The 54,934-nt window shown below is 64.0% G+C and carries 60 protein-coding genes (1 of these 60 running past the window's edge); 34 read left to right on the top strand and 26 right to left on the bottom strand.

Annotated features, from left to right (window positions below; translation table 11 throughout):
* On the top strand, window positions 1-440 hold the 3' end of the coding sequence (locus ACIPV6_RS18970; RefSeq protein WP_400272369.1) for a RecQ family ATP-dependent DNA helicase. The gene continues 1,255 nt to the left of window position 1, outside the view; 440 of the gene's 1,695 nt are visible here — the last part of the coding sequence; the start codon falls outside the window, past its left edge; the stop codon is at window positions 438-440.
* On the opposite strand, the gene ACIPV6_RS18965 is transcribed toward ACIPV6_RS18970, so the two are convergent.
* Entirely contained in the window at window positions 437-1,360 is a 924-nt protein-coding gene (locus tag ACIPV6_RS18965; RefSeq protein WP_400272368.1) for an NAD(P)H-hydrate dehydratase, read from the bottom strand. The two genes, ACIPV6_RS18970 and ACIPV6_RS18965, sit on opposite strands and share 4 nt — an antisense overlap.
* Window positions 1,338-2,114 (bottom strand): histidine phosphatase family protein, encoded by a 777-nt coding sequence (locus ACIPV6_RS18960; RefSeq protein ID WP_400272367.1) that lies wholly within the window; start codon window positions 2,112-2,114, stop codon window positions 1,338-1,340. The genes ACIPV6_RS18965 and ACIPV6_RS18960 overlap by 23 nt, the downstream gene beginning before the upstream one ends.
* Before the next feature lie 149 nt (window positions 2,115-2,263).
* Here ACIPV6_RS18960 and ACIPV6_RS18955 point away from each other — a divergent pair, with 149 nt between their 5' ends.
* Window positions 2,264-3,571, top strand: coding sequence for an NAD(P)/FAD-dependent oxidoreductase (locus ACIPV6_RS18955; protein WP_400272366.1), 1,308 nt, complete (start codon window positions 2,264-2,266; stop codon window positions 3,569-3,571).
* Window positions 3,572-3,604: 33 nt separating this feature from the next.
* Window positions 3,605-4,066, top strand: a complete 462-nt coding sequence (locus tag ACIPV6_RS18950; protein ID WP_397323265.1) for a GatB/YqeY domain-containing protein — start codon at window positions 3,605-3,607, stop codon at window positions 4,064-4,066.
* A 24-nt stretch (window positions 4,067-4,090) separates the two neighbouring features.
* Here the strand turns inward: ACIPV6_RS18950 and ACIPV6_RS18945 are convergent, their stop codons facing one another.
* From ACIPV6_RS18945 to ACIPV6_RS18900, 10 genes are all read right to left on the bottom strand, one after another.
* Window positions 4,091-4,822 carry a DUF72 domain-containing protein gene (locus tag ACIPV6_RS18945; RefSeq protein WP_400272365.1) on the bottom strand — a complete coding sequence of 244 codons (732 nt, stop codon included), beginning with the start codon at window positions 4,820-4,822 and terminating at the stop codon, window positions 4,091-4,093.
* Between the two features lie 199 nt (window positions 4,823-5,021).
* Entirely contained in the window at window positions 5,022-5,684 is a 663-nt protein-coding gene (locus ACIPV6_RS18940) for a hypothetical protein (RefSeq protein WP_400272364.1), read from the bottom strand.
* Window positions 5,685-6,110: 426 nt separating this feature from the next.
* A complete protein-coding gene (locus ACIPV6_RS18935; protein WP_400272363.1) occupies window positions 6,111-6,716 on the bottom strand; it encodes a hypothetical protein in 606 nt (201 codons plus the stop codon).
* Between the two features lie 264 nt (window positions 6,717-6,980).
* A complete protein-coding gene (locus ACIPV6_RS18930) occupies window positions 6,981-7,193 on the bottom strand; it encodes a hypothetical protein (protein ID WP_400272362.1) in 213 nt (70 codons plus the stop codon).
* A gap of 239 nt (window positions 7,194-7,432) precedes the next feature.
* A complete protein-coding gene (locus ACIPV6_RS18925) occupies window positions 7,433-7,633 on the bottom strand; it encodes a hypothetical protein (RefSeq protein ID WP_400272361.1) in 201 nt (66 codons plus the stop codon).
* Between the two features lie 757 nt (window positions 7,634-8,390).
* Window positions 8,391-9,053 (bottom strand): hypothetical protein, encoded by a 663-nt coding sequence (locus ACIPV6_RS18920; RefSeq protein ID WP_400272360.1) that lies wholly within the window; start codon window positions 9,051-9,053, stop codon window positions 8,391-8,393.
* Between the two features lie 4 nt (window positions 9,054-9,057).
* Window positions 9,058-11,457 (bottom strand): hypothetical protein, encoded by a 2,400-nt coding sequence (locus ACIPV6_RS18915; protein WP_400272359.1) that lies wholly within the window; start codon window positions 11,455-11,457, stop codon window positions 9,058-9,060.
* Window positions 11,458-11,462: 5 nt separating this feature from the next.
* Window positions 11,463-11,834, bottom strand: a complete 372-nt coding sequence (locus ACIPV6_RS18910) for a DUF6507 family protein (RefSeq protein WP_400272358.1) — start codon at window positions 11,832-11,834, stop codon at window positions 11,463-11,465.
* Between the two features lie 15 nt (window positions 11,835-11,849).
* Window positions 11,850-12,149: a pore-forming ESAT-6 family protein gene (locus ACIPV6_RS18905; protein WP_400272357.1), complete on the bottom strand. Its 300-nt coding sequence runs from the start codon at window positions 12,147-12,149 to the stop codon at window positions 11,850-11,852.
* Window positions 12,150-12,155: 6 nt separating this feature from the next.
* Entirely contained in the window at window positions 12,156-12,494 is a 339-nt protein-coding gene (locus ACIPV6_RS18900; protein WP_400272356.1) for a hypothetical protein, read from the bottom strand.
* Window positions 12,495-12,752: 258 nt separating this feature from the next.
* Between ACIPV6_RS18900 and ACIPV6_RS18895 the strand changes: the two genes are divergently transcribed.
* The 6 genes from ACIPV6_RS18895 to ACIPV6_RS18870 all read left to right on the top strand — a co-directional run bounded on the left by ACIPV6_RS18895 (window position 12,753) and on the right by ACIPV6_RS18870 (window position 20,643).
* Complete coding sequence (locus tag ACIPV6_RS18895) at window positions 12,753-13,022, top strand: hypothetical protein (protein ID WP_400272355.1); 270 nt, start codon at window positions 12,753-12,755, stop codon at window positions 13,020-13,022.
* A complete protein-coding gene (locus tag ACIPV6_RS18890; RefSeq protein ID WP_400272354.1) occupies window positions 13,019-14,374 on the top strand; it encodes an EsaB/YukD family protein in 1,356 nt (451 codons plus the stop codon). Before ACIPV6_RS18895 ends, ACIPV6_RS18890 begins: the two co-directional genes overlap by 4 nt.
* Entirely contained in the window at window positions 14,367-15,467 is a 1,101-nt protein-coding gene (locus ACIPV6_RS18885) for a hypothetical protein (RefSeq protein ID WP_400272353.1), read from the top strand. The genes ACIPV6_RS18890 and ACIPV6_RS18885 overlap by 8 nt, the downstream gene beginning before the upstream one ends.
* A gap of 4 nt (window positions 15,468-15,471) precedes the next feature.
* Window positions 15,472-19,449 (top strand): type VII secretion protein EccCa, encoded by a 3,978-nt coding sequence (gene eccCa / locus ACIPV6_RS18880; protein WP_400272352.1) that lies wholly within the window; start codon window positions 15,472-15,474, stop codon window positions 19,447-19,449.
* Window positions 19,439-19,819 (top strand): hypothetical protein, encoded by a 381-nt coding sequence (locus tag ACIPV6_RS18875; protein WP_400272351.1) that lies wholly within the window; start codon window positions 19,439-19,441, stop codon window positions 19,817-19,819. Before eccCa ends, ACIPV6_RS18875 begins: the two co-directional genes overlap by 11 nt.
* A 71-nt stretch (window positions 19,820-19,890) precedes the next feature.
* Window positions 19,891-20,643, top strand: a complete 753-nt coding sequence (locus tag ACIPV6_RS18870) for a DUF6177 family protein (protein WP_400272350.1) — start codon at window positions 19,891-19,893, stop codon at window positions 20,641-20,643.
* Here ACIPV6_RS18870 and ACIPV6_RS18865 read toward each other — a convergent pair.
* From ACIPV6_RS18865 to ACIPV6_RS18850, 4 genes are all read right to left on the bottom strand, one after another.
* Entirely contained in the window at window positions 20,634-21,842 is a 1,209-nt protein-coding gene (locus tag ACIPV6_RS18865; RefSeq protein ID WP_400272349.1) for a MinD/ParA family protein, read from the bottom strand. The genes ACIPV6_RS18870 and ACIPV6_RS18865 overlap by 10 nt on opposite strands.
* 106 nt (window positions 21,843-21,948) lie before the next feature.
* Window positions 21,949-22,713 (bottom strand): DUF6882 domain-containing protein, encoded by a 765-nt coding sequence (locus ACIPV6_RS18860; protein WP_400272348.1) that lies wholly within the window; start codon window positions 22,711-22,713, stop codon window positions 21,949-21,951.
* A 78-nt stretch (window positions 22,714-22,791) separates the two neighbouring features.
* The gene (locus ACIPV6_RS18855) at window positions 22,792-23,031 is read right to left on the bottom strand and encodes a hypothetical protein (RefSeq protein ID WP_400272347.1); all 240 of its coding nucleotides are present in this window, start codon (window positions 23,029-23,031) and stop codon (window positions 22,792-22,794) included.
* A gap of 157 nt (window positions 23,032-23,188) precedes the next feature.
* A complete protein-coding gene (locus ACIPV6_RS18850; RefSeq protein ID WP_397323236.1) occupies window positions 23,189-23,647 on the bottom strand; it encodes a MarR family winged helix-turn-helix transcriptional regulator in 459 nt (152 codons plus the stop codon).
* A gap of 179 nt (window positions 23,648-23,826) precedes the next feature.
* On the opposite strand from ACIPV6_RS18850, the gene ACIPV6_RS18845 reads away from it, so the two are divergent.
* The 5 genes from ACIPV6_RS18845 to ACIPV6_RS18825 all read left to right on the top strand — a co-directional run bounded on the left by ACIPV6_RS18845 (window position 23,827) and on the right by ACIPV6_RS18825 (window position 28,331).
* Window positions 23,827-24,972: an MFS transporter gene (locus ACIPV6_RS18845; protein ID WP_400272346.1), complete on the top strand. Its 1,146-nt coding sequence runs from the start codon at window positions 23,827-23,829 to the stop codon at window positions 24,970-24,972.
* A gap of 267 nt (window positions 24,973-25,239) precedes the next feature.
* Window positions 25,240-25,728 carry a DUF805 domain-containing protein gene (locus ACIPV6_RS18840; RefSeq protein WP_400272345.1) on the top strand — a complete coding sequence of 163 codons (489 nt, stop codon included), beginning with the start codon at window positions 25,240-25,242 and terminating at the stop codon, window positions 25,726-25,728.
* A 107-nt stretch (window positions 25,729-25,835) separates the two neighbouring features.
* Window positions 25,836-27,053, top strand: a complete 1,218-nt coding sequence (gene lhgO / locus ACIPV6_RS18835) for an L-2-hydroxyglutarate oxidase (RefSeq protein WP_400272344.1) — start codon at window positions 25,836-25,838, stop codon at window positions 27,051-27,053.
* Window positions 27,054-27,199: 146 nt separating this feature from the next.
* A complete protein-coding gene (locus ACIPV6_RS18830) occupies window positions 27,200-27,502 on the top strand; it encodes a DUF4193 domain-containing protein (RefSeq protein ID WP_387438096.1) in 303 nt (100 codons plus the stop codon).
* A gap of 283 nt (window positions 27,503-27,785) precedes the next feature.
* Window positions 27,786-28,331 (top strand): hypothetical protein, encoded by a 546-nt coding sequence (locus ACIPV6_RS18825; protein ID WP_400272343.1) that lies wholly within the window; start codon window positions 27,786-27,788, stop codon window positions 28,329-28,331.
* Window positions 28,332-28,452: 121 nt separating this feature from the next.
* Here ACIPV6_RS18825 and ACIPV6_RS18820 read toward each other — a convergent pair whose 3' ends face one another.
* From ACIPV6_RS18820 to ACIPV6_RS18805, 4 genes are all read right to left on the bottom strand, one after another.
* Entirely contained in the window at window positions 28,453-29,991 is a 1,539-nt protein-coding gene (locus tag ACIPV6_RS18820; protein WP_400272342.1) for an APC family permease, read from the bottom strand.
* Between the two features lie 12 nt (window positions 29,992-30,003).
* Complete coding sequence (locus tag ACIPV6_RS18815) at window positions 30,004-31,029, bottom strand: agmatine/peptidylarginine deiminase (protein WP_400272341.1); 1,026 nt, start codon at window positions 31,027-31,029, stop codon at window positions 30,004-30,006.
* Window positions 31,026-32,042, bottom strand: coding sequence for a nitrilase-related carbon-nitrogen hydrolase (locus ACIPV6_RS18810; protein ID WP_400272340.1), 1,017 nt, complete (start codon window positions 32,040-32,042; stop codon window positions 31,026-31,028). Before ACIPV6_RS18810 ends, ACIPV6_RS18815 begins: the two co-directional genes overlap by 4 nt.
* A 141-nt stretch (window positions 32,043-32,183) precedes the next feature.
* The gene (locus ACIPV6_RS18805) at window positions 32,184-32,765 is read right to left on the bottom strand and encodes a helix-turn-helix domain-containing protein (RefSeq protein WP_400272339.1); all 582 of its coding nucleotides are present in this window, start codon (window positions 32,763-32,765) and stop codon (window positions 32,184-32,186) included.
* A 149-nt stretch (window positions 32,766-32,914) separates the two neighbouring features.
* Between ACIPV6_RS18805 and ACIPV6_RS18800 the strand changes: the two genes are divergently transcribed.
* Genes ACIPV6_RS18800 through ACIPV6_RS18790 form a run of 3 tightly spaced genes read left to right on the top strand, consistent with a single transcriptional unit; the run spans window position 32,915 to window position 35,198 of the window.
* Window positions 32,915-33,901 (top strand): NAD(P)/FAD-dependent oxidoreductase, encoded by a 987-nt coding sequence (locus tag ACIPV6_RS18800; protein ID WP_400272338.1) that lies wholly within the window; start codon window positions 32,915-32,917, stop codon window positions 33,899-33,901.
* Between the two features lie 49 nt (window positions 33,902-33,950).
* Entirely contained in the window at window positions 33,951-34,928 is a 978-nt protein-coding gene (locus ACIPV6_RS18795; RefSeq protein WP_400272337.1) for an NAD-dependent epimerase/dehydratase family protein, read from the top strand.
* A 60-nt stretch (window positions 34,929-34,988) separates the two neighbouring features.
* Window positions 34,989-35,198, top strand: a complete 210-nt coding sequence (locus ACIPV6_RS18790) for a hypothetical protein (protein ID WP_400272336.1) — start codon at window positions 34,989-34,991, stop codon at window positions 35,196-35,198.
* A 42-nt stretch (window positions 35,199-35,240) separates the two neighbouring features.
* Here ACIPV6_RS18790 and ACIPV6_RS18785 read toward each other — a convergent pair whose 3' ends face one another.
* Window positions 35,241-36,257: a LacI family DNA-binding transcriptional regulator gene (locus tag ACIPV6_RS18785; protein ID WP_400272335.1), complete on the bottom strand. Its 1,017-nt coding sequence runs from the start codon at window positions 36,255-36,257 to the stop codon at window positions 35,241-35,243.
* Window positions 36,258-36,415: 158 nt separating this feature from the next.
* On the opposite strand from ACIPV6_RS18785, the gene ACIPV6_RS18780 reads away from it, so the two are divergent.
* Together ACIPV6_RS18780 and ACIPV6_RS18775 are read left to right on the top strand one after the other, a co-directional pair.
* Window positions 36,416-37,603: a Gfo/Idh/MocA family protein gene (locus tag ACIPV6_RS18780; RefSeq protein WP_400272334.1), complete on the top strand. Its 1,188-nt coding sequence runs from the start codon at window positions 36,416-36,418 to the stop codon at window positions 37,601-37,603.
* Window positions 37,600-38,619 (top strand): sugar phosphate isomerase/epimerase family protein, encoded by a 1,020-nt coding sequence (locus ACIPV6_RS18775; protein ID WP_400272333.1) that lies wholly within the window; start codon window positions 37,600-37,602, stop codon window positions 38,617-38,619. The genes ACIPV6_RS18780 and ACIPV6_RS18775 overlap by 4 nt, the downstream gene beginning before the upstream one ends.
* 74 nt (window positions 38,620-38,693) lie before the next feature.
* On the opposite strand, the gene ACIPV6_RS18770 is transcribed toward ACIPV6_RS18775, so the two are convergent.
* From ACIPV6_RS18770 to ACIPV6_RS18755, 4 genes are read right to left on the bottom strand one after another with little or no spacing between them, the layout of a single operon-like run.
* On the bottom strand, window positions 38,694-39,062 hold the full coding sequence (locus tag ACIPV6_RS18770) for a flagellar assembly protein FliW (RefSeq protein ID WP_400272332.1): 369 nt from the start codon (window positions 39,060-39,062) through the stop codon (window positions 38,694-38,696).
* Window positions 39,059-39,946 (bottom strand): flagellar hook-associated protein FlgL, encoded by an 888-nt coding sequence (flgL, locus tag ACIPV6_RS18765; protein ID WP_400272331.1) that lies wholly within the window; start codon window positions 39,944-39,946, stop codon window positions 39,059-39,061. Before flgL ends, ACIPV6_RS18770 begins: the two co-directional genes overlap by 4 nt.
* A gap of 3 nt (window positions 39,947-39,949) precedes the next feature.
* Entirely contained in the window at window positions 39,950-41,368 is a 1,419-nt protein-coding gene (flgK, locus tag ACIPV6_RS18760; protein WP_400272330.1) for a flagellar hook-associated protein FlgK, read from the bottom strand.
* A gap of 10 nt (window positions 41,369-41,378) precedes the next feature.
* Complete coding sequence (locus ACIPV6_RS18755; protein WP_400272329.1) at window positions 41,379-41,861, bottom strand: flagellar protein FlgN; 483 nt, start codon at window positions 41,859-41,861, stop codon at window positions 41,379-41,381.
* 195 nt (window positions 41,862-42,056) lie between these two features.
* Here ACIPV6_RS18755 and ACIPV6_RS18750 point away from each other — a divergent pair, with 195 nt between their 5' ends.
* From ACIPV6_RS18750 to ACIPV6_RS18735, 4 genes are all read left to right on the top strand, one after another.
* Window positions 42,057-42,896 (top strand): flagellin, encoded by an 840-nt coding sequence (locus ACIPV6_RS18750; protein WP_400272328.1) that lies wholly within the window; start codon window positions 42,057-42,059, stop codon window positions 42,894-42,896.
* A gap of 108 nt (window positions 42,897-43,004) precedes the next feature.
* On the top strand, window positions 43,005-44,381 hold the full coding sequence (gene fliD, locus ACIPV6_RS18745) for a flagellar filament capping protein FliD (protein ID WP_400272327.1): 1,377 nt from the start codon (window positions 43,005-43,007) through the stop codon (window positions 44,379-44,381).
* Window positions 44,382-44,383: 2 nt separating this feature from the next.
* On the top strand, window positions 44,384-44,830 hold the full coding sequence (gene fliS / locus ACIPV6_RS18740) for a flagellar export chaperone FliS (protein WP_400272326.1): 447 nt from the start codon (window positions 44,384-44,386) through the stop codon (window positions 44,828-44,830).
* Window positions 44,820-45,101: a hypothetical protein gene (locus ACIPV6_RS18735; RefSeq protein WP_400272325.1), complete on the top strand. Its 282-nt coding sequence runs from the start codon at window positions 44,820-44,822 to the stop codon at window positions 45,099-45,101. The genes fliS and ACIPV6_RS18735 overlap by 11 nt, the downstream gene beginning before the upstream one ends.
* 34 nt (window positions 45,102-45,135) lie before the next feature.
* Here ACIPV6_RS18735 and ACIPV6_RS18730 read toward each other — a convergent pair whose 3' ends face one another.
* Complete coding sequence (locus ACIPV6_RS18730) at window positions 45,136-46,350, bottom strand: amidohydrolase (protein ID WP_400272324.1); 1,215 nt, start codon at window positions 46,348-46,350, stop codon at window positions 45,136-45,138.
* A gap of 175 nt (window positions 46,351-46,525) precedes the next feature.
* On the opposite strand from ACIPV6_RS18730, the gene ACIPV6_RS18725 reads away from it, so the two are divergent.
* From ACIPV6_RS18725 to ACIPV6_RS18675, 11 genes are all read left to right on the top strand, one after another.
* Window positions 46,526-47,167 (top strand): cyclodeaminase/cyclohydrolase family protein, encoded by a 642-nt coding sequence (locus ACIPV6_RS18725; RefSeq protein WP_400272323.1) that lies wholly within the window; start codon window positions 46,526-46,528, stop codon window positions 47,165-47,167.
* A 177-nt stretch (window positions 47,168-47,344) separates the two neighbouring features.
* Entirely contained in the window at window positions 47,345-47,686 is a 342-nt protein-coding gene (locus ACIPV6_RS18720) for a flagellar basal body rod protein FlgB (RefSeq protein ID WP_400272322.1), read from the top strand.
* Window positions 47,686-48,078, top strand: a complete 393-nt coding sequence (locus ACIPV6_RS18715; protein ID WP_397323207.1) for a flagellar basal body rod protein FlgC — start codon at window positions 47,686-47,688, stop codon at window positions 48,076-48,078. The genes ACIPV6_RS18720 and ACIPV6_RS18715 overlap by 1 nt, the downstream gene beginning before the upstream one ends.
* Window positions 48,078-48,377, top strand: coding sequence for a flagellar hook-basal body complex protein FliE (gene fliE, locus ACIPV6_RS18710; protein WP_400272321.1), 300 nt, complete (start codon window positions 48,078-48,080; stop codon window positions 48,375-48,377). The genes ACIPV6_RS18715 and fliE overlap by 1 nt, the downstream gene beginning before the upstream one ends.
* Window positions 48,377-50,011 carry a flagellar basal-body MS-ring/collar protein FliF gene (fliF, locus tag ACIPV6_RS18705; RefSeq protein WP_400272320.1) on the top strand — a complete coding sequence of 545 codons (1,635 nt, stop codon included), beginning with the start codon at window positions 48,377-48,379 and terminating at the stop codon, window positions 50,009-50,011. The genes fliE and fliF overlap by 1 nt, the downstream gene beginning before the upstream one ends.
* A complete protein-coding gene (gene fliG, locus ACIPV6_RS18700; protein ID WP_400272319.1) occupies window positions 50,008-51,030 on the top strand; it encodes a flagellar motor switch protein FliG in 1,023 nt (340 codons plus the stop codon). The genes fliF and fliG overlap by 4 nt, the downstream gene beginning before the upstream one ends.
* A complete protein-coding gene (locus tag ACIPV6_RS18695) occupies window positions 51,020-51,619 on the top strand; it encodes a FliH/SctL family protein (protein WP_400272318.1) in 600 nt (199 codons plus the stop codon). The genes fliG and ACIPV6_RS18695 overlap by 11 nt, the downstream gene beginning before the upstream one ends.
* Window positions 51,616-52,929: a FliI/YscN family ATPase gene (locus ACIPV6_RS18690; protein WP_400272317.1), complete on the top strand. Its 1,314-nt coding sequence runs from the start codon at window positions 51,616-51,618 to the stop codon at window positions 52,927-52,929. Before ACIPV6_RS18695 ends, ACIPV6_RS18690 begins: the two co-directional genes overlap by 4 nt.
* The gene (locus tag ACIPV6_RS18685; protein WP_400272316.1) at window positions 52,926-53,360 is read left to right on the top strand and encodes a flagellar FliJ family protein; all 435 of its coding nucleotides are present in this window, start codon (window positions 52,926-52,928) and stop codon (window positions 53,358-53,360) included. Before ACIPV6_RS18690 ends, ACIPV6_RS18685 begins: the two co-directional genes overlap by 4 nt.
* Window positions 53,361-53,362: 2 nt before the next feature.
* Window positions 53,363-53,992, top strand: coding sequence for a C40 family peptidase (locus ACIPV6_RS18680; protein WP_400272403.1), 630 nt, complete (start codon window positions 53,363-53,365; stop codon window positions 53,990-53,992).
* The coding region (locus ACIPV6_RS18675) for a hypothetical protein (protein WP_400272315.1) at window positions 53,989-54,934 on the top strand (946 nt) is incomplete at its 3' end. The genes ACIPV6_RS18680 and ACIPV6_RS18675, both read left to right, overlap by 4 nt.

Here is a 54,934-nt window from a genome sequence, read left to right as displayed (position 1 = left end):
GCGGTGTCAGGCTTGTTTCGAAGGCCAAGCTTCCCGCAGTGGTGAACCACGCTGTTGAGCTCGCTGAGGCGAGGCAGCGCGTCGACGAATCCCGCCTCACCATGATGCGCGCGTATGCGGAGACCGATGGGTGCCGCAGGCAGCTCCTCCTGGGGTACTTCGGCGAGGAACTCCCGGAACCGTGCGGGAATTGCGACGCTTGCGCGGAGGCGGCCCGGCGCGCCGAAGCGCCGCTCGCTGATTCAGGAGCGCACGACGGCGGTGGGTCACCTTCGGATGGTCCCTTCCCGCTGCAGTCCTCGGTGGTTCACAAAGAATGGGGTCCAGGGCTTGTCATGCGCTATGAGGATGACGTCATCACCGTGCTGTTCGAACGCGAGGGCTATAAGACCCTTTCCCGCTCGGCTGTTGTGGAGAATGAACTCCTGAAACCGGCTTAGGTATTCAATTCGAGCATCAATGCAGGGAGTTGGTCGGCGAGTTCGCGTGCGAGGTATCCGAGGGGACCAAGCTTGCTTGCCAAGCGGTCCGCGGCAGCTGCATGAAGGTGCGTTCCCCAGCAGGCTGCCTGGGCATGGCTGGTTCCGCGTGCGCGAAGGCCGGCAATCGCTCCGGCCAGCACATCGCCGCTGCCGGAGGTACCCAATCCGCCATATCCCGTGGTGATCTTCCATAGTTCGGAGTCGTCCTGTTTGACGCCTCGGGGAGCTGCAATGAAACCCTGGCAGCTGACCACCGCGTCGAACCTCCGCGCCACGTCGGCTACGTCCTCCTGCAAGTCTTTGGCGTCGCGGCCGAGCAGGATTCCTGCCTCCGTGGGATTGGGAGTGAGGATCAGCCTGCCGCGCCACGGATCCAGTCGGTCCTCGAGCTTGGTAACCGAGGCCAGCGCGTAAGCGTCCAGTACGACGGCGGGACCGCCGCCCGGGCGCTCCGCACCGGCTGATTCCTCCCGGTCAAGGAGGGCGGCCAGCAGTTGCTCCGTCAGCCCAAGGTTGTCCAGGCCGGGCCCGACCAGGATGGCGTCCGATCGGTCCAGGTACGAGGAAATTCGGTCAAGTCCTTCGCCTGTCATGGAGCCCTCGCCATTTTCCGGCAAACCCACCGCCCCGCACTCCGGCAAAGCAACCCCCAGCTGGACGGCCACCGATTCGGGAACCGCCAAGGTCAATTTGCCGGCACCGGCCCGGAGGGCAGCGATCCCCGCGAGCAAAGCAGCCCCCGGCGTCGAACGCGAACCGCCTATCACCAGCACCGCGCCGCGCGAATACTTGTCTTCGCCTGGCGCCGGCAGCGGCCAGTCACGCAGCAGTGACGGCGTGACGGGTATGGGAGTTTCACTGTGGATGGACACTGGCATCCCCGGCATGCTCGGTTACGGTGACTCCCTGCTCCGTGAGGTGGTCCGCCACGTTAACGCTCTCCAAGGTCCACGGGCCGGCGCCTGACGGCCGGACGTACCTTGTGATGGAGGCGTTCAGCACCGAGGTGGTTGACGCCAGGTCCAGGATCTCCTCCTCGGACATCCCTTCCAACACGTAGCGAACCAGCAGGATCACGGCGTCGTGGCACACCAGCATGACGCGGCGTCCACTGTTCAGGGTGCTGAGTTCAGCGAGCACGGAACGCAGCCTCAGCGCTACATCAGCCCAGGACTCGCCCCCGGGCGGCCGGTAGTACAGCTTCCCCAACCACAGCCTGCGCTCCGCTTCCTCGGGGAACCGCGCCCGGACACCACGGCTGGTCAGCCGGTCCAGGATGCCCAATTCGCGATCCCGAAGCCGCTCGTCAGTGAGGATGTTTGCTTGCCAGCCTGCCGCCTCGCAGGCTATGTCCGCGGTTTGCCTGGCCCTTGCATAGGGTGAGGACACCACTGCGTCCGGCCGGGACTCTTCCGGTATTTTTGCCAAGGCGGTCCCGAGTGCCTTGGCCTGCTCCTGCCCGGTGCCCGAGAGGTTCACGTCCGCGTCGCGAGCAGGGACATCGATGACCTCCCGGCCGGCTTCGCGGGCCTCGGTGGCGGCCACGTTGCCCTCGCTCTCGCCGTGCCTGATCAGCAGCAGCTCCACGGCGCCCGCTTCCTGCACCGCATCTGTCAGTCCGTCGTCGTTCATCCGGCACCACCCCGTCTGTTTGCTTGGCCGAAAGCAGAAACCTATTCGCCCAGTACCCAATGATGCTGGAGTCAAACGCCCGACGGCGACCTGCCGCCGTCGGGCGTCAAGGCCTGTTGCCGCCGCGCGTGGTGAAGTAAGTTGCTGGAATGGACGACACATACCAAGTCATTGTGGTTGGTGGCGGATTTGCTGGCGTTGCGGCAGCCAAGGAGCTGGGGCGCAAGGGCGTAAGGGTCCTGCTGATCGACTCAAACAACTACCATCAGTTTCAGCCTTTGCTTTACCAAGTGGCCACCTCGCAGATCGGCGTCTCGGCCATTGCGCGTCCGTTGCGCTCCGTGTTCCGTCGCTTCAAGAGCGTCAAGGTCCTGACAGCCAAAGTCGCGTCCGTAGATACCGCCGGGAAAACCGTGACCATCGAGGACGGCCGGACCTTCGAAGCTCGGATCCTGGTTCTCGCCGTTGGCGCTGTTCCCAATTTCTTCAACACCCCCGGGGCCGAGCAGTACGCCTACCCGCTCTACTCCGTCACTGACGCCACGAAACTAGGCACAGGGCTCACCCGCCTCCTGGACAAGGCCGACCGTGGCTCCGAGGGCATGGTGGACGTGGTGGTTGTGGGCGGAGGGCCCACTGGCGTGGAAACAGCCGGGGCGATGGCCGAGAACGTCAAGTACGTGGTCCGGAAGTATTTCTCGCCTGAACTGGCAGCCCGTTGCCGGGTGCACCTTGTGGACATGGTTCCGGTGGTCCTGAACGCATTCTCGAAGAAATCACAGGACTACGCGGCCGACCATCTGGGGAAGGTGGGGGTTCAACTGCACATGGGTGTCGGTGTGACGGAAGTCCGGGCAGATGGCGTCTCACTGGCCGATGGCACGTTCATTCCCGCGCAGATCGTGGTGTGGGCCGGCGGCTTGAAGGCCGGCGACCTCATCTCCGGCTCGGGCCTTGCACAGGGGAGGGGCGGGCGGATTGACGTCCGTCCGGACCTGACCGCGCCAGACGTTGATGGTGTGTATGTGCTCGGCGACGCCGCCAACATCACCGACGCTGCCGGGAACAAGCTGCCCCAACTGGGTTCGGTGGCCCAACAAGCGGGCAAATGGGCAGCAGGAAACGTGCTTGCGGACCTGAACGGTGGCACCCGCAAGCCTTTCCATTACGTAGACAAGGGCTACATGGCAATGGTGGGACGCGGCGCAGCGGTGGCCGAGCTTGGCCGTAAGCGTCTGCAGTTGCAGGGCACCTTCGCCTTCCTGTCCTGGTTGCTGGTGCACCTGGCGCTGTTGTCCGGCCTGCAGCAGAAAGCCCGCGCACTGTTTTCCTGGCTCAACGGGTATGTCCTTCACAGTCCCGCGCAGGTGGTGGTCAGTGGGCCGGTGGACAAGGAGCCTGATGCTTCTGGTTCGTCTGGGGTCTCTGGTTCGGAAGGGTCGGGGTCCACCGGGTAATAGGCTGGGGGAGAACCCCGAGCGAGGAGCACCATGTCACTGAAGGATCGTCTCAAAGCAGACGTCGTTGAACACATGAAAGCCGGCAACAAGACCGCGCTGACCACTGTCCGCAATGTGCTGGGCGAGATCACCACGCGTGAGAAGTCCGGTAAGACCCCCGTGGACCTGGACGATACGCAGGTGACGGCGCTGCTTCAGAAGGAAGCCGCCAAGCGCCGCGACACGGCCAAAATCTACACGGAAGCCGGAGAGAATGACCGTGCTGCTGCCGAAGTCGCCGAGGCCGAGATCATCGAGGCCTACCTTCCCAAGCCGCTCACGCGCGACGAAGTCGAGGCGATTGTTGATGGGGAGATCGCGGCACTGAAAGCGGACGGACAGGAACTTTCCATGCGGTCCCTCGGGGCTGTGATGAAGCCCGTGACGGCCAAGGTCGCGGGTCGTTTCGACGGCAAGACCGTCAGCGAAATCGTGCGTTCCCGCCTGTCCTGATGACGTGCGCGGGGCTGCTGAGCGTCAACCGGCGCCAAGCAGTCCCCGCAGCGTGTCAGCATTCCGCACGGCGTTCCCACCGCCGTCGTTATTGAAGTACGCGAACACATCCCTGCCGGTGCCGGTCCACTCACGGATCCGGTCTGCCCACCAGTGCATGTCATCACCCGAATAGGAGCCGCCATAGAGGTGCTGATGGTCCGGTCCGTGCAGGCGGATGTAGACGAACGGCGCCGTGGCATTCAGGATGCACGGCAGGTTTGCGCCGCTCATGATGCAGTAGGCGGCCTGATGGCGCTCCAGGATCGCATAAACGTCAGGATGGTTCCAGGACTCATGCCTGAATTCCACGGACACCCGGATCCAGTGGGGAACGGCTGTGAGGAAGTAGTCGAGCCGCGCGTCGTCGCGGGCGAAGTCCGGCGGGAGCTGGGCGAGCAGGACCGCCCGTTTGTCACCCAACTCGTGCCAGCACCGAGCGATCCGTTCCAGCCAGACCTCCGGAGCGTAGAGCTTCTTGCCGTGGGTGAGACCCCGGGGTGCCTTCACGGACATGGCGAAGCCGGGTGGAAGCCGGTCGCGCCAACCTGCAAACGTGGTGTCCCTTGGCCAACGGTAGAAGCTGGCGTTCAGCTCGACTGTGCTGAACCGCTCCACATAGGCTTGCAGCCGCTTGGCTGTAGGCAGCCCCGGCGGGTAGAGCACGTTGGTCCAATGGTCGTAGCTCCAGCCGGAAGTGCCGATGTGGATGGCCATGGTTTGGATGGTAGTGGCTCTTCGTGGTTTATCCACAGTTTGTCTTTGCTCGTTTGGTGCTGGTGCTGGTGCCTCCTTTACGCCCGCATACGTGTCGACACTAGTCGCTGTTCTTCCACTAACCCCGAAGCCCATGCGGACTCGTATCAGTCAAGGGTGCCGAGACGTGCAGAGTTTGTATGTGACGGGTTTCGCGCCCTCAGGAGCGGCTGCCGAACAATTTCTTGCCAATCCGTGACAAGACTCCGGATTCCAGGGACGGATCGATAATTGTTGGTTCGACGGAGAAGTCCGTGCCGCGGTCAGTGACAGGACGGCGCCGGTTCTTCCAATCAACGGACTTGAATTCCGGGTTGTAGATCGGCGGCGTCACGCCCTCCGCGCGAAAGATGTCCCACATCCACGAAGGGATGTTGTCCACGGTTCGCGGGTAGGCGAGGAGTTGTTGGGCCCATGCCTGCGCTCCAGCTGGCTCACCACCCGGTGGCCAGTGTCCCTGGGCATCCCTTTCAACTCGTTCTTCATCGTACAGATCCAGAATTCCCGGCCTGTCGGGATATACATGAACTTCCGCCGTCGTCCAGGTTCCTGCGCCAATCGAATAAGCTCTTATGCGGCATTCATCAAGCCATACATTGAGGGCAGCGTCCGAGAAACCATCCGAGTCCGTTCTGCCTGTGAAAATTACTTTATTGCCAAAAATCATATGCCCATATCCGAGGGTGTTGGATCCTCGATGAATTAGAATATGGACAACTTCTTCCATTCCGGTTGCAAAGCCATTGGGACCAAAAGCTTCATTGCCTAGTTGCCGCAGGCCGGACTGGACAAAAGGGTCATTGCTCATATCGGTCTGGGCCACTAGTTCCTACTTTTCATCGGCAACATTATTGAAAATTCTCTCATACGGTTTTTCGCTGCCGAAGTAGAATTTCAGTTTGGCCCTCTCGGGCAGGCCGGTCCTAACGGGCTCTAACAAGTCTAAGGACCAGTGTAAATCGACCGGGCTTCCGGCCTCCATTGTCGACTTGACTCGGCGGATTACGTACATCTCACTCTCATGGAAATTCGCTGTGTCGGGTGTGCCTTTGATCCGGTTCTGGCATTCATGCTGGGGAACAGCCCGGGTTTCTCGCCGATGGCTTCGGCAACGACGTTGCAGGCGTTTCATGCCCGCATACGTGTCGACATTAGTCACTGTTCTTGCACTAACCCCTAAGTCCATGCGGACTCGTATCGGTCAAGGGTGCCGAGACGTGCAGAGTTTGTATGTGTCGGGTTTCGCCCCTCAGGAGCGGGTGCCGAAGAGTTTCTTGCCGATTCGCGACAAGACACCGGGCTCCAGAGCGGGATCGATGACGGTGGGTTCGACGGAGAAGTCAGTGCCGTGGTCAGTGACGGGGCGGCGCCGGTTCTTCCAGTCAACCGACTTGAATTCCGGGTTATAGATCGGGGGAGTCACGCCCTCGGACCTGAAAATGTCCCACATCCAGAGTGGTATGTGGTCGACTGTTCTTGGAAACGCAAGCAGATGTTCAGCCCAAGAATCGGCGTCGGCTGGCTCGCCGCCCGGAAACCAGCCACCACCTGGCATAGTTTGGAGGTGTTCTTCGTCGAAGACCTCTAATTCACCTGGCTTGTCCGAATAGACTCCAATCTCAGCTGTTGACCAAGTGCCTTTGCCAGGGCTGTAGGATCTTTCGCGGAGCTCTGCCAACCACACATTCATCGCTTCGTTTGAGAAGTCTTCGTGGCCGGATCCCATGCCGCGCTTGCCGTTGGCCGATTCAATCCAGCCCCAGCCCAAGGTGTCCGAACCGCGGAATACAAGAATGCGGCTAACCTCGTTCGCGTCCGCCGCGAACCCACCATCGCCGAAGGCCTCATCTGTCAAGCGTCGCAGACCTTCAACGACAATGGGGTCGGAGGCTACCGGGTAGCGGGTCATCTTGGGCCTACCTCTTAGTATTCGTGTTGTTGAACTGGCGTATGAATCTATGTGCTGGGTCGAAATAGTATGTCAGTTTAGCGGCGGAGGGGACTGCGGGTGCCTTTCCGTTTACAAGTTCCATCTCCCACGTGAGGTCGACACCGTGGCCAGTCTCCAAGCGGTCTCTTACTTCGCGAATATCGGACATCTCTGGGACATGAAAGTTGTTCAATTTCGAATCGTTCGGGACGCCCTTGCCGCGGTTTTGCCATTCGTGGTGGGGAAGAGGCCCGCCTTTTCGCCGATGAAGCCGAGGGCGGAGGGGCTCGCGTGGCCGCCGTCGTAGCCTGGGCCGCCCAGCCGACCGGTCTTGATCTGCTGGTAGCCGTTGCGGTTGGAGTTCCCGGCGAGTGGAGACGATGTGGTCCATTGCCGATGCAAGATGGGCGTTTTGATCCATGACGAGTGTGAAGGTGTTTTGTAAGCCGCCGTCGACTTCGGCAACAACGTTGTAGGTCACGTTCGGCATGGGCTTCATCAATTCCGGCGACCACGCATTTATTACGCCCGCGTAGGTGTCCTCCCTGGTCACTTTGCCTGTACTAACCCTTAGTCCAAGTGGATTCGCACGGCCTAGGATGCCGACACGTGCAGACTTCTTGTGTGCCGGGTTTCGCCCATCAAAAGCGGGTGCGGAAGAGCTTCTTGCCGATTCGTGGCAGGACACCGGATTCCAAAGACGGATCAATGACGGTGGGTTCGACGGAGAACTCGGTGCCGCGGTCAGTGACGGGGCGTCGCCTGTTGTAGTAGTCCACGGTCTTGAGTTCGGGGTTGTAAATAGGCGTGGTGACACCTTCCGCCCTGAATACGGTCCACATCCACTGAGGAATGTTGTCTACCGTCCTTGGGAATGCGAGTAGCTCTGATCTCAGCGTGTCAGCGTCCGATGGATCATTCCATCCCGACGCAGCAAAGAGTCCATCCGTGAGTATCTCTTCGTCAAAGACTTCAAGACGACCAGGGGCATCCGGATAGAGAAAGACACTATGGCTCACCCATGTGCCGACGCCCGGGGAGTAGCAACGCGACCGGACTTCAAGTAGCCAGTCATCAATCGTTTCTGTGGAGAAACGATTGGAGAAGTCCAAGAAATCCCATTGTGAGCCGCGCCGAACGTCTTCGCATCTCCGCGACATACTCTGCTGGATCACCGAGGTGCTCACGAGCTCCTGGGCCTTATCGCCAGGGCCGCCTTCCCTGAAAGCCTCAGCCTGTAAATGCTCTAAGCCTTCGGCAACAAAGGGGCTAACAACCACCGCGCTGCTTCTCACGTTGTCACTAATCCCTCGGAAGATTGTTGAATCTTTGCGTCTTTAGCGGACCGCCACCGAAACGATGGTCAAGCGTCAATCGAGGTGGTAGACCCGGGGTTGGACTTGGAGTCACTCCCATTTCCCAGTCCAAATCTACCGTTTGCCAGCTGCAAGGCGCTGCTTCACTTGTTTGAAGATGTCAGGTTCGATCTTTCCGAAACGGACCTGATCGATGGGATCGCCGACCCCGCGGCTATGCCACATTTCGCATCCGCCAAGGATGCCGAAACGTGCAGAGTTTGTATGGGTCGGGTTTCGCCCCTCAGGAGCGGCTGCCGAAGAGCTTCTTGCCGATTCGTGACAAGACGCCGGGTTCAAGGGACGGGTCGATGACTGTTGGTTCGATGGAGAAGTCGGTGCCGCGGTCAGTGACGGGGCGTCGCCGGTTTTTCCAGTCAACGGACTTGAATTCCGGGTTATAGATCGGGGGAGTCACGCCCTCCGCGCGGAAGATGTCCCACATCCACGAAGGGATATTGTCCACGGTTCGCGGGTAGGCGAGGAGTTGTTGGGCCCAAGTGGCGGCATCTGCCGGTTCACCACCCGGATACCAGCGTCCGTTGGTCATCCTCTCAAGGTGTTCCTCATCGAAGATGTGCAGTCGTCCGGGTTGACTCGGGAACACATGAACTTCTGCTGTTGTCCAGGTTCCAATACCGGGAAAGTAGGCCCTCGTTCGACACTCATCCAGCCAATCGTCGAGTGCTTGAGTCGAAAAATCCTCGTCGAAGCTGTTGTTTTTGTATGTCGTCTTACCTTCAGTAACCACATGACCGTAACCAAACGTGTGTGTCCGGTAATGAACCAAAACGTGGACTACCTCATCCGTCCCGAGGGCAAAACCTGAGGAACCGAAAGCTTCATCCGCCAAGCGCTCAAGGCCCGCAACGACAAACGGATCGGAATTAATTCTCAAAGAATCCACCACTTTAGCCTACTTCGGGCTCGGAAAGGTTGTTGAATCTACCGGAGATGGATCGTTGTCCGGCGAAGGTGTATTGCAACCGTGTGCGTCCTGGTACGCCAATCCTAGGGCCCGGTTCGAGTTTCAGTTCCCATGTGAGGTCCACTGGCTCGCCGGACAGCAGTTGGCGTTTCACTTCGGTGATGACCTTCATCTCGGCCTTATGGAAGTTGTTGCTTTCATTGATCTCATTGGGTGTGCCTTTGATCCGGTTCTGCCACTCATGCTGGGGGAAGAGGCCCGCCTTTTCTCCGATGAAGCCGAGGGCTGAGGGACTGGCGTGGCCGCCGTCGTAGCCTGGGCCGCCCAACCGACCGGCCTTGAGTTGCTGGTAGCCGTTGCGGTTGGAGTTCCCGGCGAGCGTGGAGACGATGTGGCCCTTTGCCGAGGCAAGATGGGCGTTTTGATCCATGACGAGTGTGAAGGTGTTTTGTAAGCCGCCGTCGACTTCGGCAACAACGTTGTAGGTCACGTTCGGCATAGGCTTCATTAGTTCGGGTGACCACGCGCGTTTCACGCCCGCGTAGGTGTCCACCCTGGTCACTTTGCCGGTTTCGTCGGTGTAGTACTTCTCGATGGTTGCGGTGTTGACTTCGCCGGTGTTGTCCTTCATCAGACGCCGGTTTTCAATGACGTACTCGGTGTTGGGCTTGAGGTTGGTGCGAGCGGCGAAGTTTTCCTTGCGGTGGATGGGGAATTCGATATCGCCGTGCCGCAAGGTCACGGTCTCGGTGATGTGCTCTGGCTTAGGGAACTTCGTCTCCATGGTGGAGGTGAATGTACTTGCGGGTGCGTGGGTCCCGGATGTCCTTGGCGGGGTGAACGCGGGCTGGTGGTTCTCCTTGATTGAACCCGCGATGCTGTCCAGCCTGTCGGCCAATGCGGTGTGGCCGCCGGTGCGCATCAGGACGCCGTCGGGATTGGGAATCACCGCTGCGGAGAAGGCCTCGTCCATTCTCCGGAGACCGTGGGCAGCGCCAGAAAGGCTGTTGGCGGCCGTGTTCTTCACACCGGAGACCAATCCGTCCTGCGCCTTGGTGACAAGGTTCCAACTACCCACGCTGGCCTTGGTAAGCGCTCCCTGGACCTTCGCAGTGGTGTTGGGGGCAAGGATGTCGGAGACTTTCAGAGCCAGGGATCCGGGCTTGTCGAGGAATTGGCCGGTCTTGAGGAGCACGCTGGACGTGGCACTCAGCCTGGCAGAAAAGGCCGCCAAGCGTGCACTGTCCATCGTCGCGATGCTCAGGTGTTCGGCAGCGAGCCCTGCCTTGCTGGCCAAAGTCCCGCCCTTCACCGCTGCGCCGGCCCCGACGCCGATAACCGTGCTGCCGATGTTGAAAGTGGCACCGCCGATGGCCCAACCGACGTTGGTTTCACCATCCTTGAGATGGATGAACGCGGAAGGAAGGGAACCAAAAAGGTCTTGTGCTTCCCGGATCTTTTGACCCTCGCGCTTTTGGTATTCCTTATCGTCCAAGTGCCAGAGCGAGGCGATCAGGGTCCCCGCTGCCCCAGCCATGGCATTTATGCCGCCATAGGTAGCATCACGTTTGTCTTCGTTGGTCCATGGATTGAACGACCAGACGCCGTCGACCAGTTCGACTGCGCCTGCACCGATGCCCTGCATCAGTCCCAGGACATCGTGAGGCCGGTACACGACGGTTTTATTACCCCAGGGACGTTGCTCGTCATGTTGGATTCCAAAAAACGAACCTGCGTCGTAGAGGATTTCATCCACCACGCTTCCGGACCGAAGGTCGGACTCCTCGGGGAGGTCCACCCGGTGAACCTGTCCGCCCGAGACTTCAGCCAAGGACGCTGCGCAAGTGTTCTGGGCGGCGAAGTACTCAGAGCGGATGACCTCGACGTCGGAAGACAACCGATTTCGTCGCGTTGTGAGGTCTGAGTCACCAGTCCAGTGTCGCTGCTCGTGAGTGGTAATTTGCTGACCACCCTGGGTAATGGTCGTTTTTTCAACAGACGTTGGGAACGCGTCGATGTCGGCGTCCAGGGCGTGCACGGCCCGGCCGTAGGCCTCCAAACGCAGCTTCAAATCCCTGCAGACGCCGGAGAAGGTCTCGAGTGCTGCGGCTGTGGAGCTCGCAGTGCTTTGTACCCGCTGCGCGGTCGGAGTCAGGTGGTCGAACGCCGACAGCACAGTGGCGGATTCATCGGCGATGTAATGGGCCGAGAGTCCCCGCCACGCTGCCGTGGTGTTGGTGAAACTGACAAGGTAGTCGTCTGCGTGCTGACGCAGTGACTTGGACGCGGTATCGAGCGAATCAACATCCGGGAGACGAAAGCCTCCGGAAGGATCCAGCCCGGAGGAGCCTGTCTGGACGCACACTTCAGGGGTTAGAGCCATCTGTCCTATTCCTTCAACGCCGGCACCGGACCGCCGTGCACGGGAGCGGGTGCGGTGGTCTCGGCCAAGGCGGCGTTGCGTTGTGCAGCGCTGGCCATGGCCAGGTCCCCTTGCTGGTAGAAGGCCAGGGCCTTGGCGGTGGACGTAAGGATGGTCTCGGACCGGCCCACCACTTCTCCGGCGGACGGTGTAAGCCCGAGGACCACTACGTCGTTGAGTGCATTGAGGACCACTGCAGCGTCACCTGGGATCGACGCAGCGGCCTGCTCGAGTGCTTTGCCCATCCCCTCCAGCGAGGGTTGCGAAGCTTCGACGTGGGAGGCGGCTGCCTTCAGTGTTGAGGCGGCGCCGGCCGTGTCGATGTTCCAGACAGCCATCAGAAATCCGGTGGGTCAGCCGATGCCTTGCACGGCGTTCCGTGCGGCGGTCGCAGCGGTGGTGGCGGTCTCGTCGGTCTGGGCGAGGGTGGAGCGGACCAGCGCAACGATGGCCCGTACTTCGGAGGCGGCAGAGGTCCAGCGGGCTTCGACTGCCTGGTATTCGGCGTCGACGCCGTCGGCGCGGAAGTCGGCCATAGCGTGGTTCACGTCCTGCTGCCGGGCGGTGATGAGGTTCTCCAACTGCGCAGCCAAAGCCTGGATGTCGGACTGGACCTGGGCGGAGACGTTCGTGTCGTAGGCAATGCGGCTCATGATGGCTTAGGCCCTTCCCTGGAAGCGTGCGGCGTCGAAGTTCGCGGAGCCCTCCGAGCGGCGGGCCGTATCGGAGGCGGCGATGTCGCCTTGGGTGAAGGCGGTGTCCATCCCGGACTGGCCCTGCACGATCGCACCCAGTGCGGTGTTCAACTCCGAGGCGACCAGGTCGGAGCGGTTCTTGAAGGAGTCGAACGCGGCCTTGCCTGCGCCGCTGAACTTTCCTTCCAGCGGGGTGACGGCGTCCACGAACCGGCGCACCAACGCACCGAGGTCCTGGTGCGAAGCATCCGTTTGCTTACCCAGGGTGGCGAGTGTCTGCGCACCCATATCGAAAATAGCCATGAGGTCCCCCAATTGAAGACAGTTCTGTTCCGCTGAACCAGCGGACGACCTTAACCAGCATGGTGACAAGCGTTGTTTATGTCCAGTCGATGAAGTAAACATCATCCATAAACATGATGACTTAATAGTCATACGGCTGGATTTCCACAGCCCGGGTTGCCTTGACTTGCGCTGGCGGATCAATGGCGGGATAGGTTTAAGGGCTGTGGCACCGCAGCTGAGCGGTGGCCGCGAGGATGCCCGAATGGGGGAGTGCACTTGGCTGAAGACTACGATTCCCGTCTGCTGGAGTCTGCACGCGTGCGCAAGCACAGGCTCGATGACGCGCTGTTGTTCGGGCAGAACCCGCAGGAACGCACCTACAAGTCCGCTACCGCCAGGCTGATGCAGTCGCTACTGATTGCCGCGCTGATCGCGGCCGTTTGCGTCGGCTTCAGCTTCGTCCAGCACCTCCTCAGCGAGCAAGCAGCCCAACAGCCTCCGGCGTCCTCAGCTACAGCCGTGACCATGACCGAAGGGACCGTATGAGCACCGCCCTCAGCAGGGTGACGGTGATGGCCGCGCACCGTCACTTGGACCTGAGACTTCCCTCGGATGAACCCATAGCAACCCTGTTGCCGCAGATCATCGCCATGATGGCGGACCCCAGGGATGCTGAAAACCAGCAATTGCCCGGAAGCCTGCAGGTGGTGACCACCTCGGTCCTCACAACCAGCCTCGGCTCCACGCTGGAAAGCTCCGGTTCTCTTCGCGAGGCTGGAATCCAGGACGGCTCGGTGCTCTACCTCCGCGATGAGCGTGACGTACCGGCCGCCCCCGACGTGTACGACGTTCCTTCGTTTGCCGCGGACTCGCTGGAACGCATGCAGGCGTTGTGGAAGGGGCGGCTGAGGACCGTGGGCTTGTCGGCGGTCTCCGCCCTGCTCTTGGCTGCGGCGGCCAGTTCGTTTGTACTGCTGCTTCGTTCCATCGGAAATAGCACGGCAGCCCTGACCGGCATCGCCATTGCCGCCGCACTCATGGTGGCAGGCGCTGTGCTTGGGCGGACCCGCTCCACCCCGGGAGGCCTGTCCCTGCTGACGGCCGGTCTGGCCACTGCGGCCGCCACGAGCTCAATCGTGGTTCCGTTCGCAACCGGTTCGCTGCTCTTCGCAGGGGCCTTGTTCCTTGCCATGGCAACAGGAGCGTTGGCGACAGGAAAATATGTTTCGCTCCTCTCCAGCGCGGGATTGCTCCTTGGCCTGGGTGGTTTGTGGGCCGTCCTGGGCCTCGTGACGCGGGACCAACCCCTCTCCGCCGGGATCGTGGGGATCCTGGCAATCTTCGCGCTGGGCATTGCGCCCCGGTTGGCAACAGTGCTCACGGGACTCGGCGCCCTGGACGACGACCAGCGCCAAGGCAAGCGAATCACCCGGAACACCACCCTCGATGCCATCCACGCTGCCCATGCCACACTGACCGGCTGGACGCTGACGGCGGCGGTCGTCGCAGGAACTGCCGCACTGGTTGTGGCGACGGCGCGGGACAGGCCAGTGTGGGCCGTCCTCCTCTCGGTGTCGCTGCTCGGGGCTTTGACGTTCCGCGGCCTGGCGCTCCCGCTGTTTGCGCAGCGTGCCGGTGTTTACGTCGCTGCCGCAGGAGGTTGCTGGGGTGCCGCGTATATTTTGGCTGTAGCCGCCAAACAACCCTTCGTGCTGGCCGCTGCGGCGGCGGTAGCCCTGCTCGTGTTGCTTGCTTCGATGCTCACGGTCCGCGAACAGACTGCCGCCAGTCTTCGCGTCGTCGCGTCGCGCCTTGAACTGATCTGCATCCTCGCCGCCGTGCCGCTGGTCCTGGGCCTCTCAGGCGCCTACACACAGTTGGGACATACCTTTGGCTGAACAACCACGCACCGGCTTCCCGTTCCAGGAACCGGGCGGCAAAAGAACACGCACGACGACGGCGGGCGGCTTTCCGGGTATGGCTGGCTCTCCTGCGAACCGGCTTGCGATAGACGCCGCACCCGGCCCCTCAACAGCCGCCCCGGCTTCGCCGCCGCAATCAGCCGCGGCGAAAGCAGCCCCCTCATTCCCGCCCCTCGCCGCGCCCGGTTCGCTGCCGCCGTCGGGCGTTGCTCCTTCCGCACCTGCCAGCCCGACGAAGGTGCCCCGAAAAGGCGGCGATACCTGGTGGGAACGGGTTCGTTTCGAGGTGACCGATGCCGTGACCTCCGGATCGTTGTCCGAGCGGTTGATCCGGGCGAGTTCGGCCGTGGAAGCTCCCATCACCACCGGGCGCCGGGTGGTGGTCCTGGGAACGGCCGGGGGAGCTGCCACATCCACCGCGACGGCGTTGCTCGCAAAGCTCCTGGGTAGCATCCGCCAGGAACCGGTCATGGCCGTGGATGCCACGGACCTCCACGGCCGTCTCTTGAAGTACCTCGGTGTTGAGGAAACGGCCTTGCTGTCTGACTTGATGCGGCAATACACGGCCCAACCCGTCAGGACATTGCCGGATGCCGTTGCTGCCGCCGGAAGCAGCGGAAGCAGGGTGTTCGCGGTGGGACGCGGGGACGTGCCCGCCATGGCTGATGCACCGATTGGCCTGCAGGAATGGACCGACGTCTCGGCCACCCTCTCGCGATTCATGGCCGTCACGATCGTCGACGGCGGCGCCTCGCCTTTCTCACGTCACGCCGCCGCACTGCTGGGCAGCGCGCACGCAGTGGTGGTCGTTTCGCCTGCGGACGCGGACCCGTCAAGGCTGCAGGAGCTGAGGGAGGACCTGCTGGGCTCCTATCCTGACGTCCAACAGGTGCCCGTCACGGTGCACTCGCGGCAAGGCCACGGCGGTGTGCTCGCCGATGGTGTGCTGCCCTTTGACCGGCACCTCTCCGCCGGAGGAACACTTCAGCTTGGCGGGCTCGGAGCGCGCACCAGGGTCGCGGCCACCGAACTCGCCGGCAGGGCACTCATGGCCGCGAACGGGGCGTGACCCCATGACCACCCGCCTGGTTCACCGCCCTGCCCGGACCACGCTCCCGGAACAATCGCCCGAAGCCGCGGTCATTGATGCACCTCCCCAGCTGGCCAGCGGTGCCGGCGGAATGAACCTGCTGGCCTTGGTACCCATGCTCGGCGCGGCCACGTCAGTCACAGTGATGATGTTGTTCCGTGGTTCGTCCCTGGCCGGGATCGGTGCGCTCATGATGGTTGCCACTGTGCTGGCTTCCGTGGTCCTCATGTTCTCGCAGCGCGGCAAGGCCACCCGGCAACGGGCTTCCAAGCGCAGGCTGTACATGGACTACCTGCGACGCCGCCGGAGTGATTTCGAGGCAGATGAACAAGCTGCCCGGGCCAGGGCAAACGCAGCCCACCCGCGGGCCGACGTACTTGTCCAGGCCGTCGTGAACCACCCACACCGGCTGTGGGAACGGCGACGGACAAGTCCGGACTTCCTCGTGACCCGCTTTGGAACGGGAAGCGTGCCCCGCCGCAGGATCACCATCCAGGACAGCGGAGACGCCGTCGAACGGCCCGATGCCTTCATGCTGTCCGAAGCTGAGCAGCTGCGTGGGCGGTTCGCCGCCAATCCGGATATGCCCCTGACCTTGCCACTGGCCGCGGCCTCTGAAATATCGATCGTGGGGGACAGGGCAACGGCGCTCGACATCTGCCGCAGCCTGCTGTGCCACCTCGCGTCAGCGCAATCACCGGAGGACGTTGAGCTGGCCATCCTGGCCGGGAACAACGAGGCCGAGGATTGGGAGTGGGCCAAGTGGCTGCCCCATCTGCAGGACCGCGGATCGCTGCGCCGGGCGTCGACTCCTGCGGAGCTGGCTGTTCTCCTCGAAGGTCCCCTGGCCGCCCGCTTGGCCGTCATGAACAGTGCAGCACGCAATTTCCAACAGGTGGCTCCTGACGCCCTGCCCCGTTTGATCGTCATCTCGGATCGTCCGGGGCACAACGCCGCCGCCCTTCCCGGAATGCCGTCGGACATGCCTGCGGCCAGGCTGGCCGTCACCCGGATCCATCTGCTGGCCGAACAACAGCAGGAGCCGGAACGGGTGGATCTACGGCTGCGGGCCACTCCCGACGAGGTCACCCTTGAATGGACGGCCACGGGCCAGACCATCCGGGGCACAGCGGACAAAGTCCCGGCGGTGGTGGCCGACTCCGTGGCCCGGGCGCTCGCTCCACTGCGGCTGTCCGAACTGTCCCACGAATTCGGGGAGCACAGGTCCTCGCGGAGCTACGCCGAAGCCCTGGGCTTGGGCGATTACACCGTTGGGGAAATGCTGAACCTCTGGAAGACGCCACGGGGTGCTGACTTCCTCCGCGTGGCCATCGGTGAGGACGAGGACGGCACTCCGGTGCACCTTGACCTGAAGGAACCGGCCCGGCAGGGCATGGGACCGCATGGACTGTGCGTGGGTGCCACGGGCTCGGGAAAGTCGGAGTTGCTGCGGACCATAGTCCTCTCCTTGATCGCGACGCATCCGCCGGAAGACCTGACCATGGTCCTGGTGGACTACAAGGGCGGCGCTACTTTTGCGCCTTTCGAGCAGGCGCCGCATGTCTCTGGGCTTGTCACCAACCTGGTCAGCGACGCGGGCCTCATCGACAGGATCTACTCCAGCCTGGCAGGAGAAGTGAAGCGTCGGCAGGAGCTGCTGAAGAACGGCGGCGACTTCGCACACATCAACGATTACCGCGAGGCCCGGAAACGGCATCCCGACGACCCTGCGCTCGCGGAGCCGATGCCCTACCTGTTCGTGTGCATCGATGAGTTTGGCGAGCTCCTCACCGCCCGAGCGGACTTCATCGACCTCCTGCTGTCCATCGGCAGGATCGGGCGGTCCATCGGCATCCACCTGCTCCTGGCGTCGCAGAAAGTGGAACATGGCATGCTGCGCGGCCTGGACACCTACCTGGCCTACCGGATCGCCCTGCACACCAACTCGGAGATGGAAAGCCGCACCATCATCGACGTCCCGGACGCCTACCACCTGCCCAGCACCCCCGGCCATGGCATCCTCAAGGTGGATACCTCGGTGTTCAAGCGGTTCCGCGCAGCTTACGTTTCGGGTCCCTTGCCTTCTGCTGACAACGACGCCGGCAGCTTGGTTCCCGAGGCTGTCCCCGTCCGTACATTCCGCTTGTCGGGTGACTCAACCCCGGCGCTTTCCGTACCGGCGGTGGCTACCCCTGCGCCGTCATCGCCTGGCCACTCCGAGTCCCGTGACGCTGACAGCGCAACCATCCTTTCCGCCGTCGTGGGTTTCGCGGCCGGGCAACCGCGCTTGACCCCGCCTGTGTGGTTGCCGCCGTTGCCCTTCGCTGTCTCCCTGTCCGGGATCGGTGCGTCCTTGGACCTCACGTCCACGGGACCACGGCTGGCCCAACCCCGGTACCTGAGCCCCGCCGTCGGGATCCTGGACGACCCCGCCCGACAGTGGCAGGGGCCGTGGCACTTGGACCTGGCCGGCCGCGGTGGCAACCTGGCCGTCCTTGGCGCCCTGCAAAGCGGGAAGTCGACGGCGCTGCGTACCATCGCGGCGTCGCTGGCGCTGAGCCACAGTGTGGGGGAGGTCAACCTTTACGCGGTGGACCTGCTGGGAAACTCGTTGGCGGGACTGGCCGAGTTGCCACACTGCAGTGGTGTTGCCGGCAGGGGGAACCGGGAACTGCTGCGGCGAACAGTTGAAGAAGTCCAAAGCTTGCTCAACGCCCGGCAAACCGTTTTCGACCGGCACAAACTCGACTCGCTCCACGCCATGCGGACCATGCGGAGCCGGGGAGCGTTGCCGGAACTGAGCTGCACCGACGCTTTCCTCTTCATCGACGGGTTCGGCAGCCTGGGCTCGGAGTTCCCCGAGCTTGAAGAAGCCGTGGACGACGTCATGATGCGTGGCAGCACTCTGGGCGTTCACGTGGTTGTCAGCGCCCGGAACTGGTCCGACATCAAGATGAACCGGCAGTCGCTGCTCGGAAACCGGATTGAACTGCACCTGACCGATCCGGCCGACTCGATGGACCGCAGGCTTGCGGGCAGTATTAGTGCGGATCGCCCGGGCCGGGCATTGACCAGGGAAAAGAAGATCGGCCACTTCGCACTGCCGTCGTTGGAGACCGAACCTGACCGCGACAATGCCGGGCAGGAACTGGCCGCCCTTGCTGGCACGCTCCGGCAATATGCTTCCACGAGCGCTGCGCCCGTGCGGGTCCTGCCCCGCCTGGTGGGTCTGCCCGGGGACCATGACGCGGCGCCAGGCACCATTGCGCTGGGGGTCAGGGAGCTCGACGGCGGCACGGAGAACCTTGAGCTGTTCGGCACGGACAGGGGAGCCATAGTGGTGGGTGACCCGGAGACCGGCCGCACCAACCTCCTGCGGAGTGCCGCAGCCCAATTGATGGCCACCCACAAGCCCCGTGACTTGGTGTTTGCTGTCTTCGACCCGCGCCAGCAGTTGCAGGGGTTCATCCCGGACGACTATCTGGGCGAGTACGCGGCCAACAGCCACCGGGCCTCCGAACTGGCCGTCTACCTTTCAGACCAAGCCAAGGAGCGGCTGGGCGACGGCTCCAAAGAACCCCTGCGCAAGCCCAGAATCGTGCTGCTGGTGGACGACTATGACATCCTCGTAGCCACCGGCAACCAACCGCTCCACGCGCTGGCCAGCTACTTGCCATCCGGAGCGGATATTGGCTACCACGCCATGGTCACCACAAGGACCACTGGGAGCAGCCTGTTGATCCATGACACCTTCATCGCCGGAACCAGGGCGTCCGGTGCTCCCGTGATCATGTTCTCGGGCGACCGCAGCGAAGGAGCGGTGGCCAGTGGCGTCCGGCCCGTTTCCCTGCCAACCGGCCGGGCAAGGGTGGTCCGGACCGGTCGCCCACCAACCACCATCCAGTCTTTCCACCACAACGAGTCTTTCCACTACAACGAGGTACAAACCCATGAGCTATGACTTCCACCTGATCTGCGAAGAAGATCCGCGGAAAGAGCGCTTCGCTTATGCCGCGGGGGAGTTCGAGAACAAGTTCACCTATGAGAAAGCCAAGGATTCCCAGGACCTGATCCTGAGCCTCGCTGGAGAAGCCTTGGCCCTCATCACCGAGCCAATCCCGGTTCCGCAGAGCGAGCTCCGTCGGCTCTTCGGCGACGACGTAGCCGCGCAGTTGGGCGGGCAGGGCTGGGTTTCCGACGTCAACATCCCTCTTGACAAGGAAGATGCTGAATCGGTCCGGGCCTTTCTGATGATCGCCGTGATCGGCACCAAGGGCGTGCTGATCGATCCCCAATCCCAGCAGGTGATCAACGCGGACTGGGGATCGTGAAACCGGCGCCGCTGCTTACAGTAGCAGTAAACGGCCCACGGCCTTCACTGGGGACCGGGCTGCGGAGGCAATTGGCCGAAGCAGTGGCCAATGCACCGGAACGCTACGCCTTGGCCCTTCAGACATCTTCCGAGGCGTGCCTGAGCTATCCGCTGGTGTCCTTCCTTAGAGCGAGCGCAATCTTGTGGGTGGTGGAAGGGCCTCACGGAGAAATCAGGAATGGGCTGCTTGGCCCCGACGCCGGCTGGGACCATGCACCAGCGGCGAGTACCGCCGTCGTGCTTTTCGGCAGTGTGCTACACGCCGCAGGAGGTGACCTTCCCGTGGGCGCCTTTACGACGCGGATGCTTGCGGCGTGCTCCCTGAGTCCGGTGTACATGGGACTTAGGGAGCCACTGCACCAGGTGTGGGATATGGATGCCTTGACCGCTGAGCTGAGGGGGCAGGCACCGAAAGGGGTCGCCTTGGTGTCTGGCGACGGGTTTTCCGGCACCGTGAGCGCGTACCGCACTGAGGCCGGCGTGGTGGAAGGCTTCGATGTCCTGCTGCCTGCCGGGCTACCGGAAGCAGGTTCGGCATCGGCAGTGGCGGACGCAGCCGTGGAAGCGAACGCCCAGGAAATCGGCATCGACCTTCATCACGGGCTGGTGGACGGGTTTGTGCGTGAGCGCGGAGAACTATCCAGGGAACCCCGGCTGAGGGTATTGGGTCCCTCACTGCACCACGGCTTACCGGAAAAGCTGGACGGGGACGCCGAGCTGCGCGGCCGGCCCCCGTTCCAGCACTTGGTTGCTACCTTCCCTGGAGCCGTTGCTCAGGCGTAGCCATCCACGATTGCCGCTGCGATCTCCTTGTAGGCCCGCCGGGTTCCGGCGGCGATCTTGTCCAGGGAGATCCGGTCGCCATCAGCCACCCCGCGATCGTGGGGCACCGTGATGAGCTGCCGGCAGAACCCCGCGAGGTGTTCCTCGATGGCGCGCTTGTTGACGCGGCTGGAAACCTGGTCCTTGTCAGTCACAACGACGATTGCGTTGCGGGCCAGGTTTTCATAGCCGTGGTCGGCAAGCCACTGCAGGGTGTTGCGTGCCCGCTTGGCGCCGCTGACCGCGTACCCGGAAGCGATGACCAGGTTGGTTGCCTCGGGCAGGACGCCCGCCATGGCCGGGTGTGAGACGCCGGTGCCACAGTCCGTGAGGGTGACCGAGTAATACTGGGAAACGAGTTGCTTGATCCGGAGGTATTCCTCGGCAGTCAGCGCATCCGACAAAGCCGGGTCCTGCTCACCAGCCACCAGGTGGAGCCTGTTGGCGTGGTGCATGTAATCGGTGAGCATGGTCAGCGAGTTGATGTGGTCGATGTCGCGGACAATATCCGTGATGGTCCGGGGCTTGACCTTTTGGTACAGCATTTCCCCGAGTGCGCGCTCTGCCAGATCGCCGCTGTCAGGATTCGCATCAATCGCGCAGGGATGGTCTCCCCGGTATTCGGCCAGGATCATGCCGACGCCCACGGTGGTGGAAGTTTTCCCGATGCCGCCCTTCAAGCTGAGGATGGCCGTGTTGAAACTGCCTGAAAGGGGCCTTGCGATGCGGCGCTCCAGCTCGGCCTCGTCCTGGTCCTTCGCGCTGGGGCCAAGGTTCACGAAGCCGCCCGTTGCCGAATACAGGACGCTGCGGAACCCGGTGCTGGGACGCGGTTTGTCCGGCCGCACGAACTGGGTCTCCAAGTGGGCCGAGGGCGCTGCCACGGGGACGGACGGTGCCTGGGTGGTCTTTTCGGCGACAGGGAAGCTTCCAAGAGCCTCCGCCCTGCCATCCGGGTGGACGTGAAAGCGGCCTTCCTGTCCCTTAACGTGGTCGATGGCCTCAGCGAGGACCGGAGCGCCGGACGCCTTGGCATAGCCCGCAAGGACGGTGATGGCCGCCGAATACGGATCCGTGCCCTCGGTGGTTGAAATGGATTCTCCACCGACTGTTACCCGGCCGTCGGCGAACACTTCAACGCGTGTGGCCCCCAGTTCCATCGCTGCACCCTTCGATATTCCATACGGCGCCAAGGCGACGCCCCAACCAGAGATCCTAGCGGGGCCGGCAGACACTGGTCTTGTCACATGGCTTTCATTCACTGGCCTACTTCCCGCCACCCAAGGATGCATGGAGGTTGGCCACGCGGTTCGCCTCGTCGAAATCGATGGTGACTTTGCCGTCGTCGAACGATAGTTCAACGACGCCCGGCGACACTTCCGTAACCGGCCTCCCCAGCCGGAACCTGGCGTAACTTTCGACGGCCCGCCGATGGTCTTCGATCATCAAGCCGGAGATGCCCTCCATCAGGCGCATCTGGAACGTCAAAGCAGAAGGGGGACCCAACTGCAGGCTGCCATGGTTGTAGGTGACTACTGCCATGGAACCGCGGCCGATGTCCGCCGTGAAATGGTTCGGCCTGCCGGTAACCAGAAGTGCGGCGGCAGCGACCTTGAACGCAACCAGCGTGGCCCCGCCCTTCGCGCCGTTTTGGCGGACCTCGTCATCGGCATACGCCGGCACGATCGCAGCGAACGGGACTTCGCCCGTGGTCAGCTCTGGAATCCCGTGGTGCTTGCCGAAATCGAGGATCTGGTCCAAGACGGCTTGCTGGGCGGGTGATGCCTCAACATGCGGATTGGCCCACGCCCAGAGGAAGCTTTGCGGTCCGGGAGCCGCGGTTCCCAGGAAGGCGGTGTCCGAATGCTTGGAGCTGCTCCCTGCGAAATGGAACTCGAGGCTTGTGAATTGGTCCGCAGTATCCCAGCGCTGGTACTCCCACTCCTCGAAGCGGTTGTCCTGCATCTGGTGGGTTTCGAGGAACAGGACGGCGGCGTCATCGACGACGTTTTGGAAGCTGGGCACAGTCATGCGGCCACCCTAGGCATGGCTTCCGGCGGGCAGGCAAATTGCGGCTGGCGGAACTGTGGATAACCTCGTTGCGTGCGGTCAGTGCCGGTCTGCGGTGCGCGCGATGAGGGCTTGAAGGTCTTCGGCAACCTTGTCCTGGCGGGCGCTGCGCGTCAGGACGCCTGAACCGTGCTTGGGCTTCGAGGCCTGTCGCGGTTGGGATGTCCGCGGCTGCGTGTTGCGGCGGAACGCGGCGTCGCGTGCCGTCCTCGGTTCACGCATGGGCGCGTCAACGGTGACGGTGCCCTGCAGGGGGTCGTGGAAGAGAGGGAGATTCATGGGTCCATTCCGGGAAGTGCGGGCAGCACGGGTGCAGCCTTGGAGACGCTCAAAGGGATATGAACTCTGATCCTTGCATAACTGAAAACGCGGTGATATGGACGGATGCATATGGGCCTGGCATTTGCTTGTGCACTTGTCCACGGGTTTTGGGAGGCTAACCCCAGAGGGCTTTGCGGAGCAGGGTCTTCAGTTGCGTCACTTCGTCCTCGCTCAAGTGGGCGAGCTGCTGTTGTTCGCAAGCGTCCAGCTCCGAGCGGATCTTGTTGTGGATCCGGCGTCCCTCACCCGTGGAGACGATGGCCCGGGAGCGCCTGTTCCGCTGGCCGGGGGCGCGTTCCACCAGCCCTCGGTGTTCCAGATCATCCACCAAGCCCGCCACCTGGTTAAGGTCGAGGCTGAGGAATTCGGCAATCTCGCGCTGCGTGGCGTCCAAACCACTGCAGGCAAGTGTCAGTACGGAGAAGGTGCGCTCGCGGAGGCGGAAGTCGCCCAGGGTGTGCTTGTTGAGGGCGGAGCCGGCGTCGTGGAGCTTCCCCAGCAAAAGACCAACATCGTTGCCGATCTCCGCGGCCGCGAGGCGCGGTGTTTCAACATCGGCAAGCAGCGGACCCATGACAACTCCAAATAGTAGAAACGACCACGACCGCTACATTTTTGTCAGATGCGCAGGCCCCCATGACCGCTTCAAGCATCTCACGACGCCAAGAGTCGTGCGCGCAACGGGTCCTGTCAAGCGTGGGCTAAGGTGCTGGAAAGACTCACTTCCCAGGCTCACAAGGGGTTCCATCACACATGGGCGCGCTCGGATATCTCGCCGCTTCAGTTCCACCACGCATGGCGAGTGCCGGTGCCGCACTAGCCCTGCCCATCCTGGCCGTCCAGCAATTGGGGGATGTCGCCGTCGGGGGCTTGCTGGTGGCGGCGTCCCTGGGTCCCAGCGTGCTGGCCGCACCCTTGGTGGGCACTGCCCTGGACCGGACCCGCCGCCCCCGTTTGTTGGTGGCGGGATCCGGTGTCCTGACGGCCATCGCGTTTGCCGCTGCAGCGTTCATTGGGCAGGTTCCGCTGCCGGTAGTGTTCGTCCTCTTGGTCCTGGCCGGCGCCGTGTCGCCCTTCTATATGGGTGGGCTTTCCAGTTTTGTGTCCGGTGCGATTCCGGACGGCCGCCGGGCCTTCGCTTATGACGCGCTGTCCTACAACGTATCCGCCGTGGCCGGCCCGGCATTGGTGGCGGTCATTTCCGTGTTACTCCCGGCGCAGGCCGCCCTGTGGGTGTTGGCTGTTGCGGCGGCCCTCGGTTCCCTGGCGATACGTGCCGTGCGGCTCCGGCCCCATGGCCGATCGGGCGGCTCGCCCTGGCAGGCCGTCAAAGGGGGCCTGGGCATGATCTTCTCGCATCGTCCGCTGGCTGTGATGACGGCGTCGTCCACCCTCACCCAATTGGGGCAAGGAGGTTTGGCCGTTGCGGCCATCGCGTTGTCCGTGGAGCGCGTCGGATCGCCCAGCGAAGGCGCAGCAGTCGTGACGTCCTTTGCCGTGGGCAGTCTTCTTGGAGCGCTTTACGAGACGGCGCGGCCCACGCGGCGCTCGCCGGAATTCGTGATGCTGGCCGGTTTCCTGGCCACAGGACTGCTGACTGCCGTGGCCGCGTTGAACTTCGGAACTGTGTGGACGGTCTTGGCCATCGGCTTGTCCGGCGCATTCACCGCACCCTCGACAGCCGCCATGCTGTTCCTACGGAACCGGCTTAGCCCGCCGCACCTGAAGTCGCAGATCTTCACAGTCAGCGCCGGATTCCGGGCCAGTGCATCCGCGGGTGGCGCAGCCGTGGCAGCCTCGGCCGCGGGGTTGGGCGGTGCCGTGATGGTGGTGGCCATGGGGGCGATCTGGATCATTTCGGCGGCGGTGATGGGCGCTTATCCAAGGAGCGACGAGTAAGCAGCCCTGTGCGCAATCGGCAGGATATTGCCGATTCGATGCCTGCGATAGCCAACGTCTTGGGCCTCCATGTGAAGGTGGGCTGATGGCGGGGGGCTTGGCTGACTGATAGCGACGAGGCCGGAAACATTCCGTCAAAGGGATAAATCCCGGTTAATTTTGTCCGTTCAACTGCCTTTGCCGCTCCAAGAGCATTACGATGAGCAACGACTCATCAGAATGAGTACGCGTCTGAGTTCGACTCACACCTAACCGGGGGAAATACCAATGAGCTATCAGCAACAACCTCAGCAGACCCAGCCTTACGGCGCCCAGACCGGCGAACCGCCGCTGTGGGCTCCCTACTACGGCGCACCCATTGGCGCTGCTGTTCAGCGTTTCTTCAAGAAGTACACGGCGTTCACGGGCCGTGCGAGCCGCAGCGAGTACTGGTGGTGGGCACTCGTGGCAGCCGTCGTCGGCTTCGTTTTGAACCTTCTGACCACCATCCTGGGTGCCGCCGGTGCCACGGTTTCCAACGGAACCTCCGTTCCCGGACCGGGTGCCGTTGTTGGCTTCATCCTGATTGCCGTCTGGGGCCTCGCGACGATCGTTCCGTCAATCGCCCTGACCGTTCGTCGCCTGCACGACGGCAACTTCAGCGGCTGGCTTGTCCTGCTGGTCCTGGTTCCGTTCCTCGGAGCCTTGGCTGTTCTCGTCCTGACGCTGCTCCCGTCCAACCCGGCCGGCCAGCGTTTCGACGTGCCCACCGCCTAAGGACCTCGCATTACCCGAAAGGGGCGGCACACCACGTGCCGCCCCTTTTCGTTTCCACCGACCAAGCCGTGGCAGGCTGAAGACCTGCCCCAACGACGAGGAGTGACATGACCAACCCTGCACAGGCCAGGAGCATCAAACGTTGCGCAGTGGTTGGGGGCGGCATCATCGGGGTGGCCGTGGCACGCGAACTCGCGAACAAACTCGACGGCGCCCAGGTCACCCTCTACGAAAAAGAGAACAAACTTGCAGGGCACCAGACCGGCCACAATTCAGGGGTGGTGCATGCCGGGCTTTACTACGAACCGGGCGGCCTGAAGGCGACCCTGTGCCGCAGGGGAGTGGGTTTGCTGCAGGAATTCTGCGCCACCAAGAACCTCCCCTATGAGGCCTGCGGCAAGCTGGTCATTGCCCAGACCCCAGAAGAGGCCAAGCGCCTGGACAACATCTTCGCCCGCGCCACGGCCAACGGGGTGCCGGGTGCGCGCATGCTTGACGCCCACCAGATCAGCGAGGTGGAGCCGAACGCCGTCGGGCTTTCCGCCCTCCACTCGCCGGAGACGGCGATCGTCGATTACGCGGCCATCACCAACGCGCTCGCCGACGACGTCCGCATGGCGGGCGGGCAGATCCGCCTCGGCCAGGAGGTCACTTCCCTGGAACAGCAGGCAAACGGCGTGGTGGTCCATACAAGAGACGGCGCCGACCACTACGACCTGGTGGTTGCCTGCGCAGGGCTCCAGTCGGACCGGCTGGCAGCAGCCACCGGGGAATCCGGAACGCCGCGGATCGTGCCTTTCTTCGGGCAGTATTTCCTGTTGGGTCCGGAAATGCGTGATCAGGTGAAGGGCCTGATCTACCCTGTGCCGGATCCCAAGCACCCCTTCCTTGGTGTGCACCTCACCAAACGGATTGACGGCGAAATGATGTTGGGTCCCAACGCCTTCATTTCCTTCGGCAGGGAATCCTATTCCTGGAAGGACGTCAATGTCCGGGACGTGCTGAATTACGCACTTTTCCCAGGGTTCTGGAATTTCGCCCGCCAGAATGTCCCTTCGGCCGTCCGTGAGTTCCAAACGGTGGTCAGCAAAAGGAAATTCATCAAGGAAGCCATGCGCTTTGTGCCCTCATTGGAAGGTGCCACGGTTGTCCCGGGCACACGCGGCGTGCGCGCCCAGGCCATGAATGGCGACGGTTCGCTGGTAGACGACTTTGTGATTGCCCGACGCCGGGACACAGTTTTGGTGCGGAACGCACCGTCGCCGGGGGCTACGTCCTCCATGGCCATTGCCGAGTACATTGTCCAGCAGGCATTGGCACGGTGATGGGCCCCAAAAACCCGCACTAATCCGGGACGAAATGCCTCGGAATGTCGTGTTGGCCACAATATTCGGTGAATGCGGGTTGCTTGCCCTAAACTGCTGCACTGAGGTGCCGGAATGGCACTTATGCAGCAACGAAAGCGAACCCTATGGCTACTGATTACGACGCCCCGCGCAAGACCGAAGAAGAGTCTCCCGCTGAATCGCTTGAGGCCCTTCAACAGTCCCGCGGGACCGGTGCCCAGACTGCTGTCATCGATGTCGATGAAAACGACACCGCCGAAGGCATCGACCTCCCGGGCGCCGATCTTTCCAATGAAGAACTGACCGTTGTGGTGGTTCCCGAACAGTCGGATGAATTCACCTGTGCTTCTTGTTTCCTGGTCCGTCACCGGTCCCAGGTGGCCTTGGAAAAGAACGGGCTCAAATACTGCAAGGACTGCGAAGGCTAAGCCAATTCGCAGCGCACCGGACCCCATCTGGCCAGGAATGGCCGGGTGGGGTTTTTAATTGCCCAAGATCACGCCATGGTCACGTGATCTTGGGTTACGAACGGGGTGCCGGAACTACAAGGAATGGCGTTTCAAGGAACTCAAAACGCCTCCGGCATGACCTTTCCGTGACCACCGAATTACCCCTCTAACGGTTGGGCGCCGAAGCGGAAACGAACGGTCCAAACCCGGCCTGACGCTCCTACTCTGGAGTTATCCAACCCGCCTTGAAGGGGGCAAAAAAATGAGGAAAATCAGCGCCGGAGTGGGAGCCGTGGTTGCGGTTGCCGGTCTCGGGCTGGTGGCGCCGGGCCCAGCCTCGGCAACACCGTATTGCGGGATCATGTGGGGATCGCTGGCCAAGGCCGATCCGGACATGAGTTCTGCCACGGTCACGAACGTCCGCACGGGCCAGCAGGCCTGTTACGACCGTTTGGTGATCGACCTTTCCGGCAAAGTGGCCGGATACTCCGTGCAGTACGTCCCGGTGGTGGTCCAGGATGGCTCGGGCTTTGAGATCCCGTTGCTGGGCGACGCCGATCTCCAGGTGACCGTCACAGCTCCGTCCTACAACCAGGGCGGTCAAGCTACGTATGTTCCTGCGGCGAAGGCCGAGCTCTCCAACGTCTCGGGCTACCAGACGTTCCGACAGGTGGCCTATGCAGGCAGCTTCGAGGGCTACACGAGCGTGGGGCTGGGTGTCCGTGCCCGGCTTCCGTTCCGGGTGTTCACCTTGGACGGGCCCGACGGCGGCTCGCGCCTGGTAGTGGACGTGGCGCACCACTGGTAGGCCTCCCAAGACACGGCTAAACACAGGGAAAGCTGCCGGTTCGTAGGGAAACTTCCTTACGAACCGGCAGCTTTCCAGCGAACTGCGCGTGGTTTGGCAGCGCGGAGTAGGCCAGGTAGGCCTACTCCGGGACCACCAACGCAGGGGTGTCCTTGCGGATGGTTTCGCCCCGGAAGAATCCCGGGCGCACGCGGGACATGATGAGCATGACCACCGCGCCCATCGCCAGGATCCCCGCGCCGAGGACGAACACCAGTCCCACCCCGAAGATCTCCGAGCCGCTGCCGAATTCCGGCGCCCAGCTGTCCACTGCCGTCTGCAGGAAGACCACGAACAGGCCAACGCCGCCCAGCAGCGGGCACAGGAGCCGCAGGAAGAAATTGCGGGCACTCGTGAAGACGCTGTTCCGGAAATACCAAACGCAGGCAATGGCGGTGAGTCCGTAGTAGAAGCAGATCATCAGGCCCAGGGCCAGGATGGTGTCGTTCAGGACGTTTTCGCTGATCACGTGCATCACCGCGTAGAAGCCCGCAGAGAGGACGCCGGCAGCGATAGTGGCGAAGCCCGGCGTCGAGAATTTCTTGCTCATGTGGCTGAAACGCTCGGGCAGGGCGCCGTAGTGCGCCATGGCCAGCAGGCTGCGGGACGGCGATGTGAACGTGGACTGCAGCGAGGCCGCCGAGCTGGAGAGGACCGCGAGGGACATCAGGATAGCGAACGGGCCCATGACAGGGGACGCCAGCGCCGTGAACACGTTGGCGTGGTTCTCCTCGTTGTTCAGCCCGATTCCCGTATCGCCCACGCCGGCGAACATCATGGTGGCGATGGTGACCAGCAGGTAGATGCCCAGCACGATCACTGCGGTCAGGGTACCTGCTGCGCCCGCTGTCTTCTTTCCGTTTGCGGTCTCCTCGTTCACCGTGAGGCAGACATCCCAGCCCCAATACACGAAGATCGAGAGCGAGATGCCGGCCGCTACCTGCCCGAAGGTTTCAATCTTGGTGACGTCGAACCAGTCCCAGCTGAACGGGACGGCGGTCTCCGAAGTGGACCAGTTGGCGAAGGCCATGGCCACGAAGAGGCCCAAAACCAGCAACTGGAAACCAACCAGCCCGTACTGCACGATCTTGGTGGTGTGCAGGCCCCGGTAGCTGACCCATACTGCCAAGGCCACGAAGACGAAGCAGGTGAGGACGTTGAGGACCTTGTCACCGGCAAGGTCAGCGAGTTCCGGGTTCCCGGTTGCCTGGGCCAGGAACAGGTAGAAGAAGTCCACCGCCACTCCAGCCAGGTTGGACAGGACAATGATGTTGGCTGCGAGCAGGCCCCAACCGCCCATCCAGCCCACCCAGGGGCCGAACGCCTTGGTGACCCAGGTGAACGTGGTGCCGCTGTCCGGAGAGTCTGCGTTGAGCTCGCGGTAGGCGAGGGACACCAGGATCATCGGAATGAACCCGATCAGGAAGATCACGGGCAGCTGAAGCCCGGCTTCGTTGACCGTCGGTCCAAGCGCGCTGGTGAGCGTATACGCCGGGGCGATGGTTGAAATGCCAAGAACGACGACGGCGAGGAGCCCCAACTGCCCCGTCTTCAGTCCCTTGCCGCTGATGTTGTGCGACGTGGCAGCGTCGGTGCCGCTGCTTCGGATTGTCTGGCTCATGGAAGGCCCTTTCTAGATGGCCGTAGGCTGCTGCTGCGTAATGCAGTGGATGCCGCCGCCCCGTGCGAACAGCTCGCGGGCGTCAACACTGACCACGCGGCGTCCGGGGTAGGCATCGGCGAGAATGCGGAGGGCTTTCTCGTCCATGGGGTCGTTGAAGCTGCAGGCGATGACCCCGCCATTGACTACGAGGTGGTTGATGTAGCTGTAGTCCACATACCCCTCGTCGTCCGTGAGTGTTTCCGGTGCGGGAACCTCGATGATGTTCCATTCCCGGCCTGCTGCGTCATGGGTGGTGCGCAGGAAGTCGATGATTTCCCGGGAAACCTTGTAGTCGGGGTGTTCCGGGTTTTGCTGGGAGTGGACCAGCAGCGTTCCCGGGCTGGGGATGACTGCCACAATGTCCACGTGGCCTCGGGTTCCGAACTTCTCGGAATCACGGGTCAGGCCGCGTGGGAGCCACACGACATGTGTCGCTCCGATGGTGCGGGCCAACTCTTGCTCGATGTCGGCCTTGGTCAGGCCCGGATTGCGGCCCTGGTCCAGCTGTACGGTTTCCGTCACCAGTACGGTGCCTTCACCGTCAACCTGGATTCCACCGCCCTCGTTGACAATGCCGGACGGGAGGTGCTGAACCCCGGCACGGCCGGATACGAACTCGGCGATGAGGGAGTCCTTGTCCCACGCAGCCCAGTCCTGGCCGCCCCAGCCGTTGAAGATCCAGTCCACGGCACCGAGCTGCTTGTTGGCATCGAGCACGAACGACGGTCCAATGTCGCGCATCCAGGCGTCGTTCAGTTCCGCTGTCAGTACCTCGACGCGGGGGTCCAGGTAGCGCGCGGCCGTTTCGACGTCGTCGGGCGCTACCACCATGGCGACCGGTTCGAACTCAAGGATGGCGTTCGCGACAGCCGCCCAGGTGGAGCGCGCCGCGTGGGCCTCTTCCTCCGTGTCGCCCAGGGTGTAGCCGCCCGTGGGGAAGGCCATCCAGACGCGGTCCTGCGGGGCCGTCTCGGACGGCATGCGCCAGGCGCTCACGCGGAGACCGCCTGTGCAGGAGCGGCACCCAGCGGCGCATCTGCGTTCACCGGTTCAGTGAGGCGGGCATAGGTTTCCGGGCGACGGGTGGCGAGGAACGGGAACAGCGTCAGCCAGTCCTTGCGCTGGTCCAGGTCCAGGTCGGCAACCAGGACCGCGGACTCGTCGCGCGGTGCCTGGACCAGGATGCGGCCGTAGGGATCGGAGATGAAGGAGGAACCGTAGAAGTTCAGGGTGCCCTCGCTGCCATGGCGGTTGGGGGCGATCATGAACAGGCCGTTGGCGATGCCGTTGCCCACGATCACCTGCTGCCACAGCGGCTGGGTGTCAAAGTCGGGATGGTCCGGCTCGGAACCGATCGCTGTGGGGTAGACCAGGATTTCGGCGCCGCCCAGGGAGTACACGCGGGCCAGCTCCGGGAACCATTCGTCCCAGCATGTGGGCATGCCCAGGCGGGCGCCGCCCAGTTCGGCGGGCGCGTGCACCGCGTAGGCGTCATCGGAGTCCGGGCCCTGGCGGAAGAACTTGTCCTCGTAGTAGCCGGCCGTGACGGGGATGTGCAGCTTATGGGTGCGGGCCACGAGTTCGCCTGCGGGGGACACCAGGATGGCGGTGTTCAGGCCCAGCCCGTCATCGCTGCCGTCCGGGTTCTCGGCCTTTTGGTACAAGGACGCGTGTACGGAGACGCCGAACGTCCTGGCGGCCTCGGCTGCGAAGGTGAAGGTGGGGCCCGTGAGGAGGTCCTCGGTGATATCCGAGGGACGGATGCCTGCAGCGGGGTTGTTCTCCGGACGGGTGTCCGCCGGGTAACGGGAGAGCGTCAGCTCGGGGAGGAAGACAACAGTGGCTCCCAGCTTGGCCGCACGCTCGATGCCCTCGGTGAGCTCGGCGCGCAGGACGGCTTCGTCGGCGTGCCAGCGGTGCTGGACGACGCCGACCCGCAGCGGGGTTCGGGTGGACGGTTCGGTGCGTGCCAGGGAAGTCGGGGCTTCGAGGCGGGTAATTTCAATCATGATGGCATGTACTCCGATGAGACGACTGTCACTAAATGAATAGCGTTCATTTAGTATGGCGGGAGTCACGCCTGAGCGCAAGGGTAGAAATGAACCTCGTTCTTTTATGACCGCTCGAGTGACGGCGTGCAGTGGCGGCGTTCAGCGCTTGGGGCGGGCCCTCACATGCATGCGCTCGCCTTGCTGGCCGAATAGCGTCAGCAACTCGACGGGCTCCGAGGTGGCGCTCGCGAACCAGTGCGGCGTACGGGTATCGAATTCCGCGGCTTCGCCGGCCTTGAGGATGAAGTCGTTCTCTCCCAGGATCAACCTGAGCTTTCCGTTGAGGATGTACATCCAGTCGTAGCCCTCGTGGGACTGCGGATTGGGTTCTTGCTTGCCTGTACTTCCCGGCAGGATCATCTTGAAAGCTTGGATGCCGCCGGCTCTCTTGGTCAGCGGCAAGGCGGTTCCCCAGTGGTGGACGTGAGGCTTGAGGTGGATGCGGGGATCGCCCGTTTCCGGCGCGTCGATGAGCTCCTCGAGGGGGACCTGGTGCAGGCGGGCAATGGGCAGCAGGAGTTCCAACGTGGGCTTGCGCTGGCCGGACTCGAGACGTGAGAGCGTGCTCACCGAAATGCCCGTGGCTTCGGAGGCCTCTGCGAGCGTCACGTTTTTCCGGGTGCGCAGGTCTCGAAGCCTGGGGCCGACGGAATCGAGGAGTTTGCTGAAATCGGAATCCATGCTCCCAGTTTGCCATAGCAGCAAACTTTCTTGCCGGTTTGCGAGTGGTCGCGAAACCATTGAATCCAAGCGTTGTGGGGCCTGCTTTGCGCCTTGTGAGTGTGGGGTAGCGCGCAGAGCGGGCCTCGCAAGGGAAGAAAGGGAAGCGCATGGAACAGCAGTATGACGTTGTAGTGATCGGTGGAGGGGCGGCCGGGCTGAGTGCGGCCGTCACCCTGGGCAGGGCTTTGCGCCCGGTGCTGGTCATCGACGCTGGAGAGCCCAGGAATGCGCCGGCGGCAGGCGTCCACGGATTCCTGTCCCGGGACGGCATGAGCCCGCTGGAACTGCTCGCCGTGGGGCGGGAGGAAGTCCGGAAGTACGGCGGCAGCATCGTGGAGGGGACTGCGGTAGCGGCACGTTCGACGGCGGAGCCCGGCCCGGGTGCGGAGCCCGCCTTTGAGGTGGAGTTGGCCGACGGGCAGTTGGTTGGTGCGCGGCGTTTGCTGGTTGCGACCGGCCTGAAGGACGTGCTTCCGGACATCGAGGGCATCGGTGAACGCTGGGGCAAGGACGTGCTGCACTGTCCGTATTGCCACGGCTGGGAGGTGCGGAACAAGGCGATCGGGATCCTGGGAACCGGGCCGATGTCCATGCACCAGGCCTTGCTGTTCCGGCAATGGAGCCCGGACATCACCCTGTTCCTCAATGACCTGCTGGAACCCACAGAGGAGGAGTGGGAGCAACTCGCGGCCCGTTCCATCACGGTGGTTGACGGCAAAGTGGCGTCCCTTAAGGTCGAGGATGATGCCCTGTCCGGCGTCACCCTGGAATCGGGCAGGACCATTCCCGTGGAAGCCGCGGTGGTAGGTCCACGGATGGAAGCCCGCTCAGCTGTGCTTGAGTCGCTCGGCATCCAACCGGCCGAGCATCCCATGGGCGTGGGACACCACGTGGAAACCACGGCCCTCGGCGGTGCGACATCGATCCCCGGCGTGTGGGTGGCCGGTAATGTCACGGACCTGACTGGGCAGGTGGTGGCCGCTGCTGCCGCGGGCAACATGGCCGGAGCGGTGATCAACGCCGATCTCATGGTGGCCGAAACGCGTATGGCAGTGGAGGCCGCGCGTCAGGGGTCTCCCGCAACGGTTTACTGACGGACTAGCGTGGTGCCCAGATCCTTTCAAGCCTTGAGATGGGGACACCATGAGAATCGTTGTCATTGGCGGCAGTGGACACATCGGCAGCTTCCTGGTGCCGCGGCTGGTGCGGGGTGGCGATGAGGTCATCAACGTCAGCCGCGGAAACCGCGCGCCCTACGTGGAAAGCCCGGAATGGAGCCAGGTCCACAGCGTCGCCGCGGACCGCGAGCAGGAGGACCGGGAGGGCACCTTCGGTAAGCGGATCGCGGAACTGCATGCCGACGTCGTGATTGACCTGGTGTGCTTCACGCTCGACTCAGCCACGGCGTTGGTTGAACGCTTGCGCGGCGAGACGGGACACCTGCTGCACTGCGGTTCCATTTGGCGCTACGGGCCAAGCCGGAAGGTTCCCATTCCCGAGGAAGCCGATCTGCCGCCGTACGGTGAATACGGAATCCAGAAGGACCGGATCGCCCGGATGCTGAAGGAAGAAACCGCGAACGGTGGGCTGGCCACCACGTCGCTGCATCCCGGCCACATTGTGGGTCCGGGCTGGCATCCGATCGGCCCGCTCGGGAACCTGGACCCGGAAGTCTGGCGCACGCTCTCCGCAGGCGAACCACTGACAATTCCCGGCAGCGGGACGGAGCTCATGCACCACGTCCACGCCGATGACCTGGCACAGGCCTTCGAAAAGGCAGTGGAGCGCCGGCAGGAGGCGCCGGGCGAGGACTTCAACATCGTTGCGCCCACGGCCCTCAGTGTCCGCGGCTATGCCGAGATCGCTGCCGGGTGGTTCGGGCAGGCAGTCCGGCTCAACCCCGTTAATTGGGAAGAGTTCCGTGGCTCCACTCCGGAAGAGCACGCGGAAGCCAGCTGGGCGCACCTGCACCGCAACCATTGCTTCTCCATCCGAAAGGCTGAACGGCTCCTCGGATACCAGCCGCGCTATGAGCCGGAAGCGGCTGTGCTCGAATCCATCCAGTGGCTCGTCGCCAACGGTAAGCTGCGCGTGGCGGAAGCTCTGCGGCCAAGCAATTAACGGTCGACTTGTGGCCTGAAGGCGAGGACGATTAAAGGGCAGCCATTGAAGGAGGTTGGTATGTGCTACGCGTACTATCAGGACTTCGAGCGGCGCACGAAGAAGGACTCCGCGCGCAAACCCGAAACCCGCAAGACTGAGGAAGCCCCGGTCCAGCCGGTCGAGAAGCGACCGCAGACAGAAGGCACGCTGTGGACGTTCCTGGCCCGCCGCCGTCGGGAGTTTGAGGTATCCGAACCGAAGATCGAACGCATCCGCGAGAAGGTCTGATCCAAGCAACGCGGGGATCCGTAGAAGGATCCCCGCGTTGTTTTAAGCCGGGGCGGTGGTGCTGCGGAGAACCAGTGTGGGTTCGATGAAGGTCTGCTCCGCTGTGAGGTCAGGATCGTCGAGCCTCGCCAGCAGGCGGCGTGCCGCGTCCATTCCCACCACGTCGCTTCGGTTGTCGATGGATGTGAGGTCCAGGTAACGCGACTTGGCCAGGGGCGAGTTGTCGTAGCCAATCACCGAGACGTCCGATGGCACCGACAGTCCGCGTGCCTTGAGCGCGGCGAAGGCGCCGAGCGCCATGGTGTCGTTGGCGGCGAAGATTGCGGTGGTGTCCGGATGGTGGTCCAGGAGCCAGCATGCGGAAGTGTAGCCGTCCTCCTCCGAGGTTCCGCCGGACTCGGCAACCACGCCGGGCAAACCGGCTGCCTCCACAGCGCGCCGGTAACCTGCGCGCCTGTGGTCGGAGGCGCCGTCGTGCCCTGACAGGTGGCCAATCCGGGTGTGGCCCAACTCCAGAAGGTGGTCCGTTGCCATGGCGCCGCCGAGGTCGTCATCGTTGGTGATTAGGTCGGCTCCGGCGGGTACGCCTTTGCGCCAACCCGCGACGACGGTGGGCACCCAGGTGCGGGCCAGCATGGATTCGCTGGGTTCGGCTGCGATGACCAAGGCGTCCACGTGCATGGCGAGGAGGCCGTCCGTCGCTTCCTTGATCCGGTTCTCGCACGGCCGCGAATCGGCCAGGGTCACTTGGTAGCCGGGCTCGGAGAGGACGGATTCCATGCCCCGGAGCAGGTCCACGAACCAGAGGTTCCGGTAGTCGTCGATGACCAATCCGATGCTCTTGGTGCGGTTGCTGGCTAAGGTGGTCGCAGCGCGGCTGGGCCGGTAGCCGAGTTCTGTGATCGCGGTGTGCACGGCGTCCCGGCGCTTGGCGCTGACCCTTTCGGGGTCCTTGAGGAACAGCGAGACCAACGACGGCGAGACGCCGGCCTGGGTGGCGACGTCGTAGAGGGTGGGGCGTCGAGACTGGGGAGTGGGCCGCGCGTTGGGTGTTTTCACGGAGTTCAGCATGCCTTTCGGGTCTGTCTACGAGGATAGTCGGCGAATGATTGACAGGACATATGGACATGGCTACGATCAATGCCAGTGCAAAAATTGTAGCGCTACAAAATGCCGTTCAGTGCCCCATCTGACGGCGGAATTTCGAAGGAGAAATCATGGCTGAAAGCCTCGGCGTCGCCGTTATCGGTGCAGGCATGGCCGGCAAAGCCCACGCCGCCGCGTACCGCACGGCATCTGCCCTCTACAGCCCGGTGCTGCCCCAGGTGCGGCTCGTCTCGATCGGTGACGTGAACGCCGAGTTCGGCTCCCTGGCTGCCCGCCGGTTCGGGTATGAGCGTAACGACACGTCGTGGCAGGCGATCGCCGAAGCTGACGATATTGACGTGGTCAGCGTGGTGATTGCCAACTCGCTGCACCGTGAAGTGGTGGAAGGACTCCTTGCGGCCGGAAAACACGTGCTGTGCGAGAAGCCGTTGAGCGACACTTTGGAGGACGCCCGCGCCATGGCCGATGCCGCCCGCGCTGCCGAGGCCCGCGGCAACCTGGCCCGCATCGGCTTCACGTTCCGCCGCACCCCCGGCATTGCATACATCCGTGAACTGATCCAGAACGGCTTGCTGGGCAACGTGCTGCACTTCAGCGGCCGGTACTGGACCGATTACGGCTTCAGCCCCTCCGCTCCCATGAGTTGGCGCTACAAGGGTGGCCCCGGCTCGGGTGCGCTGGCCGACGTCGGAAGCCACCTCACGTACGTATCCGAGTTCCTGTGTGGCGACATCAAGTCCATCAGCGGCGGCCGCCTGGCCACCGCGATCGACAAGCGCCCGCTGCCATTGAGCGCAGTCATGGGCCATGACCACGTGGCCGTCAGCGACACCGTCGAGGCCGTGGAGAACGACGACTACGCAGCCTTCAACGCCGAATTCGCCAACGGAGCCGGGAGCTTCGAAGTGTCCCGGGTTGCTGCCGGACACGCCAACAGCCTGCAGTTCGAGGTGTTCTGCGAAAACGGCGGCGCAAAGTTCGACCAGCGTCGCCCCAACGAAATCCAACTCTTCCTCAGTGACGAGTCGGGCCTGCAGAACGGCTACCGCCAAGTGATCCTCGGCCCCGGACACCCGTACATTGCCGGTGGTTTGGCCATGGACGCCCCCGAAGTCGGATTCGGCCAGAACGACGCTTTCGGCTACCAGGCCCGCGCCTTCCTCGAAGAGATCGCTGGTCTCTCCGAGGCAGAATCGCTGCCCCGCTGCGCCACGTTCGACGAAGGGGTCCGCAACATGGAACTCCTCGGTGCCGTCACCGAGTCCGCCCTGAACAACGGAAAGAAGATCACGCTATGAAACTCGGTGTCTACAACGCGATCCTGCACGACCGTCCGCTTCCCGAGGCCTTGAAGGTCATCGCGGACCTGGGCCTGACCGGCATCGAAATCAACACCGGCGGGTTCCTGCCCGCAACCCACGTGCCCACCATGGATCAAATCCTCGAAAGCGATGCCGCCCGCGATGACTACCTGGGACTCTTTGAGAGCACCGGGGTGTCCATCGCCGGCCTGAACTGCAACGGAAACCCGTTGCACCCGCGACGGGACATCGGGGAGAAGCACGCCGAGGACATCCGCCGTTCCATCCGCCTGGCGCAGCGTCTGGGACAGGACCGCGTGGTCACCATGTCCGGGCTGCCCGGCGGCGAACCCGGCGCCACCGTGGTCAACTGGGTGGTCAACGCCTGGAACTCCGCCGCGCTGGATGTGCTGGACTACCAGTGGGGCGTCGCCGCGGAGTTCTGGAAGGAAACCGACCGCCTCGCAGCAGACCACGGCGTCAAGGTCGCGTTGGAACTGCACCCGCAGAACATCGTCTTCAACACCGCAGACGTGCACAAGCTCATCGAACTCACCGGAGCCACCCACGTGGGCGTTGAACTGGACGCCTCCCACCTGTTCTGGCAGCAAATGGACCCCGTCACCGTGGTCCGCGAACTCGGCCCGCTGGTGTTCCAGGCCGCCGCGAAGGACGTCCGCGTCAACACGGACAACGCCGCCCTCTACGGCGTGCTGGACAACAGCTTCCGCAGGCTCTCGGCCGAGGAGAACCGCACCAACCTGGGCGGGGACGAGTGGGCCAATGAGTGGCCGAAGAACTCAGCCTGGGACTTTGTCGCCCTGGGCCGCGGCCATGACACCGCCTATTGGACCGAGTTCCTGCGTGCCCTCCATGAGGTTGACCCCAACATGCTCGTCAACATCGAACACGAGGACGTCTCCCTCGGCCGGATCGAGGGACTGCAAGTCGCAGCCAAGGTCCTTCGCGACGCCGACGCCGCCCTCGAAGCGTCGCTGAACGTCCCCGCCTGATCCGCTGATCCCGTCCAACGGACAATTCACCCGGGAACGCCACGTTGAATTGGCCGTTGGGCGGGGTTTTGCGTTTATGAACCGAGCTCTGCCTGCAGCGGGTACGTACCGGCGTCGAGAATCACTTGGATGCACGCCCCGGTGGCGGGGTTCAGCAGGATGGGTGCCATGAGGTTCACCGTGGTTTTCTCCGCCGAGGGGTTCACCACCACCAATGTGGTCCCCTCCGCGGGGGCCAGCCCCACGGCCTCCAACGCGAAACGCGGAATGGCCGGGGCGTAGTCCGGCACGTACACCGAAGCGTCGGCGACGAACATCCGTACCTGCGGATTCGTGGCCTCCAAGGCGAACAATCCTTCGGCACCCGGAACACCACGCAGGGTAAAACCTTCTGCGGCCTCGAGTCCGGGCAGGGGGGCCGCGAAAGCCAAGGCCGTGCTCATCGCAGGAAATCCATCAATGTGGGCTGCAATACCTTGGCGGTCACCGCGAGGGCCACTTGGTAGTTGGTCTCCTGCACCTTCAAATCCATGACAGCCTTTCCCAAATCCAAGTCTTCCACCCGCGACCTCTGCGTTTCCAGCGTAGCTTTCATCCCTTCCAATGAGTCCTGGGCCTGGCTCAGGCGTGTTTGCCGCATGCCCACATCGGCGCGGCCATCAATGACTGACTGGATCCCCGCGCCAATGGCCGCAAGCCGTCCGTTGGGGTTGACCCCGGCGCGGATGTCAGCCACAACGTCGCCCACCATGGCGAAAACCGAGCCGGCGCCGCTGCCGAAGATCGCACCGCCGTCGGAATCCACGCGCACGGTTCGCGACGCATCCACGCGACGCTCCACCGAGGCTCCGGCTCCACCGTTGAACACCGGGGGAGTGGCGTTGGTGAACGCGCCGTCCGTATCCGAGCTGCCGGCGAAGACGTTGCGGCCCAGGTACTGCGTATTGGCCTGCGTCAGGAGGTCCTTGCCGAGGCCTTCGATTTCGACGGCGATGGCCTCCTTCGCGGAATCGTTCAGCGTGCCGTTGGCCACCTGGACCACGAGGTCCCGCACCCGGTTCAGGATGTTGGTGGACTGGCCCAACGCCGTATCTGCCGCTGCGAGCCAGCCGTTTCCGTCGCTGATGTTGCTGCCGTATTGGTTGGCCGCGTTGAGCTGGCCCCGGAGTGCGATGGCCTGTGCGGCACCGGCGGGATCGTCCGAGGGGCGGTTGATGTTCTTGAGGGTCAGTGCCCGGTCCTGCAGCTCGGCCAGCCGGGTTTGCGCCGATTGCAGGCTGCGCTGCGACGAGGCCGCCATCATGTGGGTGGTAACGCGGTTGATCATGGCTTACCTTCCCACCAGTCCGGTGCGGTTGATCAGGACGTCCAAGGCCTCGTCGATCGCGGTCATCACACGGGCCGCGGCCTGGTAGGCGTGCTGCCCGGCGAGGAGGTTGATGTTTTCCTCGTCCAGGCTGACTCCGGCACCTGAGTTTCGCTGCCCGACGGCGGCAACTCCCGCTGCGTCTGCCAGTTGCGAATGCTGTTGTGCCGAGCGGGAGGCCATGCCGATCCCGGACACCACTCCGCTCCAGAAAACGTCGGGTGAGGTGGAGGAGGAACCTATTTGGGAAAGGGAATCGGCGATGCTTCCGTCCAAGGCACCCGCGCCCGCAGCTCCCGTGGCGATCCCGGCCGCGCTGCCCGGGACCACCCTGAGTGACAGGGCGGCGGGGACACCGGGGGTGGTAGCGAAGAAGTCCAGGTTGCCGGCACCTGTGGTGGACTGCCCCGTGCGGTGGATGGCGTTGACGTCGTTCATGAGCTGTGTCGCGAAGGCGTCGTAGGACGCTGCTGCCTGGGCAAGGGCGCCGCCGGTGCCGCTCCCGTTGGCCGGCGCCAGGAGGGACACCGCTCCGGCGAGTTCACCGCCGTCGAGGTTTACCGCGGTGCCGGGCCGGTCCGCCCATTCCAGCTGCACCGGCGTCGTGCTTGCGAGGGCCGTGGGGCCGGCTAGGGCCAGTTGGCGTGCCGACGTCCCGGAGACCAGCGCGTTGCCCCCGATGAAGACGTCCGCCGTGCCGTCGGCATTCTCTCGGACCGTGCCGCCAGCCATGGCAGCGATGGACTCCGTCAGTTGGTTCCGGGCGTCGATGAGCTCGTTCGCGGACCCGCCGGCAGCAACCGTGGAGCGGATCCGTCCGTTGAGGTCCGCAACTCGCCCGGCGGCAGCGTTGAGCTCGTTGACGTTAGTTGTGGCTTCACCCCGGACCCGGCTCCACTGGGCGTCCAGGGCTTTATAGGCGGCAGACACCGTTTCCGTCAGGGTGGCCGCTGATTCGAGCAGGACCGACGTCGGAGCGGACTCGCCCGGGTGGTTCGCCACTCCCTGCCACGCCGCCCAAAAGGTTTGCAACGCCGTCGAGAGTCCATGAGGGCCGGGTTCCTGCAACGAGTCCTCGAGCCTCTGCAATTCCGTGGACCGGATGGTTGCGTAACCGGACGCGGCGGCGGTGTTGCGGACGCCAGCGTCGAGGAAGCTGCTGCCCAGCCGTGCGATCCCATCAACGGAGACACCCTGTCCGGCCTGCCCGATGCCGGCGTTGAGCCCCACGGGGAGGGGTGCACCGATGGCGGACTGTTCAATCCGTTGGCGGGTGTAGCCGGCAGTGGAGGCGTTGGCGATGTTCTGTCCGGCCAGGTTGATGGCTTGCTGCGCTGCGGTGAGGCCACGGTAGGCCGTGTTGAGTCCGCCGAAGGTGCTCATGTGTTTCCCCTCAGAACTTCCGGTCCACCAAGTGGGCGGAGGACGAATCGCCGGTGCGTCCGTGGGCGTCGTAGGTACCGGCCGCGGGTTTCAAGTCAGCCAGGGTCTCCTGGGTGGACCGGACCGCTGCACGGAGGAACTGTTCGTTGGCGTCGCGGAGTTCCTTGATGGTTGCTGTTTGCTGCCGCATGGCCGTCAAGTGGGACGTCAGGACGTCGGCCCACGCAGGCTCCGGTGCGGAGGCCGCCAGTTCGGCGAGCGAGGAATCCGGGGAGATGCCCCATTGCTCGGCAACGGCGGCGATCTCGACAGCCCTGGCAAGTCCGGCCTTGGAGACACGCTCCAGGACCTGTTCCACTTCCCGGGTGCCGTGCGGCAACCAACGGGACTTGCCGGCCGTCAGCAGCAGTTGCTCTTCTTCGAGCTTGAACGTCAGGAGATCCAGGAGCTCGCGTTCGCGCCACAGCAGGGCTGACAGTTCATGGATGGCCACTGAGGTCAACTCCAGTTCTGGGTTGGGGATGTCCCCATTTGCTATCGGCCGGGCGTGCCCAAGCGTTAGGTACGCCCGGGGTCAAAAGCTGTCCGAAGTTTTTGCTAACCGCTCGGGTGGACGCCGCCGATAGTGCGGTATGACGGCCCACGGATGGGCTGCCACACAGTAAGTCCAGATCACGGAGGAAAAATCATGGGCATGCAGATCAACAACAACCTGATGGCAAACAACGCGTACCGCAGCTTGAATGCCACGCAGGACACCCTTGCCAAGTCGATGGAGAAGCTCTCCAGCGGCCTGCGCATCAACCGTGCCGCTGACGACGCGGCCGGTCTTGCCATCTCGGAGGGCCTCAAGTCCCAGGTGAGCGGCTCGTCGGTTGCCGCCCGTAACGCCCAGGACGGCATCAGCATCATCCAGACCACGGAAGGTGCCCTCACCGAAGTCCACTCCGTTCTGCAGCGCATGCGCGACCTCGCAGTCCAGGGTGCCTCGGACTCCAACAACGCCGACGCACGTACGGCCATCAAGACCGAAGCCGACTCGCTGGGCAAGGAACTGGACCGCATCACCCAGTCCACCAACTTCAACGGCATCGACCTCCTCAAGGGTGGCGCGGCGCTGAACATCCAGGTGGGCACTGCCGGTTCGGCCAACGATGTCATTGCAGTCAAACTTGGCGACGTAGCAACGGCGGCCGGCACCCTGTCCAGCGCAACCGGTGCCACGGGCTTCGACGTCACCACCAACGCCAACGCCCAGACCACCATCACGGCGATCGACGCGGCCATCAAGGCAGTCTCCACCCAGCGTTCGGACCTTGGCGCAAGCCAGAACCGACTGGACCACGCCATCAAGTCGCTGAACGTTGCCGGCGAAAACCTGCAGGCTGCCCAGTCCCGCATCGCGGACACGGATATGGCTGCGGAAATGGTCAAGTACACCAAGGCCAACATCCTGTCGCAGGCAGGCACGGCCATGCTGGCACAGGCCAACCAGTCCGGCCAGGGCGTTCTTTCGCTGCTGCGCTAAACCGCTCCTGCGCTGAGCCGTACGAGCCTGATGCGGCGACCGGCCGGGCCCCCATCCCGGCCGGACGCCGCCCGGTGCGGCTCTTGAACAAACCTGGAAGGAGAACCTGTGACAACCGCCATCGACGGACTCGCCAGTGGCCTGAACACCACGGCGATCATCAACTCCCTGATGTCCGTCGAAGCCTTGCCGCAGACCCAGCTCAAGACCAAGCTGGCCTCCAACCAGACTGTCATTTCCACCCTGCAGTCCCTCAACTCCAAGCTCACCGCGCTGAAAAATCTTTCCGTTGCAGGTTCCGCCACCGGTGCGCTGAACCTGTTCACTGCCACCAGCAGCTCCCCTTCCGTCACGGCAAAGACCACGACGGCGGCCACCGCGGGATCGATCGACCTGACCGTGACGCAGTTGGCCCAGACGCAGGTAAACGTCACCGCGGCCATGGCCTCCTGGCCCACCGACGGTGGTGCGCCGGCACACCTGACGATCGTTGATTCCACGGGTAAGACGACCGAGATTGCTCCTTCGAGCACTTCCTTGGATGACGTGGTTTCGGCCATCAACTCAGCGTCCGGTGGCGCTCATGCGGTGAAGGTTCCGGCAGGCACGTACCGCCTGCAACTCACGGCATCCGCGTCCGGGGCAGCCGGAGCCTTTACCGCCTACCAAGGCACAGCCGCCCAAGTGGCGGGCGGCACCGCGGTGGACCTCATGGCGGACCCGACCGCCGCCGTCGTACGCACCGCCCAGGACGCCAAAGCGACCCTGTACGCGGGCACCGCCGCCGAGCAGGTCCTGACCTCGGGGACCAACACATTTACGGATGTGCTGCCGGGCGTGTCCGTGACGGCCACTGCAGTGAGCACCGGGCCGGTGACCGTGACCGTTGCCAGCGACGTTCCCGGCATCACCAAGAAGGCAGAAGACCTGGTGAAGTCCGTCAACGACGTCCTCAGCTTCGTGTCCATGTACAGCGCGGTCTCCAAGACCACGGACTCCAGCGGAGCCACCGTCCCCAAAGCCGGGATCCTGACCGGCAACACCAGTGTTCGCGCCGTCAATGACCAGGTGGTGGCAGCACTGTCCCGACCCATCGACGGGAAGTCGCCGGCCGAGTACGGCATCAACATCACCAAGGACGGCAATTTCACGTTCGATTCGGAGAAGTTTGCCGCAGCGTTGTCGGCCGATCCGGCCGCGACCCAAGCGGCGGTGCAGGCTTTGGCGGGGCGGGTAGCCGACGCAGCCAAGGCCGCATCAGATCCGTACAACGGCTCCATTTCCAGCCTCATCAAGGGCCGCGAATCCGAAGTCCGGGACCTGGGCACCAGAATCGCCGACTGGGACCAGCGCCTCGCAACGCGCCGGGCCACCCTCCAGTCCGTCTACACCAACATGGAGGTGCTGCTCGGCGGCCTCCAATCGCAGTCCGCTTGGTTGTCCGGGCAAATTTCCAGCCTCCCGAAGCAGTCCACAGGAGAATAGCCATGACCTACAGTGCCCTTCGCGCCCAGCAGCTCTCGCGCTACAACGACGACGCCGTCCTCTCCGCGCCGCCGGCCCGACTGCTCACCATGCTGTACGACCGCCTCCTGCTGGATGTGAAGCGCGCCCGCCTTGCCCAGGAAAACAGCAATTGGGACTCGGCCCGCGAAAATCTGCTGCACGCCCAGGCAATTGTCGCCGAGTTGCAGGCGACGCTCCGGGTGGACCTCTGGGACGGAGCCGCTTCGCTTGCCAGCATCTACGAGTACGCCATGCAGGCCCTCATTGGCGCCAACATCTACCGCGACGTGGAGCGGACCAAGGAGTGCATCGAGCTCCTGGAACCGCTGCGGCAGGGGTGGCACGAGGCGGCGGCGCAGTTGCCCGTGGAAGCGCCTGTTGTTTCCGGCACTGGTGCTGCTTCGGGGCGGGCGCTCGGTGTCGCTTGACGCTTGGTCCGCCGTCCTGGACCGGTTGGAGGCGGACATCGCCCTAGCTGTTTCCGGTGGGTTCCCGCCGTCGTGGGAGCCGCCGCGTGATGCCGGGCCGCTGCCCGTTGCCTTGGAGGCACGGGCGCGGCAGGTCCTCGATGCCCAGGCCGACGCCATGGACCTCCTGGCCCGCTTGAAGCACGACGCCGGCTCGCAACTCGGGGCGCTCGCTGCGGTCCCGTCCGGGCCGGGTTCCTCGCGGCCGCTGCTCCTTGACGTGCGCGGCTAACCCTTCCCCGCGCGTCCCCAGTTGGGCCGGCGCGTCAGGCCAGGAACTCCCGGGCGGCCGTGACCAAGGCGTCCGTGCCAATGCCCAGAGTCGGCTGGATCACCGGGGCGAAGTATGGGGAGTGGTTGGACGGCACATCCTCCGGGAGCCGTCCCTTCTCTGCGAAATCCTTGGCGTAATGCGGTTCGATCCCGCCCAGGAACCAGAACACCAGCGGCGCGCCGGCCGCCGTCGCCAGCATCCCGACGTCCTCGCTACCGGAAACCGGGCCTGGATCGATCACTTGATGGGCGCCGAAAGTGGTCCTGAAGGCGGCGTCCACCCGCTGCGCCGCTGAATCGTCGTTGACGGTCAGGGGAAAGCGCTCCTCGTAGTGGAAGTCAGGTTCCTGGGTGGCGCCCGAGGCAGTGGCCTCGCTCCGCACAACCCGCTCGACGGCGGCCAGCACCTTCTCGCGTGTTGGCTCGCTGAAGGACCGGATACTGAGGCCGAGGGTGGCCGTTTCGGGGATGATGTTGTTTTTGGTTCCGGCGTGGAGTTGGCCGACTGTCACCACCGCCGAATCGCCCGGGGCGATTTCGCGGGAAACCACGCCTTGGAGCCGGACGGTTGCTGCGGCAGCCATGAGGACGGGGTCAACTGTGGTTTCGGGACGGGAGCCGTGACCGCCCCGGCCATGCAGGGTGACGTTGAGCGAATCCGCCGAAGCCATGGCAACGCCGGAACGGAGCCCGAACCAGCCTGCCGGGAAGGGCGCCACGTGCTGGCCGAGCACCACATCCGGCTTGGGGATGCGATCGTACAGGCCGTCCTTGACCATGGCATTCGCTCCGCCGCCCCACTCCTCGGCGGGCTGGAATACGGCGATGAGCGTGCCCTGCCATTCCTGCTTCTGGTTGACGAGTTTCTCCACCGCGCCCAGGAGGCAGGTTACGTGGACATCGTGACCACACGCGTGCATCACGGGCACTTCCCGGCCCTCATGGTCTTCACCGGTGACTGTGCTGGCGTAGTCCAGGCCGGTGGCTTCCTTGACGGGGAGGGCGTCCATGTCGGCGCGAAGCATCACAATGGGACCTTCGCCGTTGTCGAGTACACCCACCACGCCCGTCTTGCCGATGTTGCGGTGCACAGCGAGGCCCAGCTCTTCGAGGTGCCCCGCCACGATGCCTGCCGTCCGGACTTCCTGAAAGGACAGCTCCGGATTCGAATGCAGGTCTTTGTACAGCTCTTCTAGGTCAATGCCCACGGACTTACCCCTTACCGTTCGACGCCTGGGAATGGGGCCAGTGTATCGAGTGGGGCTGATGGGCGCCTGGGTCCCGCAACTGGAAGTACGACGGCGGTACTCGCCTTGGTGCCGACGGCGTGGTCGGACGGTGCCTGGCACGCTGGTTCCACCCGTCCGGTGCAGACTTGGGTGCATGGCTGCTTCTGAAGAGATCACCACCCAGGAATCCACTGTGGAGGAATGGACCGAGGCCCTGGCCCAGTCCAGTGGCTCACCCGGTGGCGGGGCCGGGACGGGAGTGATGCTCGCCATCGCGGCTTCCCTGACCTCCATGGTGGCGGGGTATTCGGAGGATGCAGGGAAGGAACTTCTGGATCGGGCACGCACTTTGCGGGAGACCGCTCTTCGCTTGGCTGACGAAGACGCGGTTGCTTCCAAGGCCTTCGGTGCTGCCTTTCGCCTGGACCCTGGACCGGAACGTGAAGAGGCTGTTCGGCGGGCATCGGTTGAGGCAGCCAAGGCTTCGGCCGTGCTGGGGGATCACGCAGTGGACGCGATCGAGGACCTGGCGTGGTTGGCAACGAAGGGGAATCCCGCGTTGATTGCGGACGTCGTTGTGGCTTTCGGGGCCCTGCGTGCTGCGATTGCCGGTGCACGGACCAACGTCAGTTTTGATCTCGCTGCCCTCGCGAAGGACGGGACGCCGTTGGAGGACGTCCGGTCGCAGCACCCTCAACTGTGGGAAACAGTCGGCCGCCTGAGCGACGCCATGGACCACATCGATGAGCTCACAGCAGCCGTGGACACCAAGGCGGCCCCAACAGACACGTTGTGAGGCCCGCTGTGCGGGGATGTCGAGCGGGCCTCGCAACAGAAGCCAGTACGGCGTTTACAAAATTTGTTGGCGATTCACCTAACGCCCTTTTGAACGGTGCCGATAGCTGTTGCTGAGCAGGGATCGCTCGATGCTTGGCCACGGATTGGCCTTTGAACACCACCAGGTGAGGACTTTGTGCTTGAATCCGTGACCTCCGTCGCCTTGGCCAGCGCCATGGACGCGCTTTCGTTGCGCCAACGGACCATCGCCAACAACATCGCGAACGTCAACACGCCCAATTACACGGCCAAGCGCGTCTCCTTCGAGGACCAGTTGGCTGCATCGGTCCGCTCCGGAGATGGCACCGTCAACGCCTCGATCTCACCTTCGGACGAACCAACCCGCACGGACGGTAACAACGTCAACCTGGACACCGAGACGCTTTCCAACATCGATACCGTGCTGCGGTACCAGTTCGCCGCGAGGGCAGTTGCCGGGGAATTCACGTCCCTTCGCACGGCCTTGAGGACCAACTGATGACCTTCGACGCAATCGGAATCGCCGGCTCCGCACTCACCGTCCACCGCAAGTGGCTCGATGCCGTTTCGGACAACCTCGCCAACATGAACAACGCTTCGCGGACGGACGGCCAAGTGTTCCGTGCCCGCTACATCGAGGCCGCCGAGGGCAACGACGGCCAAGGCGTGTACGTCAAGAGCACGCCGCTGGGCGATGCGACCGGCAGGATCGTCTACCAGCCGGACCACCCCCTGGCCGACGCCAACGGGAATGTGAAGTACCCGGACATCGATCTGGCCGAACAGATGGGCACACTGATCGTCGCCCAGCGCGGCTACCAAGCCAACGCGCAAGTAGTGGACCGCGCCCGTGAAACGTACCTGGCAGCACTTGAGATAGGAAAATCCTGATGGCCCTGGGTCCTGTTGAGAGCGTCCAAGGCGTCAGCGGAACCGGGTATCTGGGCAGTGCCAAGCCAACCAGCACCAGCGGTGACTTTGGCACGGCCCTGACTGGCGCCGTCGACGATTTGCAGTCCTTGCAGTCGGCCTCCAAGGAACTGGCCGTGTCCGCAGTGACGGGCAACCTCGATGACATCCACAAGGCAACGCTTGCTGCCACTCGCGCCCAAGTGACGTTCGAGCTGGTCGCAGCGGTGCGCAACAAGGGTGTTGACGCGTTCAACGAGATCATGAGGATGCAGGCCTGATGCCACCGGCGATTTCCCAGTTCTTCCGCAAGCTCGGCAGCGGGATGCAGGCGTTCAGCCCTGCCCAGCGCACCCTCGCCATCCTGGGTGTTGCAGTGTTGGTCCTGGGCGGCGTGGCATTGACCGCCTGGCTGGGGAAGCCCGCATACTCACCGCTGTTTTCGGGGTTGAAGGACACGGACGCCAACAGCATCGTGGAGCAGCTCCGCAAGGACAACATTCCCTACGAACTGAGCAACGGCGGATCCACCATCCTGGTCCCCGAAGACAAGGTGTACGACGAACGCCTGAAGGCCGCTGCGGCCGGGCTGCCCACGGCCGCGGCCACGGGTTACTCCTTGCTGGACAAACTGGGTGTCACGTCCTCGGAGTTCCAGCAATCCGTAACTTACAAGCGCGCACTTGAAGGGGAACTCAGCACCACCATCCAGGCCATGGACGGCGTGAAGTCCGCGGCCGTGCAGCTCGCCATTCCGGAGAAGTCGGTGTTCGTCTCCACCACGCCGGAAGCCACGGCCTCGGTGTTCGTGCAGACCCAGCCGGGCACCACGTTGTCCTCGGACAAGGTCCAGGCCATTGTGCACTTGACCTCCGCGGCCATCGAGAACCTGAAACCCACCAACGTCTCGGTAGTCGATTCGCAGGGCAACGTGCTCTCCACGGTTGGTGCCGGGGCCACGGGGTCTTCGTCCAAGCAGGCAACGGACTACCAGCAACGCACCTCGGATGCCGTCCGGTCCGTCCTGGACAGCGTGGTGGGTCCGGGGAACGCCACCGTGGCCGTGGCCGCGGATGTCACCGCGGAATCCGCCCAGCAGCGCAGCGAAACCTTCACTCCCGCCACCAACACCCCGGCACTGAGCGAGTCCACCAAGACCGAGAAGTACACGGGCACCGGCGGCGGCGCATCGGGTGTGCTTGGCCCGGACAACATTGCTGTTCCCGGCGGCACGGCGGCCAATGGTTCCTACGATTCCAGCGACACCACCAAGAACAACGCGGTCAACAAAGTCACCGAAGACCGGACCATCCCGCAGGGGGCCGTCAAGCGCCAGACCATCTCGGTTGCCATCAACCAGTCCGCCGCCGGGGGAGTGAACGTTGACTCCGTCCGCGCGTTGGTGACTGCCGCTGCGGGCATCGACACTGCCCGCGGCGATGTGGTCACGGTGGAGGTCCTGCCGTTCAGCACAGCCGCGGCGGACAAGGCGGCACAGGCACTCGGCACTGCCCAGGCGGATGCCGAGGCTGCCAAGGACGCGGCGCTCATGAACACCCTCATCATGGCCGGAAGCATCCTCCTCGCGGCGATCGCGCTGATCGTAACGGTGCTGATCATCCTCAAGCGCCGCCAGCAACGCGAACCAGTGGACCTCGGCGAACGCATGGACTACGAGGCACTGCCCGAAGCCATCCCCACGCCTGCAATTGCCGGGCCGCCCACCACGGCCATCGAGCTCACCTCCATCCAGCCCGTAGCCCCGCTGGAACCCACTCCGGCCCTGCCTGTGCCCGGCTCCGAAGCACTCGACGGCGAGCTCAAGCGGGCCCAGATCGAGGCCATGGTGGCAGACAACCCGGCCCGCACCGCGGAGTACTTGCGGGGACTCATGGACGAAAGGCAGTCGGTGTGAGCCTCCCGGAAGCCTCAGCCCTGAACGGGGTGCAGAAGGTGGCGGTGGTGCTCATGCAGATGAGCCCAACGAGTGCTGCAGCGGTCATGGCCCAGTTCTCCGAGTCCGAGGCGGAGGACATCGCCGCAGAGATCGTCCGTCTCCGCCGCGTCTCCTCCGTGGTGGCGGACCACGTCATCAACGAGTTCCACGGACTGGCCGTCAGTGGCCGCCGCACTGCCCGCGGCGGCCAGGAATTCGCCGTCGGACTTCTTGAAGCGTCCTTCGGCGCGGACAAAGCCGCAGGCTTCATGGACCGCCTCGCTTCAACCATGGCCGGGAAGTCCTTCGAGTTCCTGGAAATGATGGACCCCGGGCAGATCCTGGCGTTGATTGACGGGGAACTGCCGCAAACCATCGCACTGATCCTGGCGCACCTGCGTCCCGGGAAGGCATCCGCCGTCATGTCCGGATTGGGCGATTCACAGCGCATCGACGTCGCCCGCTGCATCGCGACCATGGGCTCGGCCTCCCCGGAAGCCGTGGGAATCGTGGCGGAAACGCTCAAGATCCGCGCGGGTGCCGTGATGTCGCAACGGAAAACCAACGAGATTGTCGGCGGCATCCAGCCGCTGGTGGACATCATCAACCGCTCGGACGTCAACACCGAACGCTCCGTGCTGGACGGACTGGGCACCGTGGACCCGGACCTGGCCACCGAAGTACGGGCACGGATGCTGACGTTCGTGGACATCGTGAAACTGGAACCGCGGGACATCCAGCAGATCCTGCGCGGAGTCAGCGCCGACGTGCTGGCCGTTGCCATGAAAGGCGCCCCGCCAGTGGTACTGGACACGGTCCGCGCCAACATGTCCGGCCGCAACCTGGAGATCCTCGAATCGGAGATGGCTTCATCCGGTCCAGTCCGCGCCTCCCAGGTAGAGGAAGCACGGGCGGACATTGTCAGGTCCATCCGCGAGCTCGAGGCCGAGGGTGCCATTGTGGTCCGGCGCGGGGACGAGGACGACTTTGTCTACTGAGCCCTACACCCGCGTCACGTTCCCGGAACTCCGCACGGAGCAACCTTCCGCGGACCGGGGATTCACCCAGGGCCACGCTGCCGGCTACGCGGCCGGGATGCAGGCCGCGGCAGCAGAACAGCGCCGCCTGCGGGAACAGTTGCTCGCTGAGCACGCGGACATGCTCGACGCCGGGCGCTCGGCTGTTGCGCGTGCCGTCACCGTCCTGGAGGCGGCGGCTTCGGCCGCGCAACGCCGCCAGGAGGTTGCCGTGGGTCAGATTGAGGATGCGCTGGCAGCCGGTGCGTTGGAACTTGCCGAGGCGATTCTCGGCTACGAGCTTGCCCACGGAGAACGGACTGCCCGGGCTGCACTCGATCGCGCGCTCGGACATGGCAACGGAACCGTGACTGCCGTTCGCCTGCACCCCGGTGACATGGCCGCCTTGGAAGCCGCCGGCGTCGTGCCTCCGAGCGGTGTTGAACTCAAGGCCGATCCCACACTCAACCCGGGCGACGCCGTCGGCGACTATCCGCACGGGTGGATCGACGCGCGGCTGGGATCCGCGCTGGACCGGGCGCGGCAGGCGCTGCTGGGCGGCGTGGCGTGAGGGGCCTCGCGGCCGCCGTTGCCGCAGCGGCGCCGCAACGCGTGGGAACAGTGACATCCGTGCTGGGGCTCGGGCTGGAAATCGCCGGCTTGGAATGCGCGGTCGGTGAGCTGGTCACCGTGGGCGCGGGAGCTGACACGATCGACGCCGAGGTTGTGGCCTCCGTTCCCGGGGGAGTGCGGTGCATGCCCCTGGGCCGGCTGACGGGCATCGCCGCCGGAGCTCCGGCGCGGGCTGCCGGGAATTCGGTGTTGGTTCCTACCGGTGCCGGCTTGTTCGGGCGCGTGCTGGATGCGCTCGGCAGGCCGATTGACGGGAAAGGACCCTTGCTCTGCGCCGGCAAGGTGCCGTTGGACCAGGAAGCGCCGAATGCCATGCGCCGGGCCCGCATCGACACCCCGCTCCAAACCGGAGTCCGTGTGCTGGACACCCTCTGTACCCTGGGGCGCGGGCAACGCCTTGGATTGTTCGCCGGATCGGGCGTGGGCAAGTCCTCGCTGCTGTCCATGGTGGCGCGGGGTACTGACGCCGAGGTCTCCGTGATTGCCTTGGTAGGGGAACGCGGCCGTGAAGTGCGCGAGTTCCTCGAAGACGACCTCGGCGCCGAAGGCCTGGCGCGTTCCGTGGTGGTGGTCGCTACCTCCGACGAACCCGCGCTCATGCGGCTCCGGGCAGCAGTCACGGCAACCCGGATCGCAGAGTCGTTCCGCGAATCGGGGCAGGACGTGGTGCTGATGATGGACTCCTTGACGCGCGTCGCCATGGCCCAACGCGAAATCGGCCTCTCCGCAGGCGAGCCGCCCGCGACACGCGGGTACCCGCCGTCGACCTTTTCCGTGCTGGCGAGGCTCCTGGAACGTGCCGGGACCGCGGAAACCGGCTCCATCACCGGCATCTACACAGTCCTGGTGGACGGGGACGACCACAACGAACCCATCGCCGATGCCGCGCGTTCCATCCTGGACGGCCACGTGGTCCTCGACCGGAAGCTCGCCGTCACCGGGCATTTCCCCTCGGTGGATGTGCTGGGCTCGGTGTCCCGTGTGGCGTCGAAAGTTGTTGCACCCGAGCATGCCGCGCTCGCCGTTGCGTTGCGGAGGGTCCTCGCGGCCCGACGCGGAGCGCAGGACCTGATCGACGTCGGGGCGTACCGGCACGGCAGCAACCCGCTGGTGGATGCTGCCCTGGACAACGAGGCCGCCATCAACCAGTTCCTGCGCCAAGGGATGGGCATGCCTTCCTCATTTGGCGAATCCTGGGCGGCTTTGTCCAGGCTGTCTTCCCTTTTCGGCGTGGAAGGATCCGCATGAACCGACAATTCTCCCTGGCCGGGCTGCTCAGGCTGCGGCAGGCCGAGCAGAAGGCTGCCGAATCCGGCCTGGCCACGGCGAACTCGCGGTCATCCTCTGTGCGTGAACGGCGGGCCGAAGCCCGTGCAGCCCTGGCGGATTCGTCGGGTTCCGTTGGTTCGCTGGGGGATTCTGCCTCCTTGCTGGCCATTGCCGCCGCGCGTGCCGCCTCGCAGAGCATGCTTGCCGAACTCGATGCCCTGGCTGCTGTTGCGGACGCCGAGGCCGCGGCTGCCCGGGACGAGTACACCGAGGCCAAGCGCAGGGCCGTTGGACTGGAAAAACTCGAAACCCGCCACGACGCCGCCTTCCTCGCCGCCGAACTCCACGCCGAACAAGGCGCCCTGGACGAGATTGCCTCCGCCGCGTGGCACCGGAAGGCCGGCTCGTGAGCATGGTTGAGGCGCTGGGCCGGATCCAGAGCATTGAGGCGTCCCTGCAGCAGTTGTCCGAGCGTTCGGCTGCTGCCGCTTCGGGTGCCGCCGCTGCATCTTCCGCCTCATCCGCCTCTTTTGCCTCGGCGCTCAGTTCGGCGACGGGGACCTCCGACGTTTCCGCCCTGCTCTCCGCCGCAGGAAGCACGACGGCGGTCACCGCAGGAAGCACGACGGCGGTCGCCCCTTCTGCCGCTACCGGCAGCGCCGCCGGGGGAGTCACGGGTGACGCCGTGGTTGCTGCAGCCAAGAAGTACATCGGTGTGCCCTACGTATGGGGTGGGACCAACCCGGCTACGGGAATGGACTGCTCCGGCTTTGTGCAGCGGGTGTTCAAGGACCTGGGGGTTGAGTTGCCCCGCGTGGTGAGCGACCAGATGCAGAAAGGCACGCCGGTGGCCTCCCTCGCCGAGGCCAAGCCCGGGGACCTGCTGGTGAGCTACGGTGGCAACCACATCTCCATCTACTTGGGGAACGGCAAGGCCATCGATGCGCCCGTACCCGGACAGACCATCCAGATCCGCGATGCCTGGGAGAAGTACTCCAACCTGACCTCCATCCGCCGGATCGTCCCGGCTGGAGGTTCGTGATGCAGGTGCTCGGCTGGTCCCCGAAGGGTCCCCTGGCGGGCCTTTTGGGTGGCACGGATGCTTCCAGCGTTGCGGACGGGTCCTTCGATGCCGTGCTGGGCGGGATGCTGGAGACCCCTGCCACGGGCGGAGGAGTTGGGACCTTCGGTGGTGCGGGCTCCGGTGGTGCGGGCTCCGGGGGTTCAGGCGCGGTGCCCTCCGAGGCTGCGTCGTCCGAGGCGGCATCCTTAGCTGCTGCGTCCGGTGCTACGTCCGGCCGATTCGTGGGCTTGCTGCAGGGTGTGCCGGGCGCACGGCATGATGGGCAGCGCGGCATCGAATCGGAGCTATCCGGTGCTGGGAAGTCTGACCACTTAGACGACTCCCTGTCTGGCCGATTCGTGGGTTCGCTGCGGAATGTGCCGGGCGCGCGGCATGATCGGCAGCGGGGCATCGAAATGGCCGACGGTGTTGCGTCGTCCACCGTCCGTTTAGACGACTCCCTGTCCATTCGACGACTCCTGCCGTCTTCTACGCAGGTACCCGTCGAAACGGTCTCGGCTTCGAGCCTCGAGTCCGGCGGCGGTGTGCCTGTTGCCGGCATGACAGGCGTTGGCCGGGGCCAGGGTGGTGCCGGGATTGCGGGTTCGGGCACGGATGCGGCGGAGGGTACGTCCGGCCGATTCGTGGGTTCGCTGCAGGGTGTGCCGGGCGCACGGCATGATCGGCAGCGGGGCATCGAAATGGCCGACGGTGTTGCGTCGTCCACCGTCCGTTTAGACGGGTCGCTGTCCATTCGACGACTCCTGCCGTCTAGTGCACAGGAAGCCGTCGAAACGGGCTCGTCTTCGAGCCTCGTGTCCGGCGGCGGTGTGCCTGTTGCCGGCATGACAGGCGTTGGCCGGGGCCAGGGTGGTGCCGGGATTGCGGGTTCGGGCACGGATGCGGCGGAGGGTACGTCCG

This window comes from Paenarthrobacter sp. NPDC089988 (genome assembly GCF_044748465.1).
GTDB lineage: Bacteria > Actinomycetota > Actinomycetes > Actinomycetales > Micrococcaceae > Arthrobacter.
Note: the sequence above shows the minus strand (reverse complement) of the source record. Positions and strands in the feature narration are given on the sequence as shown.

What these genes read in the sequence shown, in the direction of transcription:
- ACIPV6_RS18965 (WP_400272368.1), bottom strand. Translation starts at nt 1,360, where the DNA reads ATGCCAGTGTCCATCCACAGTGAAACTCCCATACCCGTCACGCCGTCA.
- ACIPV6_RS18960 (WP_400272367.1), bottom strand. Translation starts at nt 2,114, where the DNA reads ATGAACGACGACGGACTGACAGATGCGGTGCAGGAAGCGGGCGCCGTG.
- ACIPV6_RS18955 (WP_400272366.1), top strand. Translation starts at nt 2,264, where the DNA reads ATGGACGACACATACCAAGTCATTGTGGTTGGTGGCGGATTTGCTGGC.
- ACIPV6_RS18950 (WP_397323265.1), top strand. Translation starts at nt 3,605, where the DNA reads ATGTCACTGAAGGATCGTCTCAAAGCAGACGTCGTTGAACACATGAAA.
- ACIPV6_RS18945 (WP_400272365.1), bottom strand. Translation starts at nt 4,822, where the DNA reads ATGGCCATCCACATCGGCACTTCCGGCTGGAGCTACGACCATTGGACC.
- ACIPV6_RS18925 (WP_400272361.1), bottom strand. Translation starts at nt 7,633, where the DNA reads ATGTGGACCGTATTCAGGGCGGAAGGTGTCACCACGCCTATTTACAAC.
- ACIPV6_RS18915 (WP_400272359.1), bottom strand. Translation starts at nt 11,457, where the DNA reads ATGGCTCTAACCCCTGAAGTGTGCGTCCAGACAGGCTCCTCCGGGCTG.
- ACIPV6_RS18910 (WP_400272358.1), bottom strand. Translation starts at nt 11,834, where the DNA reads ATGGCTGTCTGGAACATCGACACGGCCGGCGCCGCCTCAACACTGAAG.
- ACIPV6_RS18905 (WP_400272357.1), bottom strand. Translation starts at nt 12,149, where the DNA reads ATGAGCCGCATTGCCTACGACACGAACGTCTCCGCCCAGGTCCAGTCC.
- ACIPV6_RS18900 (WP_400272356.1), bottom strand. Translation starts at nt 12,494, where the DNA reads ATGGCTATTTTCGATATGGGTGCGCAGACACTCGCCACCCTGGGTAAG.
- ACIPV6_RS18890 (WP_400272354.1), top strand. Translation starts at nt 13,019, where the DNA reads ATGAGCACCGCCCTCAGCAGGGTGACGGTGATGGCCGCGCACCGTCAC.
- eccCa (WP_400272352.1), top strand. Translation starts at nt 15,472, where the DNA reads ATGACCACCCGCCTGGTTCACCGCCCTGCCCGGACCACGCTCCCGGAA.
- ACIPV6_RS18875 (WP_400272351.1), top strand. Translation starts at nt 19,439, where the DNA reads ATGAGCTATGACTTCCACCTGATCTGCGAAGAAGATCCGCGGAAAGAG.
- ACIPV6_RS18865 (WP_400272349.1), bottom strand. Translation starts at nt 21,842, where the DNA reads ATGGAACTGGGGGCCACACGCGTTGAAGTGTTCGCCGACGGCCGGGTA.
- ACIPV6_RS18860 (WP_400272348.1), bottom strand. Translation starts at nt 22,713, where the DNA reads ATGACTGTGCCCAGCTTCCAAAACGTCGTCGATGACGCCGCCGTCCTG.
- ACIPV6_RS18855 (WP_400272347.1), bottom strand. Translation starts at nt 23,031, where the DNA reads ATGAATCTCCCTCTCTTCCACGACCCCCTGCAGGGCACCGTCACCGTT.
- ACIPV6_RS18850 (WP_397323236.1), bottom strand. Translation starts at nt 23,647, where the DNA reads ATGGGTCCGCTGCTTGCCGATGTTGAAACACCGCGCCTCGCGGCCGCG.
- ACIPV6_RS18845 (WP_400272346.1), top strand. Translation starts at nt 23,827, where the DNA reads ATGGGCGCGCTCGGATATCTCGCCGCTTCAGTTCCACCACGCATGGCG.
- ACIPV6_RS18840 (WP_400272345.1), top strand. Translation starts at nt 25,240, where the DNA reads ATGAGCTATCAGCAACAACCTCAGCAGACCCAGCCTTACGGCGCCCAG.
- lhgO (WP_400272344.1), top strand. Translation starts at nt 25,836, where the DNA reads ATGACCAACCCTGCACAGGCCAGGAGCATCAAACGTTGCGCAGTGGTT.
- ACIPV6_RS18830 (WP_387438096.1), top strand. Translation starts at nt 27,200, where the DNA reads ATGGCTACTGATTACGACGCCCCGCGCAAGACCGAAGAAGAGTCTCCC.
- ACIPV6_RS18825 (WP_400272343.1), top strand. Translation starts at nt 27,786, where the DNA reads ATGAGGAAAATCAGCGCCGGAGTGGGAGCCGTGGTTGCGGTTGCCGGT.
- ACIPV6_RS18820 (WP_400272342.1), bottom strand. Translation starts at nt 29,991, where the DNA reads ATGAGCCAGACAATCCGAAGCAGCGGCACCGACGCTGCCACGTCGCAC.
- ACIPV6_RS18810 (WP_400272340.1), bottom strand. Translation starts at nt 32,042, where the DNA reads ATGATTGAAATTACCCGCCTCGAAGCCCCGACTTCCCTGGCACGCACC.
- ACIPV6_RS18805 (WP_400272339.1), bottom strand. Translation starts at nt 32,765, where the DNA reads ATGGATTCCGATTTCAGCAAACTCCTCGATTCCGTCGGCCCCAGGCTT.
- ACIPV6_RS18800 (WP_400272338.1), top strand. Translation starts at nt 32,915, where the DNA reads ATGGAACAGCAGTATGACGTTGTAGTGATCGGTGGAGGGGCGGCCGGG.
- ACIPV6_RS18795 (WP_400272337.1), top strand. Translation starts at nt 33,951, where the DNA reads ATGAGAATCGTTGTCATTGGCGGCAGTGGACACATCGGCAGCTTCCTG.
- ACIPV6_RS18790 (WP_400272336.1), top strand. Translation starts at nt 34,989, where the DNA reads ATGTGCTACGCGTACTATCAGGACTTCGAGCGGCGCACGAAGAAGGAC.
- ACIPV6_RS18780 (WP_400272334.1), top strand. Translation starts at nt 36,416, where the DNA reads ATGGCTGAAAGCCTCGGCGTCGCCGTTATCGGTGCAGGCATGGCCGGC.
- ACIPV6_RS18775 (WP_400272333.1), top strand. Translation starts at nt 37,600, where the DNA reads ATGAAACTCGGTGTCTACAACGCGATCCTGCACGACCGTCCGCTTCCC.
- ACIPV6_RS18770 (WP_400272332.1), bottom strand. Translation starts at nt 39,062, where the DNA reads ATGAGCACGGCCTTGGCTTTCGCGGCCCCCCTGCCCGGACTCGAGGCC.
- flgL (WP_400272331.1), bottom strand. Translation starts at nt 39,946, where the DNA reads ATGATCAACCGCGTTACCACCCACATGATGGCGGCCTCGTCGCAGCGC.
- flgK (WP_400272330.1), bottom strand. Translation starts at nt 41,368, where the DNA reads ATGAGCACCTTCGGCGGACTCAACACGGCCTACCGTGGCCTCACCGCA.
- ACIPV6_RS18750 (WP_400272328.1), top strand. Translation starts at nt 42,057, where the DNA reads ATGGGCATGCAGATCAACAACAACCTGATGGCAAACAACGCGTACCGC.
- fliS (WP_400272326.1), top strand. Translation starts at nt 44,384, where the DNA reads ATGACCTACAGTGCCCTTCGCGCCCAGCAGCTCTCGCGCTACAACGAC.
- ACIPV6_RS18725 (WP_400272323.1), top strand. Translation starts at nt 46,526, where the DNA reads ATGGCTGCTTCTGAAGAGATCACCACCCAGGAATCCACTGTGGAGGAA.
- ACIPV6_RS18715 (WP_397323207.1), top strand. Translation starts at nt 47,686, where the DNA reads ATGACCTTCGACGCAATCGGAATCGCCGGCTCCGCACTCACCGTCCAC.
- fliE (WP_400272321.1), top strand. Translation starts at nt 48,078, where the DNA reads ATGGCCCTGGGTCCTGTTGAGAGCGTCCAAGGCGTCAGCGGAACCGGG.
- fliF (WP_400272320.1), top strand. Translation starts at nt 48,377, where the DNA reads ATGCCACCGGCGATTTCCCAGTTCTTCCGCAAGCTCGGCAGCGGGATG.
- ACIPV6_RS18685 (WP_400272316.1), top strand. Translation starts at nt 52,926, where the DNA reads ATGAACCGACAATTCTCCCTGGCCGGGCTGCTCAGGCTGCGGCAGGCC.
- ACIPV6_RS18680 (WP_400272403.1), top strand. Translation starts at nt 53,363, where the DNA reads ATGGTTGAGGCGCTGGGCCGGATCCAGAGCATTGAGGCGTCCCTGCAG.